The organism is Azospirillum sp. OGB3 (genome assembly GCF_014192915.1).
In the GTDB taxonomy this organism is placed as follows: Bacteria; Pseudomonadota; Alphaproteobacteria; order Azospirillales; family Azospirillaceae; genus Azospirillum.
The window spans coordinates 1-55,917 of sequence record NZ_JACHYN010000001.1; the positions used below are offsets into that span (position 1 = coordinate 1).

At 68.7% G+C, this 55,917-nt stretch carries 52 protein-coding genes, 1 pseudogene and 1 riboswitch (1 of these 54 only partly in view); of the genes and pseudogenes, 27 read left to right on the forward strand and 26 right to left on the reverse strand.

The features are described 5' to 3' along the window. The first annotated feature begins 127 nt into the window (after positions 1–127). The 4 genes from FHW79_RS00005 (at position 128) to FHW79_RS00020 (ending at position 4,969) form a co-directional block, all read left to right on the forward strand. Positions 128–457 (forward strand): nuclear transport factor 2 family protein, encoded by a 330-nt coding sequence (locus tag FHW79_RS00005; RefSeq protein WP_183177120.1) that lies wholly within the window; start codon positions 128–130, stop codon positions 455–457. Beyond that, positions 454–1,242: an SDR family oxidoreductase gene (locus tag FHW79_RS00010; protein WP_183177121.1), complete on the forward strand. Its 789-nt coding sequence runs from the start codon at positions 454–456 to the stop codon at positions 1,240–1,242. The genes FHW79_RS00005 and FHW79_RS00010 overlap by 4 nt, the downstream gene beginning before the upstream one ends. A 675-nt stretch (positions 1,243–1,917) precedes the next feature. After that, the gene (locus tag FHW79_RS00015; protein WP_183177122.1) at positions 1,918–3,726 is read left to right on the forward strand and encodes an ABC transporter ATP-binding protein; all 1,809 of its coding nucleotides are present in this window, start codon (positions 1,918–1,920) and stop codon (positions 3,724–3,726) included. A 217-nt stretch (positions 3,727–3,943) separates the two neighbouring features. Then, entirely contained in the window at positions 3,944–4,969 is a 1,026-nt protein-coding gene (locus tag FHW79_RS00020) for an aldo/keto reductase (protein ID WP_183177123.1), read from the forward strand. A gap of 40 nt (positions 4,970–5,009) precedes the next feature. Here FHW79_RS00020 and FHW79_RS00025 read toward each other — a convergent pair whose 3' ends face one another. Together FHW79_RS00025 and FHW79_RS00030 are read right to left on the reverse strand one after the other, a co-directional pair. Then, positions 5,010–5,819: an NAD(P)-dependent oxidoreductase gene (locus FHW79_RS00025; protein WP_183177124.1), complete on the reverse strand. Its 810-nt coding sequence runs from the start codon at positions 5,817–5,819 to the stop codon at positions 5,010–5,012. Between the two features lie 4 nt (positions 5,820–5,823). Continuing rightward, the gene (locus FHW79_RS00030) at positions 5,824–6,195 is read right to left on the reverse strand and encodes a MarR family transcriptional regulator (protein ID WP_247884094.1); all 372 of its coding nucleotides are present in this window, start codon (positions 6,193–6,195) and stop codon (positions 5,824–5,826) included. Between the two features lie 585 nt (positions 6,196–6,780). Between FHW79_RS00030 and FHW79_RS00035 the strand changes: the two genes are divergently transcribed. The 3 genes from FHW79_RS00035 to FHW79_RS00045 are packed head-to-tail and all read left to right on the forward strand — an operon-like array spanning position 6,781 to position 10,583. After that, the gene (locus tag FHW79_RS00035; RefSeq protein WP_183177126.1) at positions 6,781–7,401 is read left to right on the forward strand and encodes a (2Fe-2S)-binding protein; all 621 of its coding nucleotides are present in this window, start codon (positions 6,781–6,783) and stop codon (positions 7,399–7,401) included. Positions 7,402–7,404: 3 nt separating this feature from the next. Beyond that, positions 7,405–8,406 (forward strand): xanthine dehydrogenase family protein subunit M, encoded by a 1,002-nt coding sequence (locus FHW79_RS00040; RefSeq protein WP_183177127.1) that lies wholly within the window; start codon positions 7,405–7,407, stop codon positions 8,404–8,406. Next, on the forward strand, positions 8,403–10,583 hold the full coding sequence (locus FHW79_RS00045) for a xanthine dehydrogenase family protein molybdopterin-binding subunit (RefSeq protein ID WP_183177128.1): 2,181 nt from the start codon (positions 8,403–8,405) through the stop codon (positions 10,581–10,583). The genes FHW79_RS00040 and FHW79_RS00045 overlap by 4 nt, the downstream gene beginning before the upstream one ends. A 124-nt stretch (positions 10,584–10,707) precedes the next feature. On the opposite strand, the gene FHW79_RS00050 is transcribed toward FHW79_RS00045, so the two are convergent. Beyond that, positions 10,708–11,160, reverse strand: coding sequence for a helix-turn-helix domain-containing protein (locus tag FHW79_RS00050; protein WP_183177129.1), 453 nt, complete (start codon positions 11,158–11,160; stop codon positions 10,708–10,710). A gap of 106 nt (positions 11,161–11,266) precedes the next feature. On the opposite strand from FHW79_RS00050, the gene FHW79_RS00055 reads away from it, so the two are divergent. Continuing rightward, a complete protein-coding gene (locus FHW79_RS00055) occupies positions 11,267–12,514 on the forward strand; it encodes an MFS transporter (RefSeq protein ID WP_183177130.1) in 1,248 nt (415 codons plus the stop codon). Positions 12,515–12,755: 241 nt separating this feature from the next. Beyond that, positions 12,756–13,877, forward strand: coding sequence for a hypothetical protein (locus FHW79_RS00060; RefSeq protein ID WP_183177131.1), 1,122 nt, complete (start codon positions 12,756–12,758; stop codon positions 13,875–13,877). Here FHW79_RS00060 and FHW79_RS00065 read toward each other — a convergent pair. Further along, the gene (locus tag FHW79_RS00065) at positions 13,862–14,764 is read right to left on the reverse strand and encodes a LysR family transcriptional regulator (protein ID WP_247884095.1); all 903 of its coding nucleotides are present in this window, start codon (positions 14,762–14,764) and stop codon (positions 13,862–13,864) included. The two genes, FHW79_RS00060 and FHW79_RS00065, sit on opposite strands and share 16 nt — an antisense overlap. A 98-nt stretch (positions 14,765–14,862) precedes the next feature. On the opposite strand from FHW79_RS00065, the gene FHW79_RS00070 reads away from it, so the two are divergent. Continuing rightward, positions 14,863–15,930 (forward strand): MBL fold metallo-hydrolase, encoded by a 1,068-nt coding sequence (locus FHW79_RS00070; protein WP_247884096.1) that lies wholly within the window; start codon positions 14,863–14,865, stop codon positions 15,928–15,930. Between the two features lie 68 nt (positions 15,931–15,998). Here the strand turns inward: FHW79_RS00070 and FHW79_RS00075 are convergent, their stop codons facing one another. After that, on the reverse strand, positions 15,999–16,451 hold the full coding sequence (locus FHW79_RS00075; protein WP_183177133.1) for a hypothetical protein: 453 nt from the start codon (positions 16,449–16,451) through the stop codon (positions 15,999–16,001). Between the two features lie 143 nt (positions 16,452–16,594). Here FHW79_RS00075 and FHW79_RS00080 point away from each other — a divergent pair, with 143 nt between their 5' ends. Next, positions 16,595–16,966 (forward strand): hypothetical protein, encoded by a 372-nt coding sequence (locus FHW79_RS00080; RefSeq protein ID WP_183177134.1) that lies wholly within the window; start codon positions 16,595–16,597, stop codon positions 16,964–16,966. A 51-nt stretch (positions 16,967–17,017) separates the two neighbouring features. On the opposite strand, the gene FHW79_RS00085 is transcribed toward FHW79_RS00080, so the two are convergent. Further along, the gene (locus tag FHW79_RS00085; RefSeq protein ID WP_183177135.1) at positions 17,018–18,253 is read right to left on the reverse strand and encodes an amidohydrolase family protein; all 1,236 of its coding nucleotides are present in this window, start codon (positions 18,251–18,253) and stop codon (positions 17,018–17,020) included. Between the two features lie 79 nt (positions 18,254–18,332). Here FHW79_RS00085 and FHW79_RS00090 point away from each other — a divergent pair, with 79 nt between their 5' ends. Beyond that, the gene (locus FHW79_RS00090; RefSeq protein WP_183177136.1) at positions 18,333–18,731 is read left to right on the forward strand and encodes a nuclear transport factor 2 family protein; all 399 of its coding nucleotides are present in this window, start codon (positions 18,333–18,335) and stop codon (positions 18,729–18,731) included. Positions 18,732–18,790: 59 nt separating this feature from the next. Here FHW79_RS00090 and FHW79_RS00095 read toward each other — a convergent pair whose 3' ends face one another. Next, positions 18,791–19,495, reverse strand: a complete 705-nt coding sequence (locus tag FHW79_RS00095) for a GntR family transcriptional regulator (RefSeq protein WP_183177137.1) — start codon at positions 19,493–19,495, stop codon at positions 18,791–18,793. 234 nt (positions 19,496–19,729) lie between these two features. Here FHW79_RS00095 and FHW79_RS00100 point away from each other — a divergent pair, with 234 nt between their 5' ends. Genes FHW79_RS00100 through FHW79_RS00110 form a run of 3 tightly spaced genes read left to right on the forward strand, consistent with a single transcriptional unit; the run spans position 19,730 to position 22,398 of the window. After that, positions 19,730–20,572 carry an ABC transporter ATP-binding protein gene (locus FHW79_RS00100; RefSeq protein WP_183177138.1) on the forward strand — a complete coding sequence of 281 codons (843 nt, stop codon included), beginning with the start codon at positions 19,730–19,732 and terminating at the stop codon, positions 20,570–20,572. A gap of 3 nt (positions 20,573–20,575) precedes the next feature. Then, on the forward strand, positions 20,576–21,349 hold the full coding sequence (locus FHW79_RS00105) for an ABC transporter permease (protein WP_183177139.1): 774 nt from the start codon (positions 20,576–20,578) through the stop codon (positions 21,347–21,349). Between the two features lie 26 nt (positions 21,350–21,375). Then, positions 21,376–22,398 (forward strand): ABC transporter substrate-binding protein, encoded by a 1,023-nt coding sequence (locus FHW79_RS00110; protein ID WP_183177140.1) that lies wholly within the window; start codon positions 21,376–21,378, stop codon positions 22,396–22,398. A gap of 86 nt (positions 22,399–22,484) precedes the next feature. Here FHW79_RS00110 and FHW79_RS00115 read toward each other — a convergent pair whose 3' ends face one another. The 9 genes from FHW79_RS00115 to FHW79_RS00155 form a co-directional block, all read right to left on the reverse strand. After that, the gene (locus FHW79_RS00115; protein ID WP_183177141.1) at positions 22,485–23,609 is read right to left on the reverse strand and encodes a LacI family DNA-binding transcriptional regulator; all 1,125 of its coding nucleotides are present in this window, start codon (positions 23,607–23,609) and stop codon (positions 22,485–22,487) included. Between the two features lie 55 nt (positions 23,610–23,664). Then, positions 23,665–24,699, reverse strand: coding sequence for a succinylglutamate desuccinylase/aspartoacylase family protein (locus FHW79_RS00120; RefSeq protein ID WP_183177142.1), 1,035 nt, complete (start codon positions 24,697–24,699; stop codon positions 23,665–23,667). A gap of 76 nt (positions 24,700–24,775) precedes the next feature. Further along, positions 24,776–25,120: a RidA family protein gene (locus FHW79_RS00125; protein ID WP_145704490.1), complete on the reverse strand. Its 345-nt coding sequence runs from the start codon at positions 25,118–25,120 to the stop codon at positions 24,776–24,778. 35 nt (positions 25,121–25,155) lie between these two features. After that, positions 25,156–25,959 (reverse strand): transporter substrate-binding domain-containing protein, encoded by an 804-nt coding sequence (locus FHW79_RS00130; RefSeq protein ID WP_183177143.1) that lies wholly within the window; start codon positions 25,957–25,959, stop codon positions 25,156–25,158. Between the two features lie 69 nt (positions 25,960–26,028). Continuing rightward, positions 26,029–26,757 (reverse strand): amino acid ABC transporter ATP-binding protein, encoded by a 729-nt coding sequence (locus tag FHW79_RS00135; RefSeq protein ID WP_183177144.1) that lies wholly within the window; start codon positions 26,755–26,757, stop codon positions 26,029–26,031. Next, the gene (locus FHW79_RS00140) at positions 26,744–27,394 is read right to left on the reverse strand and encodes an amino acid ABC transporter permease (RefSeq protein ID WP_014198859.1); all 651 of its coding nucleotides are present in this window, start codon (positions 27,392–27,394) and stop codon (positions 26,744–26,746) included. The genes FHW79_RS00135 and FHW79_RS00140 overlap by 14 nt, the downstream gene beginning before the upstream one ends. A gap of 14 nt (positions 27,395–27,408) precedes the next feature. Continuing rightward, positions 27,409–28,077 (reverse strand): amino acid ABC transporter permease, encoded by a 669-nt coding sequence (locus FHW79_RS00145; RefSeq protein ID WP_137118677.1) that lies wholly within the window; start codon positions 28,075–28,077, stop codon positions 27,409–27,411. A gap of 21 nt (positions 28,078–28,098) precedes the next feature. Beyond that, positions 28,099–29,397 (reverse strand): alanine racemase, encoded by a 1,299-nt coding sequence (locus tag FHW79_RS00150; RefSeq protein ID WP_183177145.1) that lies wholly within the window; start codon positions 29,395–29,397, stop codon positions 28,099–28,101. Between the two features lie 308 nt (positions 29,398–29,705). Beyond that, positions 29,706–30,644 (reverse strand): LysR substrate-binding domain-containing protein, encoded by a 939-nt coding sequence (locus FHW79_RS00155; RefSeq protein WP_183177146.1) that lies wholly within the window; start codon positions 30,642–30,644, stop codon positions 29,706–29,708. Positions 30,645–30,869: 225 nt separating this feature from the next. On the opposite strand from FHW79_RS00155, the gene FHW79_RS00160 reads away from it, so the two are divergent. The 6 genes and pseudogenes from FHW79_RS00160 to FHW79_RS00185 all read left to right on the forward strand — a co-directional run. Beyond that, entirely contained in the window at positions 30,870–31,619 is a 750-nt protein-coding gene (locus tag FHW79_RS00160; RefSeq protein WP_014198868.1) for an SDR family oxidoreductase, read from the forward strand. 25 nt (positions 31,620–31,644) lie between these two features. Beyond that, the gene (locus tag FHW79_RS00165) at positions 31,645–32,490 is read left to right on the forward strand and encodes a transketolase (RefSeq protein ID WP_183177147.1); all 846 of its coding nucleotides are present in this window, start codon (positions 31,645–31,647) and stop codon (positions 32,488–32,490) included. Beyond that, positions 32,487–33,503 carry a transketolase family protein gene (locus FHW79_RS00170; RefSeq protein WP_183177148.1) on the forward strand — a complete coding sequence of 339 codons (1,017 nt, stop codon included), beginning with the start codon at positions 32,487–32,489 and terminating at the stop codon, positions 33,501–33,503. The genes FHW79_RS00165 and FHW79_RS00170 overlap by 4 nt, the downstream gene beginning before the upstream one ends. A 122-nt stretch (positions 33,504–33,625) precedes the next feature. Then, positions 33,626–34,681, forward strand: a complete 1,056-nt coding sequence (locus FHW79_RS00175) for a TRAP transporter substrate-binding protein (protein WP_183177149.1) — start codon at positions 33,626–33,628, stop codon at positions 34,679–34,681. Between the two features lie 99 nt (positions 34,682–34,780). Beyond that, positions 34,781–36,670, forward strand: a complete 1,890-nt coding sequence (locus FHW79_RS00180) for a TRAP transporter large permease subunit (RefSeq protein WP_183177150.1) — start codon at positions 34,781–34,783, stop codon at positions 36,668–36,670. Positions 36,671–36,719: 49 nt separating this feature from the next. Next, positions 36,720–37,640: pseudogene (locus FHW79_RS00185) on the forward strand (NAD(P)-dependent oxidoreductase); the annotation flags it as partial. Positions 37,641–37,706: 66 nt separating this feature from the next. Here FHW79_RS00185 and FHW79_RS00190 read toward each other — a convergent pair. From FHW79_RS00190 to FHW79_RS00200, 3 genes are all read right to left on the reverse strand, one after another. Continuing rightward, complete coding sequence (locus FHW79_RS00190) at positions 37,707–38,456, reverse strand: ABC transporter substrate-binding protein (RefSeq protein ID WP_183177152.1); 750 nt, start codon at positions 38,454–38,456, stop codon at positions 37,707–37,709. A gap of 199 nt (positions 38,457–38,655) precedes the next feature. Continuing rightward, a complete protein-coding gene (gene ribB, locus FHW79_RS00195; protein WP_211108067.1) occupies positions 38,656–39,255 on the reverse strand; it encodes a 3,4-dihydroxy-2-butanone-4-phosphate synthase in 600 nt (199 codons plus the stop codon). Positions 39,256–39,482: 227 nt separating this feature from the next. Beyond that, positions 39,483–39,635: riboswitch (FMN riboswitch) on the reverse strand. Between the two features lie 63 nt (positions 39,636–39,698). After that, the gene (locus tag FHW79_RS00200; RefSeq protein WP_183177154.1) at positions 39,699–41,387 is read right to left on the reverse strand and encodes an alpha-amylase family protein; all 1,689 of its coding nucleotides are present in this window, start codon (positions 41,385–41,387) and stop codon (positions 39,699–39,701) included. Between the two features lie 216 nt (positions 41,388–41,603). Between FHW79_RS00200 and FHW79_RS32330 the strand changes: the two genes are divergently transcribed. Next, a complete protein-coding gene (locus FHW79_RS32330; protein WP_211108039.1) occupies positions 41,604–42,794 on the forward strand; it encodes a calcium-binding protein in 1,191 nt (396 codons plus the stop codon). Here the strand turns inward: FHW79_RS32330 and rsmD are convergent. Genes rsmD through FHW79_RS00220 form a run of 3 tightly spaced genes read right to left on the reverse strand, consistent with a single transcriptional unit; the run spans position 42,785 to position 44,834 of the window. Then, positions 42,785–43,375: a 16S rRNA (guanine(966)-N(2))-methyltransferase RsmD gene (rsmD, locus tag FHW79_RS00210; RefSeq protein WP_183177155.1), complete on the reverse strand. Its 591-nt coding sequence runs from the start codon at positions 43,373–43,375 to the stop codon at positions 42,785–42,787. The genes FHW79_RS32330 and rsmD overlap by 10 nt on opposite strands. Beyond that, positions 43,356–44,564: a pseudouridine synthase gene (locus tag FHW79_RS33475; protein ID WP_348984004.1), complete on the reverse strand. Its 1,209-nt coding sequence runs from the start codon at positions 44,562–44,564 to the stop codon at positions 43,356–43,358. Before FHW79_RS33475 ends, rsmD begins: the two co-directional genes overlap by 20 nt. 60 nt (positions 44,565–44,624) lie before the next feature. Continuing rightward, entirely contained in the window at positions 44,625–44,834 is a 210-nt protein-coding gene (locus FHW79_RS00220; RefSeq protein ID WP_014239544.1) for a dodecin, read from the reverse strand. Positions 44,835–44,947: 113 nt separating this feature from the next. Here FHW79_RS00220 and FHW79_RS00225 point away from each other — a divergent pair, with 113 nt between their 5' ends. Beyond that, positions 44,948–45,382, forward strand: a complete 435-nt coding sequence (locus tag FHW79_RS00225) for a nucleoside deaminase (RefSeq protein ID WP_183177699.1) — start codon at positions 44,948–44,950, stop codon at positions 45,380–45,382. Here the strand turns inward: FHW79_RS00225 and FHW79_RS00230 are convergent. The 3 genes from FHW79_RS00230 to purD are packed head-to-tail and all read right to left on the reverse strand — an operon-like array spanning position 45,366 to position 47,332. Beyond that, positions 45,366–45,722 (reverse strand): DUF86 domain-containing protein, encoded by a 357-nt coding sequence (locus FHW79_RS00230; protein WP_183177156.1) that lies wholly within the window; start codon positions 45,720–45,722, stop codon positions 45,366–45,368. The genes FHW79_RS00225 and FHW79_RS00230 overlap by 17 nt on opposite strands. Continuing rightward, positions 45,719–46,015 (reverse strand): nucleotidyltransferase family protein, encoded by a 297-nt coding sequence (locus FHW79_RS00235; protein WP_183177157.1) that lies wholly within the window; start codon positions 46,013–46,015, stop codon positions 45,719–45,721. Before FHW79_RS00235 ends, FHW79_RS00230 begins: the two co-directional genes overlap by 4 nt. Before the next feature lie 30 nt (positions 46,016–46,045). After that, positions 46,046–47,332 carry a phosphoribosylamine--glycine ligase gene (purD, locus tag FHW79_RS00240; RefSeq protein ID WP_183177158.1) on the reverse strand — a complete coding sequence of 429 codons (1,287 nt, stop codon included), beginning with the start codon at positions 47,330–47,332 and terminating at the stop codon, positions 46,046–46,048. Between the two features lie 75 nt (positions 47,333–47,407). Between purD and xseA the strand changes: the two genes are divergently transcribed. Next, a complete protein-coding gene (xseA, locus tag FHW79_RS00245) occupies positions 47,408–49,021 on the forward strand; it encodes an exodeoxyribonuclease VII large subunit (protein WP_183177159.1) in 1,614 nt (537 codons plus the stop codon). A 143-nt stretch (positions 49,022–49,164) separates the two neighbouring features. Here the strand turns inward: xseA and pyrC are convergent, their stop codons facing one another. After that, the gene (gene pyrC, locus FHW79_RS00250; protein WP_183177160.1) at positions 49,165–50,220 is read right to left on the reverse strand and encodes a dihydroorotase; all 1,056 of its coding nucleotides are present in this window, start codon (positions 50,218–50,220) and stop codon (positions 49,165–49,167) included. 179 nt (positions 50,221–50,399) lie between these two features. Here pyrC and hisS point away from each other — a divergent pair, with 179 nt between their 5' ends. From hisS to FHW79_RS00265, 3 genes are all read left to right on the forward strand, one after another. Further along, the gene (gene hisS / locus FHW79_RS00255; RefSeq protein ID WP_183177161.1) at positions 50,400–51,749 is read left to right on the forward strand and encodes a histidine--tRNA ligase; all 1,350 of its coding nucleotides are present in this window, start codon (positions 50,400–50,402) and stop codon (positions 51,747–51,749) included. A gap of 25 nt (positions 51,750–51,774) precedes the next feature. Continuing rightward, positions 51,775–53,703, forward strand: coding sequence for a tetratricopeptide repeat protein (locus FHW79_RS00260; protein ID WP_183177162.1), 1,929 nt, complete (start codon positions 51,775–51,777; stop codon positions 53,701–53,703). A gap of 217 nt (positions 53,704–53,920) precedes the next feature. Further along, on the forward strand, positions 53,921–55,917 hold the 5' portion of the coding sequence (locus FHW79_RS00265) for a transglycosylase domain-containing protein (RefSeq protein ID WP_183177163.1). The gene runs 1,030 nt beyond the window's last position; 1,997 of the gene's 3,027 nt are visible here — the first part of the coding sequence; it begins with the start codon at positions 53,921–53,923; its stop codon lies beyond the right edge, outside the window.

Here is a 55,917-nt window from a genome sequence, read left to right on the forward strand (position 1 = left end):
ATAGGGGGACCTCGTCGCTGTGGTCCCTCCCGTGAATCACACCGCCCGGCTCAGCGGGAATCGCCGCATGAGTCGTACTCCGCAGGACTTGGTATAAATCAACCTTGCACCGTCAAGGAGCCGAGCGATGTCGATCAAACCACCCAAACCCATAGCCGACTATGTCGAGGCTAATGCACAACTCGATGTGGACGGCATGCTGAAACCTTTTGCCGCCGACGCGGTCCTCTTGGACAACGGAAAACGTCACAAGGGCCACGCCGCGCTGCGAACCTTGTTTGAAGACGAGGTGATTGCGGTCAAGGCCATCTTCACGCCGGACACTGTTCGCGAAGAGAACGGCCAAGTCGTGGCCGAAGGCCTTGCCCATGGTGACTTCAAGGGCAGCCCCATCCGCTTCACCTATCGCTTCACGCTCGAACACGACGCGATCAAGGCCTTGGAGATCACGGCATGAACATCAAGGCTGATCCAACTGAGTTCGCGGGAAAACGAGTGCTCATCAGCGGCGGCACCAAGGGCTTGGGCCGCGCGACCGTCGATCGCTTCCTGGCCGGCGGCGCCCGGGTGATCACCGCCGCCCGCGGAACCCCGCAGCCGATCGACGGCGTCGAGTTCGTCCAGGCAGACCTGACGACAGCCGAGGGCGGGGCAACCCTGGCCAAGGCGGCGATCGAGCGTATGGGCGGCATCGACATCCTCGCTCATGTGATCGGCGGCTCGGCCTCGCCTGGCGGCGGCTTTCTCGCCCTGACGGAAGATCACTGGCTCGCCGAGCTGAACCTTAACCTTTTGGCCACTGTCCGCCTTGATCGCCTCTTGGCTCCGCAGATGATGGAACGGGGTGCCGGCGCGATTGTGCATATCACGTCGATCCAATCGATCCTGCCGCTTCCCGAATCGACCACCGGCTACGCCGCCGCAAAGGCCGCGCTCAGGACCTACAGCAAGTCGATCTCCAAGGAGCTGGGTCCGAAGGGCGTGCGGGTCAACGCCGTCTCCCCCGGCTGGATCATGACCGAGTCGTCCGTCGACTTTCTGAAGCGTCTGCAGGCCGCCAACGGCGGCACGATCGAGGAGGCGCGGCAAGTTGTCCTTGATGCTCTGGGCGGGATCCCGATCGGGCGTGCGGCCGAGCCCGATGAGGTTGCCGATCTCATTGCCTATCTGGCCTCGGATCGCGCCGCCGCGATCCACGGCGCCGAGTTCATCATCGACGGCGGCACCGTCCGGACTGTCTGAGGTCATCACCCCGACGCCCGCCCTCCGTGGCAGGCGTCGGGAAGCAGCGGGTCCGGTGGTGTGGGCATGACGCTCCCGGCCCCCAGTTTTGTCCACGCCGGCCTTGTCCCAGGCAGACCGGTTGCTCGCTAACAAACGCCTGGATCGACGACGGGATCGGTTGGGGCGCATCATCCCCGCACGGCTCACAGCGGCGGCCATCGTCATCATCGCAAACCGACTCACTGATTCTGAAAACCCTGATTCTGAAAACCGCACCCAAGACCTGCCCCCGCGCTGACGGGCGTCCGGCGGACCGGGAAGGTGTTGCAGACCGGGATGACCGAGAGGTCCGGCTCCTCCGCGCCGTCGAGAAACTCCATTCCGACGGCGCAGCCAGACTATACCAAAAGGCGTATTGGCACATCCCGTAAAGCCTGTTATCCAGACCCTCCGGTTTTGTTTCTGAAAGTTGGGAGGCTGCATGCGTACGATCTGCTTGCTGACATCTCCCGCACCGGTCAACCGTTAGGTCGCCCGACCGCAAGGGCCGACCGCGGGCTTTTTAGGCCCGGCAACGGTCATCGATATTCCCATTCATTGGACGGCGCCGCCCGGCCCTGATCGCGCCACAGCCATGGCCGCGTCTCGGGCCGCCCGCCGTGGAGACGGCGCGTCCCCGCGCCGAACGGAGTCATGGCTGTTTTGAAACGCACCGGCCGAACGGACGCGATCCGCGCCGTTCTCGCCTTCACCTTCCGTCATTGGAGCCGCCGGAAGCCGTTGGTGGCTTGGATCGCCGGCACCATCGCGCTCGCGACGCTGGCCGACGTCTTCATGCCGCTGTTCGCCGGCCGTCTGGTCGACGCGCTGGCCCTGCTGCCGGACGACCGCGAGACGGCGCGCGACGCCGCCGTCGGCGCCTTCGCCGCCATGGTCGGTCTCGGCGCCGGGATGGTCGTGCTGCGCCACGTCGCCTGGAGCGGCGTCATCCCGCTGACGCTGCGCATCATGGCCGACGTCGGCCAGGACAGCTTCCATCGCGTCCAGCGGTTCTCGACCGATTGGCACGCCAACAGCTTCGCCGGGTCCATCGTCCGCAAGATCACGCGCGGCATGTGGGCGCTCGACACGCTGAACGACACGCTGCTGCTGGCGCTGTGGCCGTCGCTGGTCGTGCTCGCCGGAACGATGCTGCTGCTCGGTCTGCAATGGCCGGTGATGGGGCTCGTCATCGCGGTGGGAACGGCGGTCTACATCGCGCTGACCGTGCTTTTCGCAACGCTTTACATCGCCCCGGCGGCGCGGCTGTCCAACGCCTGGGACACGCGGCTCGGCGGCACGCTGGCCGACGCCATCGGCTGCAACGCGGTGGTGAAGGCGTTCGGCGCCGAGCCGCGCGAGGACGAGCGGCTGGCCCAGGTCGTCGGGAAATGGAGCCGCCGGACCAGCCGCACCTGGACCCGCCACACCCGCCACAGCACGGCCCAGCTCGTCATCCTGCTGCTGATCCGCAGCGGCGTGGTGGCGACCGCCCTGTGGCTGTGGTGGCGGGGGCAGGCGACGCCCGGCGACGTCGCCTATGTGCTGACCACCTATTTCGTGGTCCATGGCTATCTGCGCGACATCGGCATGCACATCAACCATCTCCAGCGCTCGATCAACGAGATGGAGGAGCTGGTGGCCATCCACGCCGAACCGCTGGGGGTGGAGGACCGGCCCGACGCCGTGCCCCTGCGCATCACGGCCGGCGAGGTGTGCTTCGACCGCGTCACCTTCCGCTATGGCGGCCACACGACGCCGCTCTACCGCGACCTGTCGGTGACGATCCGGGCCGGCGAGCGGGTCGGGCTGGTCGGGCCGTCGGGTTCGGGCAAGACCACCTTCGTGAAGCTGATCCAGCGGCTGTACGACGTGACCGGGGGGTGTGTCCGGATCGACGGGCAGGATGTGGCCGGGGCGACGCAGACCTCGCTGCGCTCGCAGATCGCCATCGTCCCGCAGGAGCCGATCCTGTTCCACCGCTCGCTGGCGGAGAACATCGCCTACGGCCGCCCCGGCGCGACCCCGGCGGAGATCGAACGGGCGGCCCGGCTGGCCAACGCGCATGACTTCATCGCGCGCCTGCCCAAGGGCTACGCGACGCTGGTCGGCGAGCGCGGCGTCAAGCTGTCCGGCGGCGAGCGCCAGCGGGTGGCGCTGGCCCGCGCCTTCCTGGCCGACGCCCCGATCCTGATCCTCGACGAGGCGACCTCCAGCCTGGATTCGGAATCGGAGGCGCTGATCCAGGAGGCGATGGAACGCCTGATGCAGGGCCGCACGGCCCTCGTCATCGCCCACCGCCTGTCCACCGTGCGCAGCCTGGACCGCATCCTGGTCTTCCACCAGGGCCGCGTCGTCGAGGAGGGAACGCACGCCGCCCTGCTGCACCGCCCGTCCGGTCTCTACCGCCGCCTGTTCGAGCAGCAGTCGGCACCGGAGTCCGCCCGCCGGATCAGCGGTTGAGAAAGAAGCGCTTGATCGCGCCGCAGCCGCGGCGCGAACATGCCAGCCAGTGACAGCCGGCAATGTTGTGGTGCGCAGCTTCATCACCGACCGGATCGCCGGACATGGGCTTCGGCCCGCGTCATCGTCTCGGCAAGCCATTTCCGTGGCAACCCGCACCATCCACGGAAAACGACGAGCCGGGCCGAGCAAAACAGCACAATGGGAGGGTGAGACAATGAACTACCGCAAGCTCGGCCGCAGTGGGGTGAAGGTGTCGCCGCTGTGCCTTGGCAGCATGATGTTCGGCGGCCCCACCGACGAGCCGACGGCCGAGCGGATCATCGCGCACGCCGCGGAAGCCGGCATCAACTTCATCGACACCGCCGACGTCTACAACGACGGCCGGTCGGAGGACATCGTCGGCCGCGCCGTGAGGAACGACCGCGAGCGCTGGGTGGTGGCGACCAAGGTCGGCAACCCCACCGGACCGGGACCGAACCAGCGGGGCCTCTCGCGGCGTCGGCTGACCATGGCGTGCGACGCGAGCCTCCGGCGCCTGGGCACGGATTGGATCGACCTTTACTACCTGCACCGCGAAGACCCCGACACCCCGCTGGAGGAGACCGTTGCCGCGCTGGGCGACCTGATCCGCAGCGGCAAGATCCGCGCAATCGGCGTGTCGAACTTCCGGTCCTGGCGCATCGCCGAGATCTGCCGCCTGTGCGACCGTCTGGGCATCGACCGGCCGGTGGCCTGCCAGCCCTATTACAACGCCCTCAACCGCATGCCGGAGGTCGAGATCCTGCCCGCCTGCGGCCACTACGGCTTGGGCGTGGTCCCCTACAGCCCGCTCGCCCGCGGCGTGCTCACCGGCAAATACCGCCCGGGGGATGAACCATCCGTCGACACCCGCGCCGGCCGCAAGGACCGGCGCATGATGAACACGGAATGGCGCCCGGAAAGTCTGGAGATCGCCCAGGAGATCAAGAACCACGCCGAAGCGCGCGGAATCACGCCGGGGCAATTCGCCGTCGCCTGGGTGCTCAACAATCGCCTCGTGACCGCTCCGATCGCCGGGCCGCGCACGGAAGAGCAATGGCGCGCTTACCTCGGCGCTCTGGATTACGCCTTCACCGCTGAGGACGAGGCGCTGGTCGACCGGCTGGTAACCACCGGACATCCCTCGTCGCCAGGCTACAACGACCCCGCCTACCCCATCGAGGGCCGTCCCGCGCGAACCACCTCACCGGCCGGACCGTAGGCCTTATGGGGCGAGTCACGCCGCCGTGCGGCGTTGTGCGTCACATCAGCCCTTCCTGATGGGCCTGGTGGACGGTTCGCACGGTGGGTCGGAAGCCAAGAGCGCGCGCCAGCGAACCGTCCACATGAAGATGCCATGGATTCGGGAGAGGGCCGGAGTTCGCCGCCACTCTCGCATCCAGCAAGCCCGCAAGCTCGAAGATGGACAGAGGGGCGTCGTCGGCGACATTCACGACGCGCCGGTCGAACACCCCATCCAGCGCGAGCTTCACGGCGGTGGCGATGTCGCGGTGGTGGATCGTGCTCATCCGTTGGGCCGGATGCCAGCCGCCGACATGGTCGGGAAGCGATTCGAGATGCCCGTCGCCGTCGCCGTACACGAACGGGAAGCGGATGATGGACCAGATCAGGCCGCTGTCGCGCAGGTCCCTTTCCGCGGCCACCTTGCTCGCCGGATAGGGATGCTTGGGATCGACCGCATCGTCCTCGCGGCCGGGATGCGGGTTGTCCAGGTTGTAGACATGGCTGGTGCTCGCCATGATGAAACGGGCATCCGGGGCGTTCGCCTTCACCGCAGCGATCAGATTCCGGGTGCCGTCGCGATTGCTCTTCCAGATGAGGCCGGTGTCCTGGCTGCGGAAAACCGCCGCCAGATGCACGACCGCCGAAACGCCCCGGACGGCCTCCGCCAGCGTCGCGGGGTCGAGGATGTCGCCAGCCACGGCGGCAGCGCCCCGAGGGCAGGGTTTTCCGGACCGCAGCAGCGCGCGGCAGGCGAAACCGGCCTCCATCAGCCGCGGGGTCAGCCGTTCACCGACAAGGCCGGTCGCTCCGGTTATCAGCACCGTCATCGGCTCATTCCTTTCGCAACAGGTTCTGCAGCCGCTCGGTGGCCAATTGCAGGACACGGACCGTCGTCGCCAGATCGGCCTCGTCGATGCCGCCGAACGCTGCGTCGTGAATGAAGGAAAGATCGGGAAGCTCGCGCCACAGGGTCTCACCCGCAACGGTCAGCGTCAGAAGACGCTGACGCTGGTCTTCTCCGCTTGAGGTCTGCTCGACCAGAGTCTTGCGCACGAGCGTGGTGACGATCCCGCTCAGCGTCGCGCGTTCCAGCTCAAGCGCTCGTCCGAGATCGCGTTGGACGGTCGGGCCGAAGTTGGCCAAATGCCAGAGAACATACCACTGCGTCGATCCCAGATCGTAGGGCCGCAGGGTCGCGTCCATGAGGGCGCGGCCCGCGAAGTAGCATCGCTTCGCCCACCCTCCCACGGCCGGACGCCCGGCGTCGCTCCGCTCCGGCATGAAGCCGACCCTCCCCATAATTCGTTCGCTAGCTTGCGATATTTGCAAGGTAGCGAACGATTGTCAAGCGGCCTCCCCCGCCCCTCGTTCTCGGGTTCTTTGGCACCGACACGGTTGATGAAAAAGGCGAGTTCAGCGGCAATCGTGCCGAAGGAGCGACGTTTCCGAACCGGGTTGGCAGCACCCGCACACGGGAACACCTCACACTCATCGTGGTCGCTGACCGCATGACGGAACATTTTCAACGGCCGGAAGGCACGCGCATCCGGATCGAGTGGACGCGCCTCCAATGAGGCCGTTGGGTTGATCCCACCGGGCAACGGGCTGACCGCGCACCAGCCGTCGGCGATTGCAAAGCGCAGCTTACCAGTCCGATCAGGATGCGGCGCCTTATTCCCCGAGCCATCGCGAACCACTCTCAATGACCTGCGATCCCGAGGCCCCCGTCCTGCCCGCGGCCGGCCCGCGGCCGGCGGCCAACATGGTGCAATCACTGAGGGAGTTCCGATGCCGGACCCGCAAGACAGGCAACCTTTCGACCTCACCCGCCGGCAGGTTCTGGAGACCGGGACCATCGCCTCGTTGACCGGCGCGATGCTGCCCACCGCCGGGCTCGCCCAGCAGGCCGGTCCGCAACCCTCACCGGAGAACGGCATGACGGTCCACCTGTCCTTCCGCGTCAACGGCCGCCCGACGGCGTTGGACATCGATGCCCGGGCGTCCCTGCTGGACCTGCTGCGCGAGCGGCTGGGCCTCGTCGGCGCGAAGAAGGGCTGCGACCATGGTCAATGCGGCGCCTGCACGGTCCATATGGACAACCGCCGGGTCGCCTCCTGCCTGACGATGGCCGCCAAGGCCGATGGCCGCGACGTGACCACCATCGAAGGCATCGCCCGGGCGAACGGTCTTCATCCCATGCAGCAGGCCTTCATCGACCACGACGCCCTGCAATGCGGATACTGCACGCCCGGCCAGATCATGGCCGCGATCGCCTGCGTCAAGGAGGGGCACGCGTCGACGCCGGAGCAGATCAAGGAATACATGAGCGGAAACATCTGCCGCTGCGGCGCCTATGTCGGCATCGTCGCGGCGATCGAACAGGCCGCTCCCCAGATCGAGAGGAGCTGAGCCATGAAGCCCTTGTCCTACGTTCAGGTCCGAACGGCCCGTGAGGCGATCGAGGCCTTCGTCGCGGCCGGCGAAAGCGCCCGCTACATCGCCGGCGGCACCAATCTCTACGACCTGATGAAGCTCGGTATCGAGAAGCCGGCGCATCTGATCGACATCGCCGACCTCGATGGCGCCAACCGCATCGACACGGACGGCGACCGGCTGTTTTTCGGTGGTGCTGCGCTGATGGCGGACGTCGCCGAGCATCCGGTCGTGCGCGACGATTATCCGGTGCTGGCGGAAAGCCTGTCGAAGGCGGCCTCCCAGCAGCTGCGCAACATGGCGACCGTCGGCGGCAACCTGTTGCAGCGGACGCGCTGCCCCTATTTCCGGAACGGCGCGGACGGCACCTACCCGTGCAACAAGCGCGAACCGGGCTCCGGCTGCGCCGCCATCGGAGGGATTGACCGGTCCCAGGCCGTGCTGGGGGCGAGCGCGGCCTGCAACGCCGTGTCGCCCGGGGACTGGCCCGTCGCGCTGATGGCGATGGATGCCGCGGTCGAGCTGCAGGGCCTCGACGGAACGCGGGTGATCCCGATCTCCGAACTCTACCGGCCGCCCAGCCGGACGCCTCACCTCGAATTCACCATCGGCCGCGAAGAGATCGTCACCGGCATTTCGGTGCCGAAGACCGCCGCCGGTCGGAATTCCACCTATCTGAAGGTGCGCGACCGCGAATCCTACGCCTTCGCGCTGGTGTCCGCCGCGGTGGCGCTGGAGATGGACGGCGATCGCGTGCGGCAGGCGCATGTGGCGCTCGGCGGGGTGGCCACCGTGCCGTGGCGCGGGCGTCCGGCCGAGGCTGTCCTGCGCGGTGAAACCCTCGATCGCGGGCGGGCCCTGGAGGCCGCCAGGGCGGCCTTCGCCGAGGCCCGGGCCGGCCGCCACAACGCCTTCAAGATCGAACTCGGCGCGCGGACCCTTGCCGACGCCATCATCAACGCCGGGAGCAGGAACCAATGACGCCGAACCGCAACGCGGACCGTCCCAGGATCGACGCCCATGAGAAGGTGCTCGGCCGTGCCCTGTACGCCGCCGACCAGCCGTTCCCCGGGCTGCTTCACGCGATGACCGTGCCGGCGACGATCGCCAAGGGGCGGATCCTGTCCATCGACACGGCGGCGGCTCTCCAGGTTCCGGGCGTCGTGCGCGTCTTCACCCATGATGATTTTTCGCAGATCCGGACGACGCCCGCCGCCCGCGGCGCCTATGGGCAACCGGGAAAGGGCCACCAGCCCATGACCGCCCCGCAGGTCCGCCACCGGGGCGAACCGGTCGCCCTGGTGGTCGCCGAAACGCTGGAGGCGGCGGTCGAAGGCGCCGAAGCCGTGACGGTGCGCTACGCCGAGGAATCCTTCAGCGCGCGGATGGACGACGACCTTGCGGGTCCCGAGCCGGAGGCCGCCGGCCAGCTCGCGTCCGGCGATGCCGAGGCCGCCTTCGCCAACGCCGCGCACATCGTCGATGTGGAGTATCGACATCCCCAGCAGCATCACAATCCCATTGAGCTGATCTCGACCACCGCCGCGTTCGAGGACGGCACGCTGCGGATTTACGAGGGAACGCAGTCCGCCGCGGCCTTCGCCGGCGGCTTGGCCGGCATGATGGGGATGGAGCCGCAGGCGCTGCGCGGCGTGAGCCCCTACACGGGCGGAGGGTTCGGCCAGAAGAACGGCGTTCAGGAGCAGAGCGTGCTGGTGGCGAGCGCCGCCCTGCTCCTGCGCCGCCCGGTCAAGCTCGTCATGCCGCGGGGCCAGCTGTTCCACACCGCGTCCTACCGCCCGCAAAGCCGGCATCGCGTCCGGCTCGCCGCGGACGGTAACGGCCGCCTGCTCGCCGGCATCTATGAAACGGTGCAGCAGAACAGCCGGTATGACGGCTTCGGCAGCGATCACGGCGCCAATCCGCCGCGCATGTACGGGTATGGCGCGTGGCGGGGAAGCGAGCGCATCGTCCGGGTCGACACCCAGACCCCCGGCCACCAGCGCGCCCCGCACGAGCATCCGGCCAGCCACGCCACCGAATGCGCGCTCGACGAACTCGCCGGGGCGCTCGGCATGGACCCCGTGGCGCTGCGCCTCGCCAACGACACCCAGCGCGACCCGATCACCGGCAAGCCCTTCTCCTCCCGCCATCTTGCGGACTGCCTGAGGCGCGGGGCCGCGCGGTTCGGCTGGGAGCGATGGACGAACCAGCCCGGCGCCCTGGTCGCCGGAAACGGCGACCGCATCGGCCTCGGCGTCGCCTGCGGCAGTTACAAGGCCGCCATGACGCCCTCCGTCACCACGCTTCGGCTCTCCGCCGGCGGCCAATGCCGGATCGCGACGTCCGGTCACGAAATGGGACAGGGATTGCGCACCGTCATCGCCGCGGAGCTGATCGACGTCCTCGGCGTGGACCCCGGCAAGCTCGACATCCGGATCGGCGACACCGGTCATGCGCCCCAGCACCTCACCGCGGGCTCCTGGGGTGCGGGAAGCGCGGCCCCGGCGGCGCGGGCCGCCGCCTTGAAGCTGCGCGAGGAACTGAGCCAATTGACCGGAGCGGTGTTGTCGGACGAGCCCGTTCATGTCCAGCTTGCCCGGACCCGGCGCCCTTATCTGGAGGTGTCGGTCGACACCGTGCCGCTCGGCAAGGACCGGCAGGCGATCGAGCAGCTGCGCCGGGGCATGCCGGTGACGACCGGTCCCGAATACCCCGACTTTCTGGCCTTCAGCTGGATCGCGCATTTCGCCGAAGTCCATGTCGAGCCGTCGACGGGACGCGTGCGGGTCCGGCGGGTCGTCAGCGTCGCCGATTGCGGACGGGTGATGAACCGCCGCACGGCGGAAAGCCAAGTCCGGGGCGGCGTGGTCTGGGGGATCGGCGCCGCCCTGCGCGAGGCCGGCGAATGCGATCCCCGCTTCGGCGGCGTTCTCAACAACGACCTCGCCGACTATGTCGTGCCGGTCAACGCCGACGTCGGCGCCATCGAGGTCGATTTCATCGACGAGCCGGACACCCGCCTCAACCTGTCGGGGGTCAAAGGGCTCGGCGAGGTGGCCATGGTCGGCGCGGCGGCGGCCATCGTCAACGCCGTCCACAACGCGACCGGAAGGCGAATCCGGCATCTGCCGATCCGGATCGAGGACCTGCTCTAGAGTCCGCCCGGGTCCTCGGCCGTGCGGTCCACCCGGTGGATCGCGTGGCCGGCGGATCAACCAAGCCATGAAAGCCCGTTTGGAAACGCTGCCGTGCCGTGGACCCCCCAAGATCTTCAATCGATCATATTGGGTTGATCTTTATCACCTCTGTATCGTCCCATGTCAGAACCCGCCCGTCTCCCGCATGCAGTTCCAGCCGGGCGACCGGGGCGCCCGTTTCAGCGGCGATCAACGAGGATCGCGGTTCATCTGGGCCATAGAGATGGTCTTCACCCCACTGGCGCAGCGCGACGATAACGAGAAAAAGGCCGCGCCCCTTTTCGGTCAGGACATATTCCTTGTAGGCGCTGCCGTCCGAAGCCGGCGCGGTCTCCAGAATGCCGCGCTCGGTCAGATCGCGCAGCCGGGTTGCCAACATTCCCTTGGCAATGCCAAGGCCGCTCTGAAACTCGTTGAATCGTCGTACTCCGTCGAAGGCGTCGCGAATGATCAGCAGCGACCACCAATCGCCGATGACATCGAGCGCGCGCGCCACCGGGCAACCCGCATCCCAAAGACTGACCCGCTTGACCATGCCCCCGGTCTCCACCGCGCAAATCTGGTCCTAAAATAGAACTGGAATTTCGTATGCGCAAGTGGTCTCGATATGAAACCAGATTGGCTTCACGAACGGGATCACGATGCGGAACACAAGCGGACCAACGGCACGGCGCCCGCCGGATGGCGGGTTATCAAGAGTTGCGACGCTGATCTTTGCCGTTGCCGCCGGCCTCAGTGTGGCAAACATCTATTACGCTCAGCCATTGCTCGACGCGATCGCGAGGGATTTTGGGATTTCGCCGGCTGCCATCGGCCTTGTCGTGACACTGACCCAGGTTGGTTATGCGCTGGGGCTGATTTTCATCGTACCACTTGGCGACCTGCTTGACCGTCGTCGGCTTGTCATTGGTCAAGGCCTTCTGTCGATCATCGCGTTGGTCGCTGTAGCGACAGCGAAAACCGAAGAGGTTCTGTTCACCGGCCTTGCCGCGATGGGCCTGCTCGCCGTCGTGGTGCAGGTTCTGGTCGCCTTCGCCGCGACGCTGGCGACGCCCGCCGAACGCGGCAGGGCGGTCGGCACGGTGACGAGCGGTGTCGTCATCGGCATCCTTGGCGCCCGCTTTGTCGCCGGGCTGCTCGCCGACCTCGGCGGCTGGCGGGTGGTCTATCTGACATCGGCCATTCTGATGGCGGCTATGGTCGGGCTGCTGACGCGTGTTCTGCCGCGAACGCCGCTGCCGGACAGCACCGACAGCTACGCCGAGACACTGCGTTCCATTCCCGCCCTGTTTCTGCGTGACCGGGTTTTGCTGACGCGCGGTCTTCTCGCTCTGCTGATCTTTGCGGCCTTCAGCACATTTTGGACAAGCTTGGTTCTGCCGCTCAGCACCGCTCCTTTCCACTATTCGCACACGCAGATCGGACTGTTCGGTCTGGTCGGTCTGGCAGGGGCGGCAGCCGCGACCGGCGCGGGACGCCTCGCGGACCGCGGTCTCGGCCAATGGACGACGGCACTGTCTCTCACGCTCCTGCTGCTGTCATGGGGGCTGATTGCGTTTCTGCCGTCGTCCATTCCGCTTCTCCTGATCGGCGTTGTCCTGCTCGATCTTGCCGTGCAGGCGGTCCACGTCACCAACCAGAGCATCATCGTCGCCCGCCACCCGACGGCACGCAGCCGTCTCGTCGGTGGTTACATGGTTTTCTATTCGATCGGCAGCGCCATGGGAGCAAGTGCCGCGACCATGGCTTACGCCCATGCCGGCTGGCACGGTGTTTCGATGCTGGGAGCAGCATTCAGCGCCGCTGCAATGCTGACTTGGGCCGGCGCGCGCCACCGGCCCCACCGGCCGGTCGGTAGCGAAGCGACGGAATGCGCCGACGGGCTCTAAGCTTCTGGCTTGCCGACGGCGCCGGGAGTCCACTCCGGTCCACCCGGTGGATCGCCGGCCAGCGGATCAACCATGCCCCGAGATATCATCCCGTGCCAAATTGCTGGGGTCGTGGGCGTGTTTGATCCCAACTGGAGGCAATTCGTCTTCCGCTGTTTTCATCGCGACATCACCCTGTTGCCATGGCCGTCTTCCTGACCGGGCGACGCCTTGCGGCATTTTGCGGTGGAGGATGGACAGCATGGCGGACCAGTCGATAAAATTCTCCTACGACTACGGAAAATACAAATATTTCGAATTTTCCGGAAACAACAACAAGGTGGATGTCGAGTTTTCCTGGGACTCTCCAAAAACGGACCCATCGGGAAAGCCGATGCCGAAGAAGGTCGTCGATCTCTTCAACAAGAATGTGCGCGAGGCCATTCAGGAGTTGATGAAGACCGAAGAGAAGACGGTAGCCGAAATAAAGAAGCAAATTCAGGCGTGGGATCAAAAGATCGCGAAGCACGAGATCGACGGCCGCAACCTGTTTCTGTTTCTGAACACGATCAACGACACCATGGAGCAGCGGGCCGCCGACCGCTTCGGGGGAATCGTCGGCGGTATCGCGACGGTCATGAAGCTGATCGTGAAGAAGGCCTTCGCCGGCCTGGACGCGGCCGTGCGCAAGATGCTCGAAGACATGAAGTGGAAGGTTTACGCCAAGACGGTGGGAAAGATCGCCCTCGCTCTGACGGCGACGGCCCTCGCCATCACGGCCACGGTGCTGACCGGAGGCGCGGCGCTGCCGCTGGTCGTGGCGGGCGCCAAGATCACGCTCGACGTGGTCAAGGAGGGGAAGGCGGCCTACGACAGTTTCAACGACGGCGCGGACGAGGTCGTCGCCTTGCAAAGCGCCGTGGCGAAGCACCGGAGCAGCGCGCAGGAGGCGATGAAGGTGGTCGAGCGGGCCGAGAGCCGGCGCTACCTCATGGCGGAATCGGTGAACAAGCTGGAGCGGCAGCTTCGGGCGGCGGAGGCCAAGTACGAAGACGTGGAGCGCATCCTCAGTCAGAAGAAGATCGACGGAATCGCCGTGACCGAAGATGCCTCCATCCTGGCTCTCGTCAAGAAGGTGAAGCAGTACAAGGATCTGATCGACCGCCTCACCCCCCTGCTGAATGGAGCCCGCGCCGACCTGAAGCGTCTGGACGCGATGATCGACGGAGCGCGGCGGGCGTTCGACCCGTCCACCTACGATGCGATCCCAAACGCCGACTGGAAGACGATCCTCAAGAAATACGCGGATGAGTACGGCTCGACGGTCAAGACGCTGGGTGACCTGGGCTCCAGCATCGCGACCGTCGTTCAGAAGCTGGCCTGATCCCCCGCCCGCCAGTCGTAGCCCTTCATGTGATCGAGGAACGCCCGCATGGCCGCGCTCGGAAGGCGGCGGTTCGGGTAATACAGATACCAGTGCGGCAAGGTGGGGCTCCACTCCGGGAAAAGCTCCACCAGCCGACCGTCCTGGACATGGGGTTTCGCATAGTCGTCCAGGACGTGGGCGATGCCCCGGCCGGCCAGGGCGGCCTGGAGTTCGTTGTGCACCGTGCTGACCGTCAGGCGTCCGGCGGGCGTGACCTCCAGCGCGTCGCTCCCACGGGCGAACCGCCACGTGACGAGGGTGCCCCCGGGAAACCGCCGCCTGATGCAGTCATGCTCGACGAGGGCATGCGGCGTCACCGGCTGGCCATGCCGCGCGATGTAACCCGGTGACGCGACGATCGCGTATCGGAGCGACGGCCCGAACGGGACCGCGATCATGTCCTGCGCCAACTGCTTCCCGAACCGGACGCCGGCATCGAACCCCTGCTCCACGATGTCGATCACCGCGGCATCGCTGATGATCTCGATCTTGACCTCGGGATAGGCGTCCATGAAGTCGAAGACCAGCGGGCACAGGAGATGATCGACGGCGGGCGCCGGCGCGTTGATCCGCACCGTTCCCGACGGGCTGTCCCTCAGCTCGTCGACCTCGGCGATGGCAAGCTGTATATCGCTCAGCGCCGGGGCCAGGCGATCGAGGAGGCGCTGCCCGGCCTCCGTCGGCGACACGCTCCTCGTCGTCCGGTTGAGCAGCCGGATGCCGAGAGCCTCCTCCAGGGCGTTCATCGTCTGGCTCAAGGCCGATGACGAGACGCCCCGTTCGAGCGCCGCCGCGCGGAACCCGCCACAGCGCACGATTGCCACGAACACATCGAAGCTGTCCAAGCGAAGGGGGTTCATTGCGAAGCAGACCTAATCAAGCCGGTCACATTTAACGAGCTTATCAGCGCAATCCTGCCGTGTCATGGTCGATCTGCGGTTGATTGTCGCGCCCGAACGCCGCCCATGACCGGTCCCCTCCGGTGCCGTGGGGGGAAGCGGGCGCCCCCACTCGGAAGGAAACGCCGATGAATGCCCTCACCCTGAACCGACGCAGGATCATGCTGTCCGCGGTCGTCGGCGCATCGACCCTGGTTCTTCCCGGTGGCGATGGGGGCGCGTCTGCGCAGGCGACGCCCGCGACCGGCAACGCCGGCCATTACCGTTTCCGGGTCGGCGAGATCGGCGCGACGGTGTTGAGCGACGGCGTGATCGGCGGTCCGCCCCGCGTCTATGCGAGCGATGCGCCCGAAGCGGAACTTCAGGAGGTGCTGCGGCGCGCCTTCCTGCCGACCGACCACATGACGTTGAATCTGAACACCCTTCTGATCGAAACCGGCGGTCGGCGCATCCTTGTCGAGGCCGGCGCGGGCGCGACGATGGGGCCGAACGGCGGACGGATTTTTCAGAACCTCGCGGCGGTCGGGCTTGGTCCTGCGGACATCGACGCCATCGTGATTTCGCACACCCATCCCGACCATGTCGGCAATCTCAGGACCGCGACCGGCGGCAGGGCGTTCCCCCGGGCCACCGTCTTCGTGCCGAGGGCGGACTGGGATTTCTTCGTCCGCAACGATCCGGATCTGTCCTACATGCCCGTTCCGGAGGATTTCCGCCTGCGCTTCGCCGCCGCGATCAAGAGCAGCCTCGAACCGGTCGGAAACGAGGTCGAACTCTATGAGGCGGGCGCCGAGATCGTGCCGGGCCTCACGACGATCGCCGCCTCCGGCCACACGCCGGGCATGGCGACCTTCCTCGTCCATTCCGGGAACGACCAGTTGCTGCTGACCGCCGACCTCGCCTACCACCCGGTCGTCAACGTCGACAATCCCTGGCGTCCCGGCCCCGATCGCGACAAGGAAACCGCGCTCGCCTCGCGCCGGCGCGTCTTCGACCAGGCGGCCGCCGACCGCATTCCGGTGCTGGGTTTCCATTTTCCGTTTCCGGGCCTTGGCCGGATGCTCAAGACCGACGGCGGCTACGCCTGGGTCCCCGCGAACTGGCAGTTCTGAGATGCGAACCGCCCCAGGTCTCCGAGGGGCGGAACAACAGCGGCTTATCCGACCTTCGGCAACAGCGGTCAGCGCGTTTCTATCAACAGGCGCCGCAGCCAGATGCCAGAGGGATCGGCCTCGGTGCGGCGGTGCCAGACCAGTGAGTCATTGAAATTCGGGATCAGGAACGGCAGCGGGAAGGACAGCAGGCCCTGCGACAGCGCGATCGATTCCAGGCGCGACAGCAAGGTCGCGATCAGTTTCGTCCCGACGACGGCGGTGATGTTGCTCATGAAACTTGGTGAGCGCAGGGCGATGATCCGGTGACGTCCGATGCCCTTCAAAAAGACGTCGATCGGGCTTGAGCTCGAGGCGCGGAACTGGGCGATTGCATGCGGATAGCGCAAATACTCATCAAGAGGAACGCCCTCGTCGATCAACTCCATCAACACCAACGACACGGGGCAGGTCTTCACCGGCCTGACGCTGACCGTGACGGGCATCGTCGATGGCGCGTCGGAAATGCTGGGCTTCACCATACCGGGGATAATGGGGGGGCCGTCACCATCGCGCTGACCAGCGCCGGCACGCCGTCCAATGGCCAGCGCGTCGTCACCCTCACCAGCGTTTCCGCCACTGTGACCGTGAGCTGACGGGCAACGGAAGCACCAGCCCGGTCGACGTGAGCTTCGTGTCGGTGTCCGGCAGCACGCTGACGCTGACCCTCAGCAACGCCACGCTCACCGCCGGCGATTCGATCAACTTCCGCTGCATCGATCCGAACGGCAGCGACGACGCCAGCGGCATCATCCAGAGCGCCCCCGGCGGGCTGGACGCCCTCGGCTTCGACGCCGTCCTGACCGTGGGCGCGGCACGGCCCGTCCCGGCCCTGCAGTCACCTCGGCGGCGCCACCTACACCACCACCGGCGGCGCCTGGAGCCCGCATCACCATCATTGGACAGACCGGAAACCTCGCCGCCTGGTTCGGCTGAGCGACAGGTCCGGACAGCGTCCGGCAAGCGCCGGGTTGGCGGGCACGCTGTGGTGGGCTGATGTGGTGGACGGTCCTTCCGCCACATCAGCCCACGGGTTGCCGGGGGTCCGCTACCTCATCAGCATCGCCGCCGGTCGAACGAAGCTCTTGCGGCCGCGCTTGAAGCCCATGAGGGGCGCGGCTATGCCGCCGAAGGCGTCGGCCTCGTCTTCGGCGTCGAGCACGATCATGTCCGCCCGTCCACCGACTGCGATGCCATAGTCCGCGATCCGCATCAGCCGGGCGGCCCCGGTCGAGATCATGTCGAGGCAATCACCGAAACGCTCAGGCCCCAGATGCATGAGGTTCGCGTAGAGATTGCCCATCCGGATCAGCGAGCCATCGCCGAAGGGCGTGAAGGGATTCAGGACGTTGTTGGTCGCGACCGAGACGGCGACGCCGCCTTCCGCCAGCCGATGAACCGGCGCCACCCCGCGCGGCGCCCGATGGTTGGCGTCGCGCCCGTTGAGATAGAGATCCGTCGCGGGCAAGGCCGTCACACCCACGCCGGCATCGGCCAGGAGCGCGATCATCCGCTCAAGAGCGGCATCGTCGATGGCCGCGAGCTTGGTGGCATGGCCGACGGCGACCCGCCCCTGCCAGCCCGCCACCACCGTCCGCCGGCAGATCTCCCCGAGATGGGACCAGCTGGGATCGAGATCGAAATCCAGATGGAAATCGAGATCGACGTCATGCGCCACCGCCAGGGCGAAGATCCGTTCCATCTGCCGGGACGGATCGGCATCGGTGTAAGGACAGCCGCCCAGGAGATCGGCCCCCTCCGCCAGGGCCTGGGTCAGCAGCCGTTCGACCGCCGGGTCGTGGGTCATCCCCTCCTGCGGGAAGACGCAGATCGACAGGTCGACGGCGAAGGCGTAATCCCGCTTGAGCCGCGTCATGGCCTCGAAACTGCGCAGGCCAACCAGCGGATCGAGTTCCACATGGGCCCGCATGAACATGGTGCCCTGCGTGACCGCCCGCTCCAGGGTGCGGGCGCCGCGCTCGTAGACATCCTCGACCGTGAATTCCCTTTTCAGGCGGGACACCGCGGCGATCGCCCCCTTGAGCCCGCCGCCGGCATCGCGGCACCGGCAGAGCAGACAGGATTTGTCGAGATGGATGTGCGTATCGACCAGTCCCGGCAGGACGAGACGCCCGCCGGCATCCTCCTCGAGGACGGCGGTGCCGGCCAAGGCGGGGCCGATGGCGGTGATCCGTCCCTGCCGGACCGCGATGTCCTGCAGGCCTTGCCCTCCCCTCAGGCGGGCGTTGCGCAAGAGGAGGTCGAAAATGTGGTTCTGCGTCATCTCAGATCCGGCGTGACATTTGCATGCAAGAACAGTATGCACTTTCAATGCCAGTCCGACCACACTTGCGGAGTTCCCAATGAGTGAGATGACCGAACGCGATCTGCAGGCCGTGAAGGATTATCTGGACGCCTCCATGGCTCCCGATCCCGTGCGCGCGGCGAAACATGTGGCCCCGGGTTTCATCTGCCGCTTCACCGGGAATCGCGTGTTCACTACGCCGAGCGGGCCGACCGGCTTCAACGCCGCCCGCTACAAATGGGTGAAGAAGCGGATCGAGCGCTATGATGTGGTGCCGGGCGAGACGGAAACCATCGTCTACAGCCTCGGCTGCCTGTACGGCGCCTGGCCGGACGGCACGCCTTTCGACAACAACCGCTACGTCGACCGCTTCGTGGTGCGGGACGGGCTGATCGTCGAGACCGATGTCTGGAACGACAGCGCCGAGTGGATTCTCGACCCCTCCTGCGCGCGCTGACCTGTTTTCCTTGGCTTGGTTCCCTTGACTTGGTCCCCTGACCTCAATGCCTGGCGCCCTTATTCGGTGTAGGGCGCCAGGATATCCATGAGGTCCCGGCTCCTGGTGCCCGAGCTTTGCAGAAGCGCGCGGGAGGCCACCGCCTCCAAATGTTCGTCCATGAGGGCGCAGGCCTTGTCGGTTGGGCCGGTCCGGATCGCCTCGATCAGTTCCAGATGCTCGTTGACCGCGCATTCGGAGGAATGGGGCCGGCTGAAGACCGCCAGCGACAATCCCGCGCGGTAGCAGATCTCCGTCACGTAGCGGATCAGAACGGGCTTGCCGGTCATTTCCGCCAGCCGAACATGGAATTCCGTCGCCAGGCGGATCGAGATCCCCTCGGCGCCATGCCGGGCCTGATGCTCGGCGTCGACGATGGCCTTCAGCTGCTTCACCTGGGCCTCGGTCAGCTTGCCGGCCAGATGCCGGACGACCTGACGCTCGAGATCGACCCGGATGTCGAAGATGTCCCGCGCATCCTCGAAGGACGGCACGGCGACCACGGCGATGCGGTTCCGGCGCAGGTCGACGAGGCCTTCCGCCGCCAACTGCCCGAGCGCGCTGCGGGCGATGGTCCGGCTGACGCCGAAGCGTTCGCCCAGCGCATCCTCCGGCAGCCGGTCTCCCGGCGACAGCGCCCGCTCGATGATCGCGCGCCGCAAGGCCGTGCAGATCACCGCGACACGGTCACCACCGGTTTTCCTCGAACGCTTTTCCTCGACCATCGCCGCCCTCTCCTGCCCCGCTCTGCATAAGGGAGGTCAGGCGCGAATTCAACGTCGCCAAGTGCCGCATTTGAATGCAACAGCCTCACCACCCTGCACAAATTCATTGCATGCAGTAATTGTACACACTTTTCCTCGCCAAAACCCGGTCGTTCCGGACCTGGAGCGCAGCCCGCTCCGGAAAGTGGCGCACCTGTTGCATACAATTCGCCAGTCCGTCACGAGGTGCGCCGCATGTCCCCATCCCACGCCATCCAGCAAGGCCGCTCGTCCATCGCCGTCGAGCTCTCCCAAGCCGCCGTTTCGTTCGGCAAGCCGGGCAAGGCCGTTCCAGCCCTGCAGGAGACGAACCTTCGGATCGCCGATGGCGAGTTTGTCGCCCTGGTCGGCCCATCGGGCTGCGGAAAGTCGACGATCCTGCGGCTGACCGCCGGCCTGCTCCAGCCGACCCGGGGGGCCGTCCTCGTCGGCGGGCGCGAGGTGGCGGCCAAGGCCCTGCGCATCGGCATGGCCTTCCAGAATCCGACCATGCTGCCCTGGCTCACCATCGAGCGGAACGTCATGCTGCCGCTGAAGATCGTGCGGCCCTTCCGCTCCGACTACCGCGCCAAGCGCAAGACGGAGTATCGCGACCGCGTGCACGCCCTGCTGGCCGATGTCGGGCTCGACAAGTTCGCCGGCCATTATCCCTGGCAGCTGTCGGGCGGGATGCTGCAGCGCGCCAACCTCTGCCGCGCCCTCATCCATGAGCCGAGCCTGCTGCTGCTCGACGAACCGTTCGGCGCGCTCGACCAGTTCACGCGCGAGGAGCTGTGGGGGACGATGCAATCCCTGTGGCTGAAGCGCAAGCCGACCGTCCTGCTCATCACCCACGATCTGAAGGAGGCGGGGTTCCTCGCCTCGCGCGTCTGCGTGATGAGCGCCCGCCCCGGCCGCATCATCGACGACAGCGCCGTCGACTTCCCCCGCCCGCGCACGATCCAGATGACCTTCGATTCCGAGTTCGTCGCCCTCAACCAGCGGCTGCGCGACCTCATCATCGACGCGCGCACCGACACCGCCATCCGCGGAGCCTGAGCCATGAGCTACGAACTGCGCCGCCGCCTCTGGGCCGGCATCCTCATCCTCGGCTTCTTCGCGACGTGGGAAGTCCTCTGCCTCGCCCTTCAGGTCTCCGACCTCGTCCTCCCCCGCCCGAGCCAGGTGTTCGCGACGCTGGTCGACCGCCTCGGCATCCTGTGGCCCCATGTGCTGCAGACCCTCTGGACCACGATGATCGGCTTCGTCCTGGGCGTCACCGTCGGGGTGGTGATCGGGGCGGCCATCGGCGTCTCCCGCACCGCCTACGACACGGTCTACCCGCTGCTGATCGGCTTCTCCTCGATCCCCAAGGTCGCGGTGGTGCCGATCTTCGTGCTGTGGTTCGGATCGGGCGCGACGCCGGCCATCCTCACCGCGCTCGCCATGTGCTTCTTCCCGATCGTCGTCAACATCGCGACCGGCCTCGCCACCACCGAGCCGGAGCTGGAGGACGTCCTGAAGTCGCTCGGCGCCAGCAAGCTCGACATCCTGTGGAACGTCGGGCTGCCCCGCACCATGCCCTTCTTCTTCGCCTCGCTGAAGATCGCCGTCACCTTCGCCTTCGTCGGCAGCGTGCTGTCCGAAACCGTCGCCTCCAACAAGGGCATCGGCAACGTGATGATGACGGCCTCCTCGAACTTCGACGTGCCGCTGGTCTTCGCCGGCCTCTTCCTGCTCGCCGCCCTCGGCATCCTGCTCTACGTCGCCTTCTCGCTCGTCGAGGCGCGCGTCACCGGCTGGGCCACCCGCCGCCAGGGCTTTGCTGCCGCCTGACCCTTCACCCCGAAACGGAGCCTCCCATGTTGAAAAAGCTTCTCTCGACGCTTGCGCTCGGCCTTTGCCTGAGCGGGCCGGCGTCGGCCGAAACCAACATCAAGTTCACGCTCGGCTGGAAGACCCAGGGCTCCGACGCTCCCTTCCTGCTGGCGCAGCAGAAGGGCTACTTCAAGGCCGAGGGGCTGAACGTCACCATCGACCAGGGCGAAGGCTCGGCGGCCACCGTGACCCGCATCATGTCGGGCGCCTACGACGCCGGCTTCGGCGACGTCAACGCGATCATCCAGAACGCGGCGACCCGCCCCGGCGAGGTGCCGATCATGGTCTATCAGCTGTGGAACAAGCCGCCCTTCGCCATCGTCTCGAAGAAGACCACCAACATCACCAAGCCCGCCGATCTCGTCGGCAAGAAGCTGGGCGGCGCCCAGGGCACCCCGACCACCCGCCTCGTCACCGTGCTCGGCACGCTCAACAAGGTCGACATGACCAAGGTCGCCATCGAGAACATGGGGCCGAACCTGCAGGAGCCGATGCTGATCAAGGGCGACATCGACGGCGCCCTGGTCTTCAACATCACCAGCTGGTTCAACCTGATCAACAACCGCCAGGACCCCGCCAAGGACTACAACTGGCTGCTGTTCGGCGAGTTCGGCCTCGACCTCTATTCCAACGGCATGATGGTCTCGCAGAAGCTGATCAAGGAGAACCCGGACGCCGTGGCCGGCCTCGTCCGCGCGGTCAACAAGGCGGCGGTGGAGATCGGCACGGACGCCGAGGCCGGGGTGAAGGCGGTCCTCGCCTACGACAATCTGGCCAAGGAGGAGCTTGAACGCGCCCGCATGAAGTTCTCCTACGAGCGGCTCATCCTGTCGCCCGAAGTCGACCGGCTCGGCCTTGGCGACGTGGACGACGCGCGCCTCGCCCGCTCGATCGGCATCATGGTCGAAGGCTACCAGCTGACCGCCACGCCCAAACCGGAACAGATCTTCACCCGCCGGTTCCTGCCGCCGGCGGCCGACCGCAAGCTCGCCTACAAGGCCGACTGATCGCGGGCAGCAAGGCCCGGCCGGAACAGCGGCCGGGCTTCACGCATGGGGAGGAACGACGACCGCTGACGGTCGGGATCGGCCAATCAGCTGCTGCCGCGGCGGGCCAGCGTCAGTTCCACGGCGCGGGTCGGCTCCGCAGGCATCTCGCCGCGCATCCGTTGCAGGATCATCGCCCCGGCCTGGCGGCCGAGGTCGCGGCTGTCGATCCCGATGGTGGTCAGGCCGGGCGGCAGCTCCTCGGCGACGTCGTTGTGGCCGAAGCCGAGAATGGCGATGTCGTCGGGCAGGCGCATGCCCAGCCGGCGGGCTTCCAGCAGTGCGCCGGTCGCCAACAGGTCGTTGGCGCAGAACACCGCCTCGACATCCGCGTTGCGCGACAGGAGGTCGCCGAGCGCGCGGCGGCCGTCGACCATGCTGCTGACCCCTTCGACGGACAGTTCGGCGACGATGTCGAGCCCGGCGGCGCGGGCGCCCTCGCGGAAGCCGGTGAGCCGGAGGGCGCCGCGGCCGCTGCGGCGGCCGATGAACCCGACGCGACGGTAGCCGCGCTCGGCGAAATGCTCGGCGGCCAAGCGGCCGCTGTCGATGTTCGAGAAGCCGACCAGCATGTCGATCGGGTCGCGGGGATAGGCCCAGGTTTCCATGATCGGGATTCCCAGCGCCCGCAGCGCCCGCCGGTTCTCCTCGATCTCGATGACGCCGGTGAACATGACCGCCGCCGGACGCATCTCGCGCAGCGACTGAATCATCGTCGTCTCCTTGGCGTAGGAGTAGGAGGTCTGCCCGATCATCAACTGGTAGCCCTGCGGCTCAAGGACCTCGCCGCAGCCCTGCACGGCAAGGCAGAACTGCTGGCTCTGAAGGTTCGAGACGAAGGCGGCGACGATGGTCGACTGGCCGGACCTCAGCGCGCGGGCATGGGGGTTGGTGGCGTAGCCGGTGCGCTCCACGATCTCCAGGATCTTGCGGCGCTTGGCCTCGGCCACCTTTTCCGGATGGCGCAGAGCGCGCGAGACGGTGATCGGCGAGACCCCGGCAAGCCGGGCGATCTCGACGATGCGCGGCGGGGCCGCCCCATCGCGGGACACGCCGTCGCGGGATACCCCCTCGACCGGTTCCCCGTCGCTGGATGGCAACGGTTCCGCGGCCCGCAGGCGGAGGACGTCGTCGATGGTCGGCGGACGCTTTGCCGCACCGGTGTCACTCATGCCGCCCGTCTCCCGTCTGTTGGTCCGCGGTCGTCAATCCGCGCTCAGGCCGCGCTCAGGCCGCGCGCGCCAGGATGCCCGCTTCCTCGACCGGCCGCGCCACCTGGATCAGGCAATCGCCGGCCTCGCTGTCGCTGTGCAGGCGCCGCGAAATGACGATGCCCGCCTCCTGGAAGCGCAGTTCCTCCTCCGGCTGGTCGAGGCGCGTCAGGTCGTGGAACCAGCCGGCGAGGTCGCCGGCATCGACCCGCGCCCCGACGTCGACCGCCGGCTCGAACCAGCCGCGCCGCAGCGCGTAGATCGCCTGCCGGTGGCTGTCAAGCTGAAGCAGTTGCATGGGCGCTGAAGCAGGCCCGGGAGCCGAGAGGACCGGCGCATCGGTCAAACCGACGGCGATCAGCAGGTTGTCGATCGCGCGGGCGGTGTAGGCCATGGTCTCCGGCGTCACCGTGCCGCCGCCGCCGAACTCGCCGCTGATGCCGATGACCCCGGCCCGCGCCGCCGCCGCCATCGAGGTCGGGGCCGTGGCGCCGTTTTCGGCCACGAAGCCGTAGGGCATGCCCAACGCCTGCATCAGCTCCAGGGCGCGGCCCAGCCGGTCGGGCGTGCCCTGCCGCTCGATCAGGGCGCAAGGCAGGTGGGCCATCGAGGTGCCGCCGGAATGGAGGTCGAACACCACGTCGTGGCGCGGAAACAGCTCGTGTTCGAGGAAATGCGCCAGCCGGAAGGTCGGGGAACCGGCCGGGTCGCCGGGAAAGGCGCGGTTGAGGTTGCCCTCGTCCAGCGGCGAGCGGCGCCGCGCCGCCATCACGGCCGGCGCGTTGGTGGCCGGCAGGATCGTCACCTCGCCGCGGATGCGCGCGGGGTCGAGCCGGCGGAACAGGCGGCCCAGCAGCAATTCGCCTTCGTACTCGTCGCCATGGTTGCCCGCCATCAGCAGCACGCGCGGACCAGCCCCGTTGCGCACGCGGCAGACCGGGACCTTCACCTGATAGTAGGGGGAGCGGTCCACCGAGAACGGGATGCTGAGGAAATCCAACGACTTGCCGTCGGCGGCGAAATCGAGCGCGTGGTAAAGGCCAGTGTGCATTCCTAAAACCTTCTGGCGGAGAGGCGCCTCAGCAGCGGTTGCCTGGCGCCTCCTCCGGTTCGCCGAAAAATCCGGCTTACAGAGCGGCCAGCGCCGTCATTTCGACCCGCAGGTCCGGGTCGGCCAGCCGCGCCTCGGTGCAGGCGCGGGCCGGCGGGTTGGCGGGGTCGATCCAGGCGTCGTAGACCTCGTTCATGGCGTCGAAGTCGGTGATGTGCGGCAGGAAGACGTTGACGGCGACCAGCTTGGACTTGTCGGTGCCGGCTTCCTCCAGCAGGGCATCGATCTTCGCCAGCACGTCCCGGGTCTGCTCCCCGATCGAACCCTTGCGGTTGTTGGCGACCTGGCCCGCGATGTGGACCATGCCCTGGCAGACGACGGCCTGGCTCATGCGCGAACCGACCTGGAACCTTGTGATCATCGAATGAAACCTCTCTTGCGATGCCGAACGGCGGATTACATCTGCGGAAGCGTCTGCTTTTCCTTGAACCACTTCATCTGAAGGGCGCCCAGCTTGCCGTTCAGGCGGTTGTAGAACAGGAAGGTGTTGATCCAGTTGACCATGTCCTGCTCGCCGTGGCGGACGACCACATGGGCCGGCGATTGGCGGATCAGGAACTTCAGCTCGACGTCCTTGCCGGGATTGTCTTCCGTGACCTTCAGCGCGATGGCGCTGTTCTCGGCGAAGGTCTCGACCTGGCCGGCCAGATAGGCGGCGATGGCGCCGGGGGTGTCCTCGAAGCGGACCAGCTTGGCGCCGGGGGCGTTGTCGGTCAGCCAGATGTCGAGCGTCGAGCCCTTGGCGACGCCGATGCTGTGCCCCTTCAGCTCGGCCGGATCGGTGGCGGTGGCCATCGCCTTCTGCCCGTAGACGCCGAGATTGACCGCGGCGTAGGGCTGGGAGAAGGTCACCTGCTGGGCGCGCTCCGGCGTCGCGCCGGCGGCGGCGATCAGCACGTCCACCTTGTTGGCGAGCAGGCTGGGGATGCGGTTGGCCCCGGTCACCTGGACCAGCTCCAGCTTCACGCCCATGTCGGCGGCCATCAGCTTGGCAAGGTCGATGTCGAGGCCGGCGGCCTCGCCCTTGGCGTCCTTGAAGCCCCAGGGGGCGGCGTCCATCAGCACGCCGACGCGCAGCTTGCCGGCCGACAGCGCGCTCTGCAGGGCATCCGCCTTCGCGGCGGACGGCAGGGCGGCGGCGGACAGGGCGGCGGTGGCGCAGACCGCCACGGCGGCGGCAAGGGTCCGGAAGAGTCTCACGACATTGCTCCTCTGTTCTGGTCGTTGTCCGGCCCTTGAGAGGGTCGGTGAAGGGGAACCGGTGGCGGCTCAGCGCGCGGAGGCGATGAAGCTCCGCAGTTCGGGGGTGCGGGGATTGGCGAAGAGGTCCGCCGGCGGCCCCTCCTCCCAGACGCGGCCCTGGTGCATGAAGACGATCTTGGAGGCGACGTTGCGGGCGAAGCCCATCTCGTGGGTGACCAGGACCATCGTCATGCCCTGGCGCGCCATGTCCTCCATCACCTTCAGAACCTCGCCGACCAGCTCCGGGTCGAGGGCCGACGTCACCTCGTCGAACAGCATCAGGTGCGGTCCCATGGCGAGGCAGCGGGCGATGGCGACGCGCTGCTGCTGCCCGCCCGAGAGCTGGGCCGGGTAGGCGTCGATCTTGTCGGCCAGCCCGACGCGGGCCAGCACGTCCAGCGCCAGGGCCCGGCCCTCCGCCTTGGCGATCCGCTTGTTGAGGACCGGGGCCAGCGTGATGTTGCGCTCCACCGTCAGGTGCGGGAACAGGTTGAAGGCCTGGAAGACGATGCCGACGCGCTGGCGGAAGCCGCGCAGGTTCGGCATGTCGGTGCGCACCGACTGGCCCTCCACCGTGATCTCGCCGCCGTCGATGCGCTCCAGCGCGTTGATGCAGCGCAGCAGGGTCGATTTCCCGGAGCCCGACTTGCCGATGATGGTGACGATCTCGCCCTCGTCGATGCTGAGCGAAACCCCCTTGAGCACCTCGATGGAACCGTAGCTCTTGGTAACGTTCTTGATGTCAACGAGCGCCATTGAGACGGGCCTCCAGGGAACGCGCCCACAGGGTGAGGGGCAGGCAGGCGGCGAAGTAGATCGCCGCGACGATCGAATAGACCAGCAGGGGCTGGAAGGTGGCGGCGCTGACCAGCTGGCCGGCGCGGGCGAGTTCGACGAAGCCGACGATGGAGGCCAGCGACGTACCCTTGATGAGCTGGACGAGGAAGCCGACGGTCGGCGGCAGCGCCATGCGGAAGGCCTGCGGCGCGATGACGTAGCGGAACTGGTGCCAGGTCGACAGGCCGAGACAGGCGGCGGCCTCCCACTGCTCGTGCTTCACCGCCTCGATGCCGCCGCGCCAGATCTCGCCGAGGAAGGAGGCGGTGTAGACGGTCATGGCGATCCCGACGGCGACCAGCGGCGGCATCTCCACCCCGAGGAAGACCGGCATGCCGAAGTAGAAGAACATCAGCAGGCCGAGCAGCGGGACGCCCTGGACGAGCTGGAGGAAGGCGGTGGCGGTCCAGCGCAGCGCGCGGCGGGCGCTGGTCCGCATCAGGGCCAGCCCCAGCGCCAGCGGGGCGCCGAAGGCGAGCGCGATGAGGACGAGGACGCCCGTCCATTGCAGCGCGCTGAGCAGCGACAGGAAGTCGGCGAGGGAAAAGGAACGCATGGCCGGTGTCTCCGTCAGCGCCGCACCGGCCAGCGGAAGGCGAGGTGCCCCACCGCGGCGAACAGCAGTTTGAAGGTCATCACCAGGGCGAAGTAGATGCCGCAGATCACGGCATAGACCTCGAAGCTGCGGTAGGTGCGCGTCTCGATGAAGCCGCCGGTGTGGAACAGCTCCTCCGCCGAGATCTGCGAGGCCAGCGAGGTGCCGAGCAGCAGCAGGACGAACTGGCTGGTGAAGGCGGGGTAGACGCTGCGCAGGGCCGGCGGCAGAACGACATGGCGGAACACCTGCCAGCGGGTCAGCCCCAGGCACTGGCCGGCCTCGACCTGGCTGCCGGGAATGGCGTCGAGCCCGGCCCGGACGATCTCGGTGCAGTAGGCGCCGAAATAGAGGCCGAGCGCGATCGCCGCCGCCTCGAAGGCTCCCATGCGCAAGCCGAAGCCCGGCAGCACGAAGAAGACCACGAACAGCTGGATCAGCGACGGCGTGTTGCGGATCAGCTCGACATAGCCGCGGATTGCCCAGCGCACCGGGCGCGGCCCGCTGCGCACCGCCGCCGCCCCGGCGACGCCGATGGCGGTGCCGATCAGGGCGGCGACCAGGGTCAGCAGCAGCGTGTGCAGCGTGCCGTCGATCAGCTGGTCCTGGTAGCGCAGGAGCTGCTGGAAATTCAATGTCTGCATGGCGTGTCTGGCCGCCTTGGATCAGCCGAAGAAGGTGCGGTAGGCGCTGCGGACCCGCCCGTCGGCGCCGAGGCCGAACAGCACGCGCCAGCGGTCGATGCAGGTGCAGGGGTGCGAGATCCCGAACTCGACGATGTCGCCAACCGCGAGATCATGGCCGCCCGGCACGGCGACAAAGGCGTGCTGGTCGTTCAGCCGGGTCACCCGCAGGCCCTCCGCGGAGAGCGCGGCGCCGTCGCGGTGGACCCGCAGGGGCCGGGGCAGGCCCTGGTCGAAGGAGGCGTCGCGCATGCCGAAGCCGCAGATGGCCAGTTCCGGTTCCGGCCGGGTCAGCACCTCCGCCCACAGGCGCAGGGCCGGGCGGAAATCGGCCGCCGTGGCGCCGCCGCAGGCGAACCCTTGCCGGGCGTCGAGCGCGCCGAGCGCGCGTTCGTAGACGCCGTGGTCGTGGAAGAAGATGGCGCCGCTGCGCAGCACCAGCGTGGCGTTGCCATCGGCTTCGGCGACCGGGGCCAGACCGGCGACCACCATGTCGAAGAAGGCGGAGCCGCCCGCGGTGAGCAGCAACGGCCGCTCCGGCGCCAGCGCGCGCACCAGCGCCAAGGCCTCCGCCGTGCGCCGCATCAGGGCGTCGATGTTGGCGGCCGTCTCGGCCGGGTCGGCGGTGGCGACCGCCCCTTCGTAGGTGGCGACGCCGTCGAGGACCAGCAGGCCGGGATGCCGGACGACCGCGGCGAGGATCGCGTTCACCGCCGCCCGGTCGCGGGCGCCGGCGCGGCCGGCGCCGACCTCGACCAGGACGGACAGCGGACGTTCGGAGGGGCGGCCGGCGGCGCGCGCCGCGGCGGCGAGCGTCTCGACCGCGGCGGGGGAGTCGGCGAAGGCGCGCAGGTCGGCGTCGGGATGGGCGGCGAGCAGCGCGCCCAGCCGCTCGCCGCTGGCCCGGCCACCGATCTCGTTGGCGAGGATCAGCCGGGTCACGCCGGCGCGCAGCAGAACGGCGGCCTGCTGGAGGTTGGCGACGGTGGCGCCCCAGGCGCCGGCCGCCACCAGGGCGGAGGCGATCTGCGGGGCCATCGGCGTCTTGGCGTGCGGGGCCAGCGCCACGCCGTGGCGGCGCGCATAGGCGAAGATCAGGTCCCGGTTGGCGGCGAAGGCGTCCTCGTCGAGCGTCAGCACCGGAAGCGCCATGTCGCCCGCGGCCGGCCTCCAGCCCTGGGCGCCGACATCGCGCAGCCGCAGCGGGGCCGCCCCAGGCGGCACCCCCCGGATGCTGTCGTCTAAGGGGCTGTCGAGCAGGGCATCGAGAAACAGGCTCATGGGGCTATCCTGACCAACCGATGGGGCAAGGCGATAAACGCTAATGACAACGTTATCATATCGCCGCTTTGTTTGGATGACAACGTTGTCATGACGGTTTGATGAAATTTTATTTTTCTGTGGGCGTTTTCTGCGGGCGCTTTCTGCGGGCGGCTTCCGATGATGCCGCGCATGGGAGCGCGGCGCCGTCGCCCGGTCGGCGGCCCCCGGCTTGGCGTTCCGGCCCCCTCAAACCACGGACAGACGGTCCTGTGACGGCGCTCGGGGCGGTGCTCGGGGCGGTGCTCGGGGCGGTGCTCGGGGCGGTTCTACGCGGCCTTGTTCAGGGAGGACAGGAACTCCTCCTCCCACCGCCGCCCCGCCTCCAACTCGCTGAACAGCCATTCGCGGAACAGACGGATCTTGGGAAGATTGGCGGTCGATTTCAGCGTGACGAAGCCATGCCCCTGCGCCCGCAGGCCGCGGGTCGGAAAGGGGATGATGAGCCGGCCCGACAAAAGCTCCTGCCGGGCCAGCAGCAGGCTGTCCAGGCACACCCCCATGCCGTTCGCCGCGGCGTTGATCGCCATGAAGGAGCGGTCGAAGCGCAGGCCGCGCTCCATGTCCAACTCGACGCCGCGGTGGCGGTTCGCCCAGTCGCGCCAGCCGACGATGTTGATTTCCGAATGGATCAGGATGTGGCGGCTGATGTCCGACGGCTTGCGGATCGGGTTCAGCCCGTTCGCCAGCGCCGGGGAGCACATCGGCGCGATGACGTCGTCGGGAAACATCTCCAGCACGCAGCCGGCCGGCGGCGGGCCGGGGTTGTAGCGGATGTCCACGTCGACCGCCCCGGTCGTCAGGTCGATGGGCGAGACCGACGCGCGCAGGCGGATGTCGATGGCGGGATGGATCTCCTTCACCCGCCCCAGCCGCGGCATCAGCCATTGCGCGGCGAAGCTGGGCATCGAGCGCACGGTCAGGATCGTCGTGCCGCTGCCCGTCGTCGTGACGTTGCGGGTCGCCGTGTCGATCCGGGCGAAGGCGGCGATGATCTCCGCGGCGTAGGCCCGCCCGTCGTCGGTCAGCGCGACCGACCGGTGCACCCGGTGGAACAGCCGCAGGCCGAGCTGCTCCTCCAGGATCTTCACCTGATGGCTGATCGCCGAGGGCGTCAGGCCGAGATCCTGCGCCGCCGTTGCGAAGGAACCGAGCCGCGCCGCCGCCTCAAAGGCTTGCAAAGCCTTGATGGAAATCCGTTTCCGCATCGCACCATATCGATGAATTCACTTCAGCATTCGGCAATCTTATTCGTTTGTCGAATTCACCTCAAGACCATAGGATTGCTGCAACGATCGGAGGGCCGAACCATCCGCCCTCCGCACTGAAAAATCATCAAAACCGAGCGAAAACGACGCTCCGCCGCGGCATCTCCAGGGCCGCCACGCCCACGGCCGCCATGGCGGAGCCAGCTTCGAACAAAGGGAGCGAGCATGTTGCTGTCCAACAAGGTGTGCGTGATCACCGGAGCGGCGTCCCAGCGCGGCATCGGCCGGGCCACGGCGCGGCTGTTCGCGCTGCACGGCGGGCGGGCGATCATCCTGGACCTCGACGGCGGCCAGGCCGCCGAAGCCGCCGCCGAACTGGGCGAGGCGCACCGCGGCATCGCCTGCGACGTGACCGACAAGGCCGCCTGCGTCAACGCCGCCGCCCGCGTGGTCGAGGAGTTCGGCCGCATCGACGTGCTGGTCAACAACGCGGGCATCACCCAGCCGCTGAAGTTCATGGACATCGAGCCGAAGAACTACGAGGCGGTGACCGACGTCAGCCTGCGCGGCACGCTCTACATGAGCCAAGCGGTCGTCCCGCACATGCGCGCCCAGAAGTCCGGCTCCATCGTCTGCATCTCCTCGGTGTCGGCGCAGCGCGGCGGCGGCATCTTCGGCGGCCCGCACTACAGCGCCGCCAAGGCCGGCGTGCTCGGCCTCGCCAAGGCGATGGCGCGGGAACTGGGCCCGGACAACGTCCGCGTCAATTCCGTCACCCCCGGCCTGATCCAGACCGACATCACCGGCGGCAAGCTGACGCCCGAGCTGCGGGCGGACATCCTCAAGGGCATCCCGCTGAACCGCCTGGGCGACGCCGAGGACGTGGCGCGCTCCTGCCTCTTCCTGGCGTCGGAGCTGTCGTCCTACGTCACGGGCGCCACGCTCGACGTCAACGGCGGCATGCTCATCCACTGATCCCGAAACGCTGGAGACGACTCCCGTGGACACCACCCAACTGGGCCACAACGTTCCCCTGACCGAACGCGCCTACCGCATCCGCCGCAACGCCGTGCTGATGGGCGAGGTGCAGGGCCAGGGCTACATCGGGCAGGCCCTGGACATCGCCGACGTGCTGGCCGTGTCCTACTTCCACGCCCTGCGCTACCGGCCGGAGGACCCGCACTGGGAAGGCCGCGACCGCTTCCTGCTGTCCAACGGCCACTACGCCATCGCGCTCTACGCCGCCCTGATCGAGGCCGGCATCGTCCCGGCCGAGGAGCTGGAGACCTACGGCAGCGACGACAGCCGCCTGCCGATGTCGGGCATGGCCGCCTACACGCCGGGCATGGAGATGTCGGGCGGCTCGCTCGGCCTCGGCCTCAGCATCGCGGTCGGCATCGCTCTCGGCCTGAAGCGCAAGGCGTCGGACAACCGCGTCTACACGCTCTTCTCCGACGGCGAGCTGGACGAGGGCTCGGTCTGGGAAGCCATCATGTCGGCGGCCCACTACAAGCTCGACAACCTGATCGGCATCGTCGACGTCAACAACCAGCAGGCCGACGGCCCCTCCACCCAGGTGATGACCTTCGAGCCGCTGGTCGACAAGCTGGAGGCCTTCGGCTGGTTCGTCCAGCGGGTGGACGGCAACGATATGGACGCCGTGGTCGCGGCCTTCGACGCCGCCCGCGACCATCCGGAGCCCAAGCCCCGCATGATCGTCTGCGACACCAGGATGGGCAAGGGCGTGCCCTTCCTCGAAGCCCGCGAAAAGAATCACTTCATCCGCGTGGACGCGCACGAGTGGAAGCTCGCCCTCGACGCGCTGGACGCCGGGAGGACCGCATGAGCACCGCCGCCACCGCCACTGCTGCCGCCGCCAAGCCGCGCCTGAAGACCTCCGCCATGATCGCCTCGATCGCGGGCGAAGGGCAGCGCACCAAGCCCGCCCCCTTCGGCCACGCGCTGGTCGAGCTGGCCAAGGCCCGTCCGGAGATCGTCGGCCTCACCGCTGATCTGGCGAAGTACACCGACCTGCACATCTTCGCCCAGGCCAACCCGGGCCGCTTCTACCAGATGGGCATGGCCGAGCAGCTGCTGATGGGCGCGGCCTCCGGTCTGGCGCACGAGGGCTTCATGCCCTTCGTCACCACCTACGCGGTCTTCGCCTCGCGCCGGGCCTACGACTTCGTGCACCAGACGATCGCGGAGGAGAACCGCAACGTCAAGATCGCCTGCGCCCTACCGGGCCTGACCTCGGGCTACGGCCCCAGCCATCAGGCGGCGGAGGATCTGGCCCTGATGCGCGCCATGCCGAACATGGTGGTGATCGACCCCTGCGACGCCCTTGAGATCGAGCAGGCGGTGCCCGCCATGGCCGCCCACCAAGGGCCGGTCTACATGCGCCTGCTGCGCGGCAACGTCCCGCTGGTGCTCGACGAGTACGATTACACGTTCGAACTCGGCAAGGCGAAGCGGCTGCGCGACGGCGCCGACGTGCTGGTCATCTCCTCCGGCATCATGACGATGCGGGCGCTGGAGGTGGCGAAGGCCCTGGAGGCCGACAAGGTCGGCGTCGCCGTACTGCACGTCCCGACCATCAAGCCGCTCGACACCGAAGCCATCCTGGCCGAGGCCGGGCGCAGCGGCCGCATGGTCGTCGTCGCCGAGAACCACACCGTCATCGGCGGTCTGGGCGAGGCGGTGGCCGGCACGCTGCTGCGCGCCGGGGTCGTTCCCAGCGCCTTCCGCCAGATCGGCCTGCCCGACGAATTCCTGAAGGCGGGCGCCCTGCCGACGCTGCACGACCTTTACGGCATTTCCACCGACGCCATGGTAGCCAGCATCAAGGGGTGGCTGTAAGCCGCCCTCCATCCCCCGTCGCTCGCCCCACCCCGGCTGTCGCAGAAGCGAGGACACCCCAAGAGCCGCGCCGCGCCCGTTCCCGATACGCTGAACGACAAAAGACCACAGGAGAGGAAACAATGGACAAGAAGCCGCCCAAAAACCCCGCACATTCCACCCTGGGCCTTCTCCGCCCGAGCCGCCGCGCCGTTCTGGCCGCCGCCGCCGCCGTGCCGCTGGTGACCATCCTCAAGCGCCCGGCCAACGCCGCCGAGTTCCAGTTCAAATACGCCACCGGCCAGGACCCGACTCATCCGGTCAACATCCGCGCGCAGGAGGCCATCGACCGCATCCGCGAGGCGACGTCCGGCCGGCTCGACATCAAGCTGTTCCCCGCCAACCAGCTCGGCAGCGACACCGACCTGCTGGGGCAGGTGCGCAACGGCGGCGTGGAGATCTTCAACCTCTCCTCGCTGATCCTCGCCACCTTCGTCCCGCTGTCCGGCATCACCAGCATGGGCTTCGCCTTCAAGGACTACGACGCGGTCTGGCAGGCGATGGACGGCGACCTGGGCAAGCATGTCCGGGCGGAGATCGCCAAGACCCCGATCATGACGCTCAGCAAGATCTGGGACAACGGCTTCCGCCACGTCACCTCCTCCACCCGCGTCATCAAGACGCCGGAGGACATCAAGGGCTTCAAGATGCGGGTGCCGCCGGCGCCGGCCCTGACCTCGCTGTTCAAGGCGATCGACGCCGCCCCGGCGCCGATCAACTTCAACGAGCTCTACTCCGCCCTTCAGACCACCGTGGTGGAGGGGCAGGAGAACCCGCTGGCGATCATCGCCACCGCGCGCCTGTACGAGGTGCAGAAGTCCTGCAGCCTGACCGGCCATGTCTGGGACGGCTATTGGGTGCTCGGCAACAAGCGCGCCTTCGCCCGCCTGCCCGCCGACATCCAGGCCATCGTCACCCGCGAACTGGACCGTTCGGCGGACGACCAGCGGGCCGACATCGCCGCGCTCACCGAATCGCTGCAGAAGGACCTGTCCGCCAAGGGGCTGACCTTCCACACCATCGACCGCGAGCCGTTCCGCAAGGTGCTCGCCGGAACGAACTTCTACGCGGAGTGGAAGGAGAAGTACGGGGCCACCGCCTGGGACCTGCTTGAGAAGGTGACCGGCAAGCTGGGCTGAGGCGGTCCGCCGACAGCGGCCGGCCTCCCGGTTCCTTAAAAGACCAGCTGGGCCGGCCGCTTCCCCATCACCGATCGTCCATGCGAAGGGCTGGTTACCATGAACACTCCCGTCAACACGGCGGACGCCGCCGTTCACGGCGCCGGGCGGCCATCGGGCGCCGGCACCGGCTGGGTCGACCGGCTGGACTGCGGCATCGGGCTGCTGGTCGAGACGCCGGCGGCGCTGCTGGTGCTCGCCGAGGTCGGCGTCCTGCTGGTCGGCGTCATCTGGCGCTACCTCCTGCACAGCCCGATCATCTGGTCGGACGAGCTGGCCTCCATCCTGTTCCTCTGGCTCGCCATGTTCGGTTCGGTCGTGGCGCTGCGCCGGGGCGAGCACATGCGGATGACCGCGATCGTCGGCATGCTCCAGCCCCGCGCCCAGGCGTTCCTCGACGTGGTGGCGATCACCGCGGCGCTGGCCTTCCTGCTGCTGATGGCCGAGCCGGCCTACGAGTTCGCGGTGGAGGAGGTCTGGGTCACCACCCCGGCGCTGGACATTCCCAACTCCTGGCGGGCGAGCGCGCTGCCGGTGGGCTTCGTCCTGATGATCGCGGTGGCGCTGCTCCGGCTGGCGCGGCTGGGCCGTCCGTCCGACGTGCTGCGGGCGGTGGTGGCGGTCACGGCGGTGGTCGGCGTCATGGCGCTGGCGGCGCCGCTCTTCGCCGGGCTCGGCAACTACAACCTTCTGCTCTTCTTCGTGGTGGGCGTCGGCGCGATGGTCTTCCTCGGCCTGCCCATCGCCTTCGCCTTCGGTCTGGCGACCTTCGGCTATCTGGCGCTCGCCACCTCGACCCCGGCCATCGTCATGGTGGGCCGCATGGACGAGGGGATGAGCCACCTGATCCTGCTGTCGGTGCCGCTGTTCGTCTTCCTCGGCCAGTTGATCGAGATGACCGGCATGGCCCGCGCCATGGTCGGCTTCCTGGCCAGCCTGCTCGGCCATGTGCGCGGCGGCCTGTCCTACGTGCTGATCGGCGCCATGTACCTCGTCTCGGGCATTTCCGGGTCGAAGGCGGCGGACATGGCGGCGGTCGCCCCGGTTCTGTTCCCCGAGATGAAGGCGCGCGGCGCCAAGCCCGGCGACCTCGTCGCGCTGCTGTCGGCCACCGGCGCCCAGACCGAGACCATCCCGCCGTCGCTGGTCCTCATCACCATCGGCTCGGTCACCGGCGTGTCCATCGCCGCCCTGTTCACCGGCGGCCTGCTGCCGGCCGTCGTGCTGGGCGCCGCGCTGGCGGCGCTGGTCTGGTGGCGCTACCGCCACGAGGACCTGTCCCACGTCCGCCGCGCCAGCAAGGCGGAGATCGGCAAGGCCTTCCTGATCGCGCTGCCGGCCATCGCCCTGCCCTTCATCATCCGCGCCGCGGTGATCGAGGGTGTGGCGACCGCGACCGAGGTCTCGACCATCGGCATCGTCTACGCGGTGGTCGCCGGCCTCTTGATCTACCGCCAGTTCGACTGGCGCCGCATCTACCCGATGCTGGTCGAGACGGCGTCGCTGTCCGGGGCGATCCTGCTGATCATCGGTGCCGCCACCGGCATGGCCTGGGCGCTGACCCAGTCCGGCTTCTCCAGCTCGCTGGCCGAGGCGATGCGGGCCCTGCCGGGCGGGGTGCCGGTCTTCATCGTGGTGTCGATCATCGCCTTCATCATCCTGGGCAGCGTGCTGGAGGGCATCCCCGCCATCGTCCTGTTCGGCCCGCTGCTGTTCCCCATCGCCCGCCAGCTGGGGGTGCATGAGGTGCACTACGCGATGATCGTGATCCTGGCCATGGGCATCGGCCTGTTCGCCCCGCCCTTCGGCGTCGGCTACTACGCGGCCTGCGCGATCAGCCGGATCAACCCCGACGAGGGCATGAAGCCGATCATCGGCTATCTGGTGGCGCTGACCATCGGCCTGATCGTCGTCGCGGCGGTGCCCTGGATCTCCATCGGCTTCCTCTGATCCGCCTTCCGGCCCGGTCTCCCGCACGTGCGATCGGTGGACCGGGCCTTCCTCTCCTTCTTCCGTTCAGGAAAGTGATACGGCCATGATGACGGTGGGCTTTGTCGGCCTCGGTTCCATGGGCATGCCGATGGCGTGCAACCTGCTGGCCCGCGGCTTCGCGCTGCGCGGTTTCGACGTTCGGCGCGAGAGCGTCGCGGCCCTGGAGGCCCGCGGCGGGCGGGGGGCGGACAGCGCCGCCGCCGCCGCCGAAGGGGCCGACGCCCTGGTGCTGATGGTGGTCAACGCCGCCCAGGCCGAGTCCGTCCTGTTCGACCAGGGCGCTCTGGACCGCCTGCCGGACGGCGCCACGGTGATCCTGATGGCGACCTGCCCGCCGGACGCCGTCGCCGCGCTCGCCGCGCGGGTCGAGGCGGCGGGGCGGCGCTTCGTGGACGCCCCGGTGTCGGGCGGGACGGTCGGGGCGGTGGCCGGGACGCTCTCCATCATGGCGGCGGCTCCGGCGGCGACGCTGGAGCGGGTGCGCCCGGTCCTGGCGGCGATGGGCGACAAGGTCTTCCACGTCGGCGGGGCGCCGGGGCAAGGCGCCACGGTGAAGACCGTCAACCAGCTGCTGTGCGGCGTCCACATCGCCGTGGTGGCGGAGGCCTTCTCGCTGGCCGCCAAGGCCGGAGTCGATCTGGCGGTCCTGCTGGAGATCATGAGCGGTTCCGCCGCGTCGAGCTGGATGCTGAAGGACCGCGGCCCGCGCATGCTGGAGGCCGAGCCGGGCATCACCAGCGCGGTGGACATCTTCGTCAAGGACCTCGGCATCGTCCTGGAGGCCGGGCGCGGCGCCAAGGCCGCATTGCCGCTGGCCGCCGTCGCCCACCAGATGTTCCTCTCCGCCTCCGGGCGCGGCGAAGGCGCGATGGACGACAGCCAGGTGATCCGCAGCTATCACCTCCTCAACGGCGTCACGCCGGGGTGAGGCGCCCCCAACGCCGGCAACCGCAAAACCGGTCCAGGCGGGACGGGTGTGCGGTCATCGCCTTCCCTACCGCTCCCACCGGCGGACGATGGCGTCGATGGTGCCGTCCCGCTTGAGCTTTTCGTAGGCCGCCTGCAACCGCTCGGCCTTGTCCGCGCGCAGTTTGGGGACGGATATGTAGCGCGGCACCATGGCCAGCGGCTTGGGCAGGATCTTCACCGAACCCGTCCGGCCCTCGCTGTCGGCCAGGTATCGCAGCACCTGAAGGTCGCCGGCGATGGCATCGACGCGGCCGATAAGCAGGCGGCGGAAGGACACGACGTTGCTGCTGCTGCGGACCTTCTCGAACAGGGCGGATTTGTCGAATTCGGGAGTGTACTCGAAGCCGTCGACGACGCCGATCCGCAGACCCTGCAAATCGTCGATGCGCGCGTAGGTGATCTCCGAATTGCTGCGGACCATGAGCACGGTCGCCCCGACGCGATAGGGTCCGATCAGATGACCCCGCTCCAGGCGGCGCGGCGACGTGAAGAATTGAAAGGCGACGTCCACCTCGTTCTCGTCGTGCGCGCGCACCACCTCCGGCCAGGCCATGGGGCGGTGAACCGGGTAGACGCCGATGTCCTTCAGCATGGCATCGACGATCTCCGTGTCCATTCCCGTCCGCTTGCCGCGCTCGGTGAAATTGTACGGCGGGAAATAGTCTTCGGACGCGACCGTCCAGTTTTCCGCGCGCGCCGGGGCCGAAGCCAGAAGCAAGGCGGCGACCAGCAGTCCCCCCACCGTCGCCAGACACGCGCGCACCCTCGTCCTCATCAACCGTCTCCGCTCACATCCTGACATCACCTGTCGCCGGGCACCGCGTACAGGGCAATACGGTCGTCCTCAATGGGAAAAGAGCGGGCGGGTGTGATATCGCAGCGGCGACGGCGCACGCCGCTTCCTTCCGGGTGCTGAGGGGACCGGCCCCGCCCGCGAACGGGAAGAGCCGGCCCCACTCATCCGTGCGGGCCGGTCAGGCGGCGGAGCGCAACCGCATCGCCCCGACCAGATCCTCGATGGTCACCACCGGCATGCCCTGACGCTCAGCGAAGGCGACCAGCTCGGGCAGGCGGGCCATCGTGCCGTCGGGGTTCATCACCTCGCACAGCACCCCCGCCGGACGGCGCCCGGCCAGGGTGGTCAGCTCGATGGTCGCCTCGGTGTGGCCGCGCCGCGCCGCCAGGCCCCCGGCGTGGGCGCGGATCGGGAAGACGTGGCCGGGCCGGGCGAGGTCCTCCGGCCGGCAGCCGTCGGCGATGGCGGTGCGGATGGTGGTCACCCGGTCCGCCGCCGACACGCCGGTGGACACGCCTTCCCGCGCCTCGATGGAGACGGTGAAGGCGGTGCCGAAGCGCGCCGTGTTGCTGCCGACCATGGGCGGCAGGTCGAGGCGGCGCGCGTCGGCGTCGGTCAGGATCAGGCAGACGATCCCCGACCCTTCGCGGATCAGCAGGGCCATCTGTTCGGCGGTGATGGTTTCGGCGGCGTAGATCACGTCGCCTTCGTTCTCGCGGTCCTCGTCATCCACGACGACCACCCCGCCGCCCTGGCGGATGGCGTCCACGGCGCGCATCACCCGTTCCTCGGCGGTGCCGAAGCGGTCGAGAAGGCCGGCGGAGGCGGGGGTGCTGGCAAAGGTCTGATTCACGGTTCTCACTCCGGTTGGGGCGAGCCTGAATCAGGGCGCAAAGAGACTTCCGGCGGCGCGCGGGATGCTCCGCGCGGACCAACCGTCGCAGGCCGCCGCACGCGCCCCACGCGCCACGCCAGGCGCGACGCGCGGACCACGGTCGATGACCGGCTCGTCCTCTTCCATCCGGACTGTCACCGTCGGCTCCGGCCTTGAACCAGATCTGCTGACCTCCCCGCCTGACGGCCGGGAGCGCTCGCGGGCTCCCCCTCGTGCGAGGGGCTACCGCCGGTCGGGATTTTCACCCTGCCCTGAGAACAAGCGTCTGTTTGCCGCCCCCGGGATGGGGACGGCGCCGCCAGCGTCCCCCGGCGGGCCGGGAAAAGTCAAGACCGCTTCGCCCCGCCGACCGGCCCTTCCGTCCGGCGCAGCAGATAGTCCAGCCCGCCCAGCCGGTACCAGCGGTAGCCGTAGGGCTCCAGCACAAGGCGGTGCCGCCCGTCCTCCTCGGGGTCGTTGTGGTCCTCCGCCAGCAGATTGACCAGCCGCGGCGATTTCCCCTCGCCATCGACCGCCAGCGCGACCTCGTGGGGGCGGTCGTCGAGGTTGTGGACGACGAGCACCGAGTTGTTCCGCCAGTCGTAGCGGATCGCCAGCACCGCGTTCGATCCGGTGGGCAGAACCTGGAAGTCGCCCCAGCCGATTTCCGGGCATTCCTTGCGCATGCGGATGATGCGCTCGGTCCAGTTCAGCAGGGCCGAGGGATCGCGGCGCTGGTGGGCGGCGTTGATCCGCTCATAGCCGTAGGCACCGCCGCTGATGACCGGGTGCACGGGGTCGTCCGCCTTGGTGAAGCCGCCCTGCGGCTCGTCCGACCACTGCATCGGGGTGCGGGCGCACTCGCGTTCCGGCAGGGACAGGTCGTCGCCCATGCCGATCTCGTCGCCGTAGCGCAGGACCGGCGTGCCGGGCAGAGTGAACAGCAGGCTGTAGGCCAGTTCCAGCCAGCGCCGGTCGCCGCGCAGCATCGGGGCCAGCCGCCGCCGAATGCCGCGGTCGTAGAGCTGCATGTCCTTGTCCGGCCCGAACGTGTCGAACACGCGCTTGCGCTGCGCCTCGGTCAGGCGGCCGAGGTCCAGCTCGTCGTGGTTGCGCAGGAACAGGCCCCACTGGTTGGTGCTGGGGCGCGGCACCCGGGTCACGTCCAGCGCCTTGGCCAGCGGCCGCGTGTCCGCCGTCGCCAGGGCGTAGAACAGGTGCTGGTTGACCTGGAAATTGAAGACCATCTGCATGCGGTCGCCGTCGTCGCCGAAATACTCCTGGTCGACGGTCGGCAGCACGTTGGCCTCGGCCAGCAGCACGGCGTCGCCGCACCGCCACTGCACGAACTCCCGGAAGGTGCGGAGCATGTCGAACTGCTGCTTTGGCTTCTTCACGTCCGGCCCCTTGGCCGCGATGACGAAGGGCACGGCGTCCATGCGGAAGCCCGACACGCCCAGCTCGATCCAGAAGCCCATCACCTTCAGCAGTTCGGCCTGCACCTCCGGGTTGGCGGTGTTCAGGTCCGGCTGGAACTCGTAGAAGCGGTGGAAGTAATAGGCGCGGGCCTCCTTGTCCCAGCTCCAGGTCGTCTTCTGCACGCCGGGAAAGACGACGCCCTCGTCGGCGTCGGCCGGCTTCCTGTCCGACCAGACGTACCAATTCCGGTAAGGGGACTCCGGGTCCTTGCGCGCGGCCTGGAACCAGGGGTGCTGGTCCGACGTGTGGTTGACCACCAGGTCGATGATGACGCGGATGCCGCGCTGCTTGCAGGCGTGGCTGAACTCCACGAAGTCGCCCAGCGTGCCGTAGCGCGGATCGACGTTGTAGTAGTCGGCCACGTCATAGCCGTGGTCGCGCATCGGCGACGGCTGGAACGGCCCCAGCCAGAGGCAGGTCACGCCCAGCCCCTGCAGATAATCCAGCCGGCGCTGCAAGCCCTGGAAATCGCCGATCCCGTCGCCGTTGGCGTCCATGAAGGTGCCGACCGACAGGTTGTAGATGACCGCGTTCTTGTACCAGAGATCCTTGATCATGGCCCGCCCCCCGCACCGGACGCGGCGCCCGCCGCCGCTCGTCCTAGGCCATAACAGGGCCGACCGGCCGAGGTCCCGCCACCCCGCCGCGCCAACCGTAAGGGGGTGTCCTACACCCTTAGGAAAAAGGTTAATGTATAGTTAAGGTCACAAGAAAGCCTTCAATCCTGCCCGCATGATGTCCCCCAAGACGCACAGAACCAGGGGAATCGTGCCATGAAGCGTGCCATGCGCCAGAACGCCGCCCGGAACGGGGCCGCCCAGAGCACCTCTACCCAGACCACCACGACGCAGGCCGTCAGCTACAGCTACGGGAACAACGCCGGCACCCTGGCGGCGGCTCCCGCGGCGCCGGTTCCCACCAGCTTCGCCCCGGTGACCATCAACTACGCGGAGACGCGGGCGGATGGCGGGTTCGGCTGGGACGTGAAGTACGACCTCGCCTTCGACGGCACGGCCTTCACCGTGCAGACCCGCATCCATCTGACCGGCGACGACGCCGGCGCGCTGAAGCAGGTCTGGGAGCAGGGGATCGAGGGCATCTGGGGCGACAAGTACAGCCTGTCGGACGGCACCAGCAGCTACGCCATCCGCTTCGACGTGCAGTTCGTGGCGGCCGGGAACCAGCATTACGACGTGAACGTCAGCAACAGCTACGGGCGCTGCGACATGCTGAACTGGTGCACCCAGACCGACTGGGGCCCCGATTACCAGGACGAGCTGGCGGCCCACGAGTTCGGCCACATGATCGGCGCCTTCGACGAGTATGCGGGCGGGGCCACCTACGGCAACTTCGCCGCCACCGGCACCATCATGTCGGACCTGACCCCGACGCTGCGCCCCAACTACATGAACTCCATCGACTATTACGCCGAACAGTTCACCGGCCGGACCTTCGAGATCGTCGAGATCCCGAAGAACCTGACGCTGACCGGCAACACCTGGGCCGACAGCCTCTACGGCGGGGCGGGCAACGACACGCTGAGCGGACTCAGCGGCAACGACCAGCTGTTCGGCGGGGCCGGCAACGACCTGCTGTGGGGCGACGCCGGCAACGACACGCTGCGCGGGCAGGCCGGCAACGACGCGCTGCACGGCGGCTCGGGCGCCGACCTGCTGATGGGCGACGAGGGGAACGACACGCTGTGGGGGGATGCCGGCAACGACACGCTGTGGGGCGGCGCCGGGGCGGACCTGTTCGTCTTCACGCGCGGCGGCGGCCAGGACCGCATCGCCGACTTCAGCCCCGCGCAGAACGACCGCATCCAGATCGCGTCCAACATGACCTACCGCCTGGGATCGGACGGGAGCGGCAGCGCCCTGCTCGACTTCGGCGGCGGCGACCGGCTGACCCTGGCCGGCATCACCCCGATCCAGGTCGCCTCGTCCTTCTTCACCTACGGCTGAGGCAGCCCCGCATCGGACGACCGGTAGCGCAGGAACTGGACGCGGGTGTCGCCGTAGCGGCGCTCGTCCAGCTCCGCGAAGCCGGGCGGCAGGGGCAGCGGGTCGCGCCCGGCGACCTCGACCACCAGGACGGCGCCGGGGGCCAGCCAGCCGGCCTTCGCCAGCCCGGCCAGCGCCCGCGGCGCCAGATCCTGGCCATAGGGCGGGTCGAGGAAGGCCAGCGTGCAGGGGCGGAGCGGCGGCGGGGGGCGGGTGGCGTCGGCGCGCAGGACCGCGGCGTTCGCCCCCTCCCCCAGCGCCGCGACGTTGGCCCGAACGGCGTCGAGCGCGGCGCGGCCCAGGTCGAGGAAACTGGCGTGGGCGGCCCCGCGGGACAGCGATTCCAGCCCCAGGGCGCCGGTTCCGCAGAAGGCGTCCACGACCACGGCGCCCTCCAGCAGGTCGGCGCCGTCCGGCCCCCAGTCGGCGTGGGACAGGATGTTGAACAGGGATTCGCGGGTGCGGTCTGTGGTCGGCCGCGTGTCGCTCCCCCCCGGGGCGGCCAGCCGCCGCCCACGGTGCTTACCGCCGACGATCCGCACGGGTCCGCTCCGGCCCCCGGCCGCCGCCCTCGGACGACGCGCCGCCGCCGCGCGGCTTCGGCCCCGGCTTGCCGCCGCCGGGCCTGCCACCCTTCAGCGTCAGCGTGCCGGGCTTGCCCGCCGGCTTGCCGTCCGGTTTGTTGGGAGCGGGCTTGCTGGAGGCGGCTTTGCCGGAAGCGTAGCCGCCCGAGGCCGGCTTGGCCGGGCCGCGCCGGTCGGACGCGGCCTTCGGCTCCGCCTTGGCCCAGCCGGCCTTGGCGTCGCGCGGCTTGGAGGCCTTCGCCGGGGCGGCGGAACGGCCCTTCGCGCCTTCGGCGCCGGCGCTCTCACTCTTGGCGGCCTTGGCGGCGGCGGTCTTGCCGGCGCCCTTGGCCTTGCCCTCCTCCGCCGGATCGGCGCCGGTGAAGAAGCGCGACACCTGCTCCCGCACCACGCGCTTCGGCACCTCCTCGACGGCGCTCTCCTCCAGCTTGCCGAGCTGGAAGGGGCCGTAGGCGACGCGGATCAGCCGGTTCACCTGGAGGTCCAGCGCCTCCATCACCTTGCGGATCTCGCGGTTCTTGCCTTCCTTGAGGCTGACGGTCAGCCAGGCGTTGCGGCCCTGGATGCGGTCCAGAACGGCTTCGATGGGACCATACTTCACCCCGTCGATGGTCGGTCCCTTCGCCAGCTCGGCCAGCTTCACCTCGTTCACCTCGCCGAAGACGCGCACGCGGTAGCGGCGGGTCCAGCCGGTGGCCGGGAGTTCCAGGAAGCGGGCCAGTTCGCCGTCGTTGGTGAGCAGCAGCAGCCCTTCGGTCGTCAGGTCAAGCCGACCGACCGAGATGACGCGCGGCATGTCCGGCGGCAGCCGTTCGAAGACGGTGGTACGGCCCTTCTCGTCGCGCGCGGTGGTGACCAGCCCGGACGGCTTGTAATAGCGCCACAGCCGCGCCGGCTCCGGCTCGGGGATGACCTTGCCGTCCACCTGAACGACGTCGCCGGACCGCACGACGCAGGCCGGGCTGTCCAGGGTCGTGCCGTTGACGGCCACGCGGCCGTCGGTGATCCAGCGCTCGGCGTCGCGGCGCGAGCATAGGCCCGCGCGCGCCAGCCGCTTGGCGATGCGCTCGCCGGCATCGGGCTCGCCCGCGTCCGCATCGGCGGCACCGGGCATGGCTTTGGAAGGGTCGAAATCGGGGGTGTCCATGGGCACGGACCATAGGGCTTGCAAGCCCCGCCCGCAACCCACGGCACAAGGTCCCCGCCGTTATTCTTCGAGGCGGAAGCCGACCTTCATCACCACCTGGAAGTGGGCGACCTTGCCGCCGCTGACGTGGCCGCGGATTTCGCCCACCTCGAACCAGTCCACGTTCTTCAGCGTCTTGGACGCCCGCTCGATGCCGTTGCGGATGGCGTCGTCGATGGTGGTCTCGGCGGTGCCGACGATTTCCACCTTCTTGTAGACATGGTTGCTCATGACCGTCCTCCCTGTTTCGTCCGATGCTTAACAACGCCGGAAGGCGTTCCGCGGCTTGACGAAAACAGGGACCGCCGGGCAGGGTGCCCCGCATGAGCCGCCCCCCCTCCCCCATGGACATCGCCTTCGACGAGGCCGAAGCTGCCGCTTCCCGCGGGGAGGTGCCGGTGGGTGCCGTGCTGGTCGATCCGGCGACCGGCGCCGTGCTGGCGCGCGCCGGCAACCGGACCGAGGAGTTGAACGACCCCACCGCCCACGCCGAGGTGCTGGCGATCCGCGCCGCGTGCGCGGCCTTGGGCGAGCCGCGCTTGCCGGGGCTGGACCTCTATGTGACCCTGGAGCCCTGCGCGCTGTGCGCCGCGGCGATCAGCTTCGCCCGGCTGCGGCGGGTCTATTTCGGCGCCTACGACCCAAAGGGCGGCGGGGTGGAGCATGGCCCCCGCTTCTACCACCAGCCCACCTGCCACCACGCCCCGGACGTCTACGGCGGCATCGACGAGACACGGGCGGGGGAGATGCTGAAGGCGTTTTTCAGGGGGCGGCGTTAGGGTCTTTCATACTCTCGTTCAGGATGGCAGCGATCCGGTTATCCACATCGGGAAGCCTGTGTACGACCACGTCCCATACGATGGCCAGATCGACACCCAGATAATTGTGGATCAGCACGTCGCGAAGCGCCGCCATGTTCCCCCACGGCACATCGGGATGGCGCGAGCGCAGGTCCGGCGAAAGCTTCTTCGTTGCTTCGCCGATAATCTCCAGGTTGCGGATGACGCCGTCCTGAAGGAGCGTGCGGGTGAAAAAGTCGTCGCGCCCGGTGGCCGTATACTCCATCACACGGCGGATGGCCTCGCGGATGTGTTCCAGATAAGCACGGTCCGCGGTCACAGGGATCGCGCCGATTGAAGAATTCCGTCGCGCATGTAAGGCGACAGGCCACGCTCCGTCACCACATCAACGGCAGCGCCGGTTCGTTCCTCCAAAGCGTGCTTCAATTCGATCAGGTCGAACAAATCCCGCCCTGGTTCCAACTCCACGAGAAGGTCCAGGTCGCTGTCGGGCCGTGCCCTCCCCGTGGCACGGGAGCCGAAGACGCGCAGGTTGCTGGCCCCAAAGCGGGAAGCCAGAGCCTTGATGTCTTCGGCTGACACGCCAGCCGGCAGTTGGAGCGCCGTTGCCATGCCCCACTATAGCGTCAAAGCGGGGCGCCGTCAGCGGCCCACCGCCCGCCAGCCGATGTCACGGCGGCAGAAGCCGTCCGGCCAGTCCAGCGCGTCGACGCCCTGATAGGCGCGCTTCTGCGCCTCGGCCACGGTCGGCGCCTTGGCGGTCACGCCCAGGACGCGCCCGCCGGTGGACAGCACCCGGCCGTCGGAAAGCTTGGTGCCGGCGTGGAAGACGGTCACGCCCTCCACCGCGTTGGCGGCCTCGAAGCCCTTGATCTCCGTGTTCTTCACATAGTCGCCGGGGTAGCCGTTCGCCGCCATGACGACGCACAGCGCCGTCTCGTCGTGCCAGCGCAGGTCGATGTTCTTCAACTGGCCGTCCGCCGCCGCGATCAGCGCGGCCAGCGCGTCGGACTTCAGGCGCATCATCAGCGTCTGGCATTCCGGATCGCCGAAGCGGACGTTGAACTCCAGCGTCTTCGGCACCGGCTTGCCGTCGGCGTCCTTGCCGATCATCAGGCCGGCGAACAGCACGCCCTTGAAGGGGCGGCCCTCCGCCGCCATGCCCTTGACCGTCGGCTCGACGATCTCGCGCATCACGCGGGCCTGGAGGTCCGGGGTCAGCGCCGGGGCTGGGGAGTAGGCGCCCATGCCGCCGGTGTTCGGACCGGTGTCGCCGTCGCCCACAGCCTTGTGGTCCTGGGCGGACGCCAGCGGCAGCGCCGATTCGCCGTCGCACAGCGCGAAGAAGCTGACCTCCTCGCCGTCCAGGAACTCCTCGACCACCACCTCGGCCCCGGCGGCGCCGAAGCGGCCCTCGACCAGGGCCTCGTCGATGGCGGCGAAGGCCTCCTCCTCGGTGCGGGCGACGGTCACGCCCTTGCCGGCGGCCAGACCGTCGGCCTTGACCACGATGGGGGCGCCGTTCTTGCGGACGAAATCCTTGGCGGCCTCGACGTCCTTGAAGCGGCCATAGGCGGCGGTCGGCACGCCGTACTTGGCCAGGATGTCCTTCATGAAGCCCTTGGAGCCCTCGAGCTCCGCCGCCGCGGCGCTGGGGCCGAAGGCCTTGATGCCGATGGCGGTCAACTTGTCGACGAGGCCGAGCACCAGCGGCCCTTCCGGCCCGACGACCACGAAGTCGATGGCCTTGTCCTGGGCGAAGCGGACCAGGGCGTCCACGTCCTCGGCGCCGATGGCGACGCATTCGGCCACGTCCGCGATGCCGGCGTTGCCCGGCGCGCAGTAGAGCGTGTCGCACAGCGGCGAGTTCTGAATGGCCCAGCACAGCGCATGCTCGCGCCCACCCGACCCGACCACCAGGACTTTCATGGCACCTCGTCCTTCCACGCTTGTTGCCGACACCGCGCCTTGTATCATGGTGCCGCCATGACTCAAGACCTTGATATGACCTCTCCGCTGATCGCCCCCGAGCCGCGCCCCGGCTCGAACCTGCCGGAATTCTCGGTGGGCGACCTCGCCCGGCGCCTGAAGCGCAGCATCGAGGAGGAGTTCGGCTTCGTCCGCGTGCGCGGCGAGATCTCCCAGCCCAAACGCCACAGCTCCGGCCACTGCTACCTCCGCCTGAAGGACGACACGGCGGTGATCGAGGCGGTGTGCTGGCGCGGCACCGCCTCGAAACTGGCCGTCCAGCCGGCGGAGGGGCTGGAGGTCATCGTCACCGGGCGCATGACGACCTACCCCGGACGCTCGCAATACCAGCTCATCATCGAGTCGATGGAGCTGGCCGGCGAAGGCGCCCTTCTGAAGATGCTGGAGGAGCGCAAGAAGCGCCTCGCGGCGGAGGGGCTGTTCGACGCGGGCCGCAAGAAGCCCATCCCCTTCCTGCCCGACGTGATCGGCGTCGTCACCTCGCCCACCGGGGCGGTCATCCGCGACATCCTGCACCGGCTGCACGACCGTTTCCCGCGCCGGGTCCTGCTCTGGCCGGTCGCCGTCCAGGGCGAGCGGGCGGCGGCGGAGGTCACCGCGGCGATCGAGGGCTTCAACCGCATCGCCCCCGACGGCCTGGTGCCGCGCCCGGACCTGCTGATCGTGGCGCGCGGCGGCGGCTCGCTGGAGGACCTGATGGCCTTCAACGAGGAGAACGTCGTCCGCGCCACGGCGGCCAGCCGCATCCCGCTGATCTCCGCGGTCGGGCACGAGACCGACACCACCCTGATCGACTTCGCGTCCGACCGCCGCGCCCCCACCCCCACCGCGGCGGCGGAGATGGCCGTGCCGGTGCGGGCGGAGCTGCTGGCCCAGGTGCTGGACGACGAGCGGCGCATGGTCGGCGCCGCCACCCGGATGCTGGCCGAGCGGCGGACGCGGGTGGAGGGACTGGCCCGTGGCCTCGGCGATCCGCGCGCCCTGCTGGAAAGCCACGCCCAGCGGCTGGACGACCGGGCGGAGCGGCTGGCGCTGGCCGCCGCCTCGCTCCTTGACCGCCGCCGCACCCGCCTGAACGAGCTGGGCGCGGCGCTGCGCCACCCGCGCGAGAAGCTGGCCGAGGCCGGGCAGCGGCTGGCGTCGGAGTCCCGCGCGCTCGACGGCGCGCTGCGCCACGCCGTCGCCGCCGCGCGCGGCCAGTATGAGCGGGTGAGCGGGCGGCTGACGCTCGGCCCGATCCGGGTGAAGTTCGGCGACGGCAGCCGGCGGCTGTCCGACCTGTCGCCGCGCCTGGGCCGCAGCTACGGCAAGGCGGTGGAGGAGCGCGCGGCGAGGCTGACGGCGGTGGGGCAGCTTCTGGAAAGCTACTCCTACAAGGGTGTCCTGGAGCGCGGCTTCGCCCTGGTGCAGTCCGGCGACGGCCGGCCGCTGACCAGCGCCGCCCAGGCCACGCCGGGTCTGGCGGTGTCGCTGGTCTTCGCGGACGGCCGGGCCGCCGCGACGGTTGACGGCGGCCCGCGGGTGGAGGCGCCGCCCGCCGCCGCACCGGAGCCGAAGCCCAAGGCGGCCAAGGCCAAGCCGGAGCCAAAGAAGCCGCAGCGCCCGCCGACACAGGGGAGTTTGTTCTAAGGCTAAACCTTGCCCCCACCCTAACCCTCCCCCGCTATCGCAGGGGAGGGGACGGACGCCGCTTCGCTAAAATCTCCCTCCCCTGCGCAGCGGGGGAGGGCCGGGGTGGGGGCAACCGCAGCAGCAACGCCCGCGCCGGCGCCTCAAGCCGCCCCGACAAAACTCCAGCGGGTCGTCTCGCCGCTGCGGAAGGGCAGCACGGCCTCGCCGTCCGCGGTCAGCACAATGTCCGGCGCCGTGGAGGGCGTGCGCTCCAGCACCACCTTGTCCTCGTTGACCGGCAGGCCGTAGAAGCGCGGGCCGTTCAGGCTGGCGAAGGCCTCCAGCTTGTCCAGCGCGCCCGCTTCGTCGAAGGCTTCCGCGTAGAGTTCCATGGCGTTGGCGGCGGTGAAGCAGCCGGCGCAGCCGCAGGCGCTCTCCTTCGCGGTCACCGTGTGCGGGGCGGTGTCGGTGCCGAGGAAGAACGGCCCCTCGCCCGAAGTCGCCGCCTCAACCAGCGCCACGCGGTGCGTCTCACGCTTGGCGATGGGCAGGCAGTAGAGGTGCGGGCGGATGCCGCCGGCGAACAGGTGGCTGCGGTTGATCAGCAGGTGGTGCGCCGTGATCGTCGCCCCGACCCGGCCGGAAGCGGCGTGCTCGCGCACGAAGGCAACGGCCTCCGCGGTGGTCGCGTGCTCCAGCACCACGCGCAGCGCCGCGTAGCGCTCCAGCAGCGGGCCGAGGGTGCGCTCCAGGAACACCGCCTCACGGTCGAAGATGTCGACATGGGCGTCGGTCACCTCGCCGTGGATCAGCAGCGGCATGCCGATCTCCGCCATGCGCTCCAGCACCGGGGCGATCTTGCCGAGGTCGGTCACGCCGTGGGCGCTGTTGGTGGTGGCGTTGGCCGGGTAGAGCTTGGCGGCGGCGAACACGCCGTCCTCGAAGCCCTGGGCCAGATCGTCGGCGTCGGTGCCGTCGGTCAGATAGGCGGTCATCAGCGGCGTGAAGGCGTGGCCCTCCGGCAGGGCGGCCAGGATGCGCTCCCGGTAGGCCACGGCGTCGGCCGTGCGGGTCACCGGCGGCTTCAGGTTCGGCATGATGATGGCGCGGCCGAACTGGTGGGCGGTGAAGGGCAGCACCGCCTTCAGCATGGCGCCGTCGCGCAGGTGCACATGCCAGTCGTCGGGACGGCGGAGGACGAGACGGTCGGTGGGCATGGCGGCTCCGGGGCACAGAATTCTGAGATTCCGTGAGTTCTAGCCCCTTCCGACCGCAGGCTCAATGTCGGCAGACCGTTAACGGTAAGCGATATCGCTTATGAAAGGTGACGGCCATGGCGAAAGCCGCTAGAACCCTAGCCGAATCCCTAGGGACATTCGAAGCCGGACCCGCGCCGATGAGCCTCATTACCCCCCGCACCCCGCCCGGAACGATGGAACTGCTGCCGCGCCAGCAGGTGGCCTTCCAGCGTCTGCTCGACACCATCCGCCGCGGCTACGAGCGGTTCGGCTTCGTGCCGGTGGAGACCCCGGTGTTCGAGACGGTGGACACCCTGCTGACCAAGTCCGGCGGCGAGACCGAGAAGCAGGTCTATTTCGTGCAGTCCACCGGCGCCCTCCAGCAGGGGAACAAGCCGGACATCGCGCTGCGCTTCGACCTGACCGTGCCGCTCGCCCGCTACGTGGCGGAGCATGAGCGCGACCTCGCCTTCCCCTTCCGCCGCTACCAGATCCAGCGCGTCTACCGCGGGGAACGGGCGCAGCGCGGACGCTTCCGCGAATTCTACCAGTGCGACATCGACGTGATCGGCAAGGACAGCCTGTCGCCGCATTACGACGCGGAAATCCCGGCGGTCATCTACCACGTCTTCACGGAACTGGATTTCGGCGGCTTCACCATCAACGTGAACAACCGCAAGGTCCTGCTCGGCCTGCTCGACGGGCTGGGGGTGGACGACGCGGACAAGCGCGTCCTGGTCCTGCGCGAGATCGACAAGCTTGACAAGATCGGCCGCGACAAGGTGAAGGCCAGCCTGACCGGCCTCGGCATGACCGCCGACGCGGCGGAGACGATCCTGTCCCTGATCGACGCCAAGGGCACGAACGAGGAAACGCTCGCCGCGCTGGGCGCGCTGGGCATCGAGAACGAGACCTTCCGCCAGGGTGTTTCGGAGCTGACGACCGTCGTCGAGGGGCTGAAGGCCCTCCAGGTGCCGGACGGCATCGTGCGCATCAACCTCGCCATCGCGCGCGGCCTCGACTACTACACTGGCACGGTCTACGAGACCTTCCTGAACGACCATCCGGGCATCGGCAGCGTGTGCTCCGGCGGGCGCTACGACAACCTCGCCAGCCACTACACCAAGTCGAAGCTGCCGGGCGTGGGCATCTCCATCGGCGCGACGCGGCTGTTCTACCAGCTGATGGAGGCCGGCATCATCAAGGACGGTGGCGCCACCGCCCAGGTCCTGGTGACGCAGATGGACCCGGCCCTGTCCGCCGACTACTACGGCTTGGCGACAGCCTTGCGGGCGGCGGGCATCAACACGGAAATCCAGCTCGACGGCGGGAAGCTCGCCAAGCAGATGAAATACGCCGACAAGGCGGGGATTCCGCTGGTCGTCCTGATGGGCTCCGACGAAAAGGCCCGCGGCACGGCGACGCTGAAGCATCTGGTGAAGGGCGAGCAGGTCGAAGTCCCGCTGGCCGACCTCGCCGCCAAGGCGAAGGAACTGCTGGGGGCATAGCTCCCCACCACAGAAGGCCCCGCCCATGGCCAGCGTCGCCGAAGCCCTGAACCTCGCGCTCGACCATCATCTGTCCGGGCGGCTGGAGGAGGCGCGGCTGCTCTACGGCCGCATCCTGGAGGCGGACCCGGACAACCCCCACGCCCTGCATTTCGCCGGGCTGCTGGCGGCCCAGACCGGCGCGGTGGCGGACGGGGTGACGATGATCGGCAAGGCGGCGGCCCTCCTGCCGCTCGCCGCCGACATCCACGGCAATCTCGGCAAGGCGCTGATGGCGCTGGGCACGCCGGACGGGGCGGCACGGGCCACCGCCGCCTTCCGCAACCTCCTGGCCCTGCAACCGGAGGGCGCCGGCGACTGGTTCGCCCTGGGCGGCGCCCTGATCGAGGCCGGCGACGGTCCCGCCGCCCACCGCGCCCTGACCCGCGCCCTGACGGCCAGCGCCGCCACCGACAGCGAGCCGTTGGCCGAAGCCTTCGAGCGCGCCGGCCTGCGGCTCTACGCCGCCGATGACTGGACGGGCGCCGCCGACGCCTTCCGCAAGGCGCGCAGCCTCGCCCCGCAGCGGGCCGGGGCGCACCGCATGCTCGGCGCCGCGCTGGCTCAGACGGGCGATCCGGAGGGCGCCGTGGAGGCGCTGGACGCGGCGCTGCGGCTCGACCCCACGCTGGCCGACGCGCAAACCAACCTCGTCCATCTGCTGGTCACGCTGGGCCGCTTCGACGAGGCGGAACGGGCCGGGCGCCGGGCGGTGGCGCTGGACCCCGGCAACGCCGACGCCTACGGCAACAGGGTGCCGCTGCTGGAGCAGACCGTCCGCGTCGCCGAGGCGCTGCGCCAGTGCGGGCGGGCGGCGCGCATCGCCCCGGAGCGGGCCGCCTTCCACCGCAACCGCCTGTCCCTCCTGCTGCACGAGGGGCGACGCGACGAGGCGGTCGCCGCCGGGCGGGAGGCCATCCGCCGCGCGCCCGCAGACGCCGAGGCCCATCTGGCGCTCGCCGTCGCCCTGCTCGCCTCCGGCCAGTTCCGGGAGGGGTGGGAGGAGTTCGAGTGGCGGTGGGAGACCCGGCAGCTCGACCCCGTGCACCGCGGTTTCCCTCAGCCGCAATGGACCGGCGCGGAGGATGTGGCGGGCCGGACCATCCTGCTCTACGCCGAGCAGGGGCTGGGCGACACGCTGCAATTCGTCCGCTACGCGCCGCTCCTGGCCGCACGCGGGGCGCGGGTGATCGTCGGCTGTTCCCCCGCGCTGGTGCGGCTGATGGCACGGGTGGACGGCGTGTCGGCCGCGGTCGCCTGGGGCGGCGAGCTTCCGGCCTTCGACCTCCACATCCCGATGATGAGCCTGCCCCGCGCCTTCGGGACGGATCTGGACAGCATCCCGGCCGCGGTGCCCTATCTGCGCGCCGACCCCGCCGACGTCGCGGCGTGGAGCGAGCGTCTTCCGGTAGCGGACGGGCGTCCGCGCGTCGGGCTGGTCTGGGCCGGGTCGCCGCGCACGGTGCGCGGGGTGGCCAGCCCGATCGACCGGCGGCGCAGTCTGCCGCTGGCCGCGCTGGCCCCCCTGGCCGATGTGCGGGGGGTGCGCTTCGTCAGCCTTCAGATGGGGCCGGGGGCGGCGCAGTTGGCCGAGGCCCCGGCGGGCATGGAGATCGCCGACCCCATGGGCGGCGTCCGCGATTTCGCCGACACCGCGGCGCTGGCCGCAACGCTGGACCTCGTCATCACGGTGGACACCTCCGTCTGCCACCTCGCCGGCGGGCTGGGACGGCCGACCTGGACGCTGTCGCGCGCCGACGCCTGCTGGCGATGGCTGGGCAACCGGGAGGCCAACCCCTGGTACCCGACCATGCGGGTGTTCGGCCAGGACCGCTCCGGCGACTGGTCCGGCGTCGTCGCCCGCCTGCGCGCGGCGTTAACGGATTTCGTGGAAGCGCGCGGTCACGCTTCTTAACCCCACAACCGATGGGCGCATTCGTGGCGCCGGCGCAACGGTCCGCTACGAATTTGAGTTAAACCGATTTCGGGGCGGACTCGCACACCCGAAGGGCCAGGGATTACACCGGTTGTTAACCAAGGCGCCTCTACATTCCGGTCCTATCGCTCGGCCATTTTACCGAGCATTTTAACCAATTCGCGGGTCTCGCCCGCGGTCATGGCTGGAGCCGGACATGACACGGTTGTGGGTGCGGCGCGCGATCTGGGGTGTGACGCTGGCGGCGACGCTGGGCGGCGGCGCCCTCCTGGCGCAGGAGGAGATGCGCACGTCGCGATTGCAGGCCCGCCTGCTCGCCGGCTACGCCAAGGACATGACCTACACGCTGCGCGAGGGGCCGAATCCCGCCGCGCGCCACCCCACCCAGGGTCCCTACAACGAGCGGATGGGCTATGTCGGTCTGCCCGGCTATCTGCGCTCGCTGACCTCGGACATGTACGCCGTGGAGATGCAGGCGCATCTGTCGCCGACGCTCGACCAGTTCATGGCCGCCGGCGGCTTCCCGATCTATCACGAGAAGACGCGCGCCGGCCTGACCCTGCTGGACCGCAACGGCACCGCGCTGTTCTCCGCCCGCTACCCGGAGCGGGTCTTCGCCAAGTTCGAGGACGTGCCACCGCTGGTCGCCGCGACGCTGCTGTTCATCGAGAACCGCGAGCTGCTGAACACCGACGAGCCGCGCCGCAACCCCGCCGTGGAGTGGGACCGCTTTGCCGGCGCCGTGGCGATGCTGCCGGTGCAGTGGGTCAAGCCCGGCCAGCGCTCCCCCGGCGGCTCGACCCTGGCGACCCAGATCGAGAAGTACCGCCATTCCCCCGACGGCCAGACCAGCGGCGCCACGGAGAAGCTGCGCCAGATGATCTCGGCCAGCACCCGCGCCTATCTGGACGGCGAGGACACCGGCGCCCACCGCCGCCGCATCCTGATCGACTACCTGAACTCCACCCCGCTGACCGGGCGCCCCGGCTTCGGCGAGGTGAACGGGCTGGGCGACGGGCTGTGGGCCTGGTTCGGCACCGACCTCGCCATCGCCGAGAAGGTGCTGTCGGAGGAGCCCGCCGACGCCCGCGCCCTGCAGCTGAAGGCGCTGGCCTACAAGCAGGTGCTGAGCCTTCTGCTCGCCCAGCGCCGCCCCTCCCATTACCTGATCCAGGATCGCCAAGCGCTGGAGCGGCTGGCCGACAGCCACCTGCGCGTGCTGCACGGCGCGGGCGTGATCGACACCGCGCTGCGCGACGCCGCCCTCGGCCTGACGTTGAAGTTCCGCGAGGACCCGCCGCAGGCCCAGACCGCCAATTTCGTGGAGCAGAAGGCCCCCAACGCCATCCGCGCCCGGCTGCTCTCCATGCTCGGCGTGTCCAGCCTCTACCAGCTCGACCGCATCGACCTGACCGCCGAATCGACGCTCGACGCCCCGGCTCAGCAGCGGGTGGTGGAGGTGCTGGCGAAGCTGGGCGACCCGGCCTTCGCCGCGCAGATGGGGCTGACCGGCGAACGGCTGCTCGACACCAAGGGCAGCGACCTGTCGAAGATCATCTACTCGGTCACGCTGTACGAGCGCGGGCCGGACGCCAACTACCTGCGCGTCCAGGCCGACAACCTCGACCAGCCGCTGGACATCAACGAGGGCGCCAAACTCGACCTCGGCTCCACGGCGAAGCTGCGCACGCTGGCCACCTACCTGGAGATCGTGGCGGAGCTCCACACCCGCTACGCCCACCTGCCCAAGGACTTCCTCGCCGACGTGGAGGAGGAGGCATCCGACAACCTGACGCGCTGGGCGGCGAACTGGCTGGCGACCGCCGGCAACCGCGGACTGGGCGCCATGCTCGACGCGGCCATGGAGCGCCGCTATTCGGCGAACCCCGGCGAGGCCTTCTTCACCGGCGGCGGGCTGCACAGCTTCGTGAACTTCAACCCGCGGGACAACGGCAGCATCCTGACCGTGACCGAGTCGCTGCGCAATTCGGTCAACCTGCCCTTCATCCGCATGATGCGCGACGTCGTGCAGTTCTATCTGTCCGAGGGCGGCGACGACAGCACCGACATCCTGCACAACCCCGACCACCCTGCCCGCCAGGCCTATCTCGCCCGCTTCGCCGACAAGGAAGGCAGTGACTTCCTGAACCGCTTCTACAACAGCTACCGGAAGCACACGCCCGACGCGATGCT

Bases quoted from the DNA above. Each gene is read 5' to 3' on its own strand.
- FHW79_RS00005 (WP_183177120.1), top strand. From the start codon at position 128: ATGTCGATCAAACCACCCAAACCCATAGCCGACTATGTCGAGGCTAAT.
- FHW79_RS00010 (WP_183177121.1), top strand. From the start codon at position 454: ATGAACATCAAGGCTGATCCAACTGAGTTCGCGGGAAAACGAGTGCTC.
- FHW79_RS00015 (WP_183177122.1), top strand. From the start codon at position 1,918: ATGGCTGTTTTGAAACGCACCGGCCGAACGGACGCGATCCGCGCCGTT.
- FHW79_RS00020 (WP_183177123.1), top strand. From the start codon at position 3,944: ATGAACTACCGCAAGCTCGGCCGCAGTGGGGTGAAGGTGTCGCCGCTG.
- FHW79_RS00025 (WP_183177124.1), bottom strand. From the start codon at position 5,819: ATGACGGTGCTGATAACCGGAGCGACCGGCCTTGTCGGTGAACGGCTG.
- FHW79_RS00030 (WP_247884094.1), bottom strand. From the start codon at position 6,195: ATGGACGCGACCCTGCGGCCCTACGATCTGGGATCGACGCAGTGGTAT.
- FHW79_RS00035 (WP_183177126.1), top strand. From the start codon at position 6,781: ATGCCGGACCCGCAAGACAGGCAACCTTTCGACCTCACCCGCCGGCAG.
- FHW79_RS00040 (WP_183177127.1), top strand. From the start codon at position 7,405: ATGAAGCCCTTGTCCTACGTTCAGGTCCGAACGGCCCGTGAGGCGATC.
- FHW79_RS00045 (WP_183177128.1), top strand. From the start codon at position 8,403: ATGACGCCGAACCGCAACGCGGACCGTCCCAGGATCGACGCCCATGAG.
- FHW79_RS00050 (WP_183177129.1), bottom strand. From the start codon at position 11,160: ATGGTCAAGCGGGTCAGTCTTTGGGATGCGGGTTGCCCGGTGGCGCGC.
- FHW79_RS00055 (WP_183177130.1), top strand. From the start codon at position 11,267: ATGCGGAACACAAGCGGACCAACGGCACGGCGCCCGCCGGATGGCGGG.
- FHW79_RS00060 (WP_183177131.1), top strand. From the start codon at position 12,756: ATGGCGGACCAGTCGATAAAATTCTCCTACGACTACGGAAAATACAAA.
- FHW79_RS00075 (WP_183177133.1), bottom strand. From the start codon at position 16,451: ATGGTGAAGCCCAGCATTTCCGACGCGCCATCGACGATGCCCGTCACG.
- FHW79_RS00085 (WP_183177135.1), bottom strand. From the start codon at position 18,253: ATGACGCAGAACCACATTTTCGACCTCCTCTTGCGCAACGCCCGCCTG.
- FHW79_RS00090 (WP_183177136.1), top strand. From the start codon at position 18,333: ATGAGTGAGATGACCGAACGCGATCTGCAGGCCGTGAAGGATTATCTG.
- FHW79_RS00095 (WP_183177137.1), bottom strand. From the start codon at position 19,495: ATGGTCGAGGAAAAGCGTTCGAGGAAAACCGGTGGTGACCGTGTCGCG.
- FHW79_RS00100 (WP_183177138.1), top strand. From the start codon at position 19,730: ATGTCCCCATCCCACGCCATCCAGCAAGGCCGCTCGTCCATCGCCGTC.
- FHW79_RS00105 (WP_183177139.1), top strand. From the start codon at position 20,576: ATGAGCTACGAACTGCGCCGCCGCCTCTGGGCCGGCATCCTCATCCTC.
- FHW79_RS00110 (WP_183177140.1), top strand. From the start codon at position 21,376: ATGTTGAAAAAGCTTCTCTCGACGCTTGCGCTCGGCCTTTGCCTGAGC.
- FHW79_RS00115 (WP_183177141.1), bottom strand. From the start codon at position 23,609: ATGAGTGACACCGGTGCGGCAAAGCGTCCGCCGACCATCGACGACGTC.
- FHW79_RS00120 (WP_183177142.1), bottom strand. From the start codon at position 24,699: ATGCACACTGGCCTTTACCACGCGCTCGATTTCGCCGCCGACGGCAAG.
- FHW79_RS00125 (WP_145704490.1), bottom strand. From the start codon at position 25,120: ATGATCACAAGGTTCCAGGTCGGTTCGCGCATGAGCCAGGCCGTCGTC.
- FHW79_RS00135 (WP_183177144.1), bottom strand. From the start codon at position 26,757: ATGGCGCTCGTTGACATCAAGAACGTTACCAAGAGCTACGGTTCCATC.
- FHW79_RS00140 (WP_014198859.1), bottom strand. From the start codon at position 27,394: ATGCGTTCCTTTTCCCTCGCCGACTTCCTGTCGCTGCTCAGCGCGCTG.
- FHW79_RS00145 (WP_137118677.1), bottom strand. From the start codon at position 28,077: ATGCAGACATTGAATTTCCAGCAGCTCCTGCGCTACCAGGACCAGCTG.
- FHW79_RS00150 (WP_183177145.1), bottom strand. From the start codon at position 29,397: ATGAGCCTGTTTCTCGATGCCCTGCTCGACAGCCCCTTAGACGACAGC.
- FHW79_RS00155 (WP_183177146.1), bottom strand. From the start codon at position 30,644: ATGCGGAAACGGATTTCCATCAAGGCTTTGCAAGCCTTTGAGGCGGCG.
- FHW79_RS00160 (WP_014198868.1), top strand. From the start codon at position 30,870: ATGTTGCTGTCCAACAAGGTGTGCGTGATCACCGGAGCGGCGTCCCAG.
- FHW79_RS00170 (WP_183177148.1), top strand. From the start codon at position 32,487: ATGAGCACCGCCGCCACCGCCACTGCTGCCGCCGCCAAGCCGCGCCTG.
- FHW79_RS00175 (WP_183177149.1), top strand. From the start codon at position 33,626: ATGGACAAGAAGCCGCCCAAAAACCCCGCACATTCCACCCTGGGCCTT.
- FHW79_RS00180 (WP_183177150.1), top strand. From the start codon at position 34,781: ATGAACACTCCCGTCAACACGGCGGACGCCGCCGTTCACGGCGCCGGG.
- FHW79_RS00190 (WP_183177152.1), bottom strand. From the start codon at position 38,456: ATGAGGACGAGGGTGCGCGCGTGTCTGGCGACGGTGGGGGGACTGCTG.
- ribB (WP_211108067.1), bottom strand. From the start codon at position 39,255: ATGCGCGCCGTGGACGCCATCCGCCAGGGCGGCGGGGTGGTCGTCGTG.
- FHW79_RS00200 (WP_183177154.1), bottom strand. From the start codon at position 41,387: ATGATCAAGGATCTCTGGTACAAGAACGCGGTCATCTACAACCTGTCG.
- FHW79_RS32330 (WP_211108039.1), top strand. From the start codon at position 41,604: ATGAAGCGTGCCATGCGCCAGAACGCCGCCCGGAACGGGGCCGCCCAG.
- FHW79_RS33475 (WP_348984004.1), bottom strand. From the start codon at position 44,564: ATGGACACCCCCGATTTCGACCCTTCCAAAGCCATGCCCGGTGCCGCC.
- FHW79_RS00220 (WP_014239544.1), bottom strand. From the start codon at position 44,834: ATGAGCAACCATGTCTACAAGAAGGTGGAAATCGTCGGCACCGCCGAG.
- FHW79_RS00225 (WP_183177699.1), top strand. From the start codon at position 44,948: ATGGACATCGCCTTCGACGAGGCCGAAGCTGCCGCTTCCCGCGGGGAG.
- FHW79_RS00235 (WP_183177157.1), bottom strand. From the start codon at position 46,015: ATGGCAACGGCGCTCCAACTGCCGGCTGGCGTGTCAGCCGAAGACATC.
- purD (WP_183177158.1), bottom strand. From the start codon at position 47,332: ATGAAAGTCCTGGTGGTCGGGTCGGGTGGGCGCGAGCATGCGCTGTGC.
- xseA (WP_183177159.1), top strand. From the start codon at position 47,408: ATGACCTCTCCGCTGATCGCCCCCGAGCCGCGCCCCGGCTCGAACCTG.
- pyrC (WP_183177160.1), bottom strand. From the start codon at position 50,220: ATGCCCACCGACCGTCTCGTCCTCCGCCGTCCCGACGACTGGCATGTG.
- hisS (WP_183177161.1), top strand. From the start codon at position 50,400: ATGAGCCTCATTACCCCCCGCACCCCGCCCGGAACGATGGAACTGCTG.
- FHW79_RS00260 (WP_183177162.1), top strand. From the start codon at position 51,775: ATGGCCAGCGTCGCCGAAGCCCTGAACCTCGCGCTCGACCATCATCTG.